The organism is Streptomyces sp. WZ-12 (assembly GCF_028898845.1).
In the GTDB taxonomy this organism is placed as follows: Bacteria; Actinomycetota; Actinomycetes; order Streptomycetales; family Streptomycetaceae; genus Streptomyces.
Genome location: NZ_CP118574.1, coordinates 1,535,230 through 1,590,088, shown reverse-complemented (window position 1 = coordinate 1,590,088; position 54,859 = coordinate 1,535,230). Strand labels below are relative to the sequence as shown.

The 54,859-nt window shown below is 71.1% G+C and carries 56 protein-coding genes (1 of these 56 cut by a window edge); 29 read left to right on the top strand and 27 right to left on the bottom strand.

Annotated features, from left to right (window positions below):
• Positions 1 to 158 carry the 3' end of an SCO1417 family MocR-like transcription factor gene (locus tag PV796_RS06800; RefSeq protein ID WP_274912010.1) on the top strand. Its footprint begins 1,348 nt before the window's first position, so 158 of the gene's 1,506 nt are visible here — the last part of the coding sequence; the start codon falls outside the window, past its left edge; it ends in the stop codon at positions 156 to 158.
• Between the two features lie 87 nt (positions 159 to 245).
• Here the strand turns inward: PV796_RS06800 and PV796_RS06795 are convergent, their stop codons facing one another.
• Together PV796_RS06795 and PV796_RS06790 are read right to left on the bottom strand one after the other, a co-directional pair.
• Positions 246 to 1,886, bottom strand: a complete 1,641-nt coding sequence (locus PV796_RS06795) for a hypothetical protein (protein WP_274912009.1) — start codon at positions 1,884 to 1,886, stop codon at positions 246 to 248.
• Between the two features lie 184 nt (positions 1,887 to 2,070).
• On the bottom strand, positions 2,071 to 2,265 hold the full coding sequence (locus PV796_RS06790; protein WP_016576341.1) for a hypothetical protein: 195 nt from the start codon (positions 2,263 to 2,265) through the stop codon (positions 2,071 to 2,073).
• 196 nt (positions 2,266 to 2,461) lie between these two features.
• Here PV796_RS06790 and PV796_RS06785 point away from each other — a divergent pair, with 196 nt between their 5' ends.
• Complete coding sequence (locus PV796_RS06785) at positions 2,462 to 2,923, top strand: YchJ family protein (RefSeq protein WP_274912008.1); 462 nt, start codon at positions 2,462 to 2,464, stop codon at positions 2,921 to 2,923.
• Positions 2,924 to 2,927: 4 nt separating this feature from the next.
• On the opposite strand, the gene PV796_RS06780 is transcribed toward PV796_RS06785, so the two are convergent.
• Positions 2,928 to 3,338 carry an RNA-binding S4 domain-containing protein gene (locus tag PV796_RS06780; RefSeq protein ID WP_274912007.1) on the bottom strand — a complete coding sequence of 137 codons (411 nt, stop codon included), beginning with the start codon at positions 3,336 to 3,338 and terminating at the stop codon, positions 2,928 to 2,930.
• A 63-nt stretch (positions 3,339 to 3,401) separates the two neighbouring features.
• On the bottom strand, positions 3,402 to 4,424 hold the full coding sequence (gene ku, locus PV796_RS06775) for a non-homologous end joining protein Ku (protein ID WP_274912006.1): 1,023 nt from the start codon (positions 4,422 to 4,424) through the stop codon (positions 3,402 to 3,404).
• A gap of 31 nt (positions 4,425 to 4,455) precedes the next feature.
• Here ku and ligD point away from each other — a divergent pair, with 31 nt between their 5' ends.
• The 3 genes from ligD (at position 4,456) to PV796_RS06760 (ending at position 7,531) form a co-directional block, all read left to right on the top strand.
• Positions 4,456 to 5,367 (top strand): non-homologous end-joining DNA ligase, encoded by a 912-nt coding sequence (gene ligD, locus PV796_RS06770; protein WP_274912005.1) that lies wholly within the window; start codon positions 4,456 to 4,458, stop codon positions 5,365 to 5,367.
• Positions 5,368 to 5,813: 446 nt separating this feature from the next.
• Positions 5,814 to 7,034, top strand: coding sequence for a D-alanyl-D-alanine carboxypeptidase family protein (locus tag PV796_RS06765; RefSeq protein ID WP_274912004.1), 1,221 nt, complete (start codon positions 5,814 to 5,816; stop codon positions 7,032 to 7,034).
• Between the two features lie 284 nt (positions 7,035 to 7,318).
• Positions 7,319 to 7,531 (top strand): cold-shock protein, encoded by a 213-nt coding sequence (locus PV796_RS06760; RefSeq protein WP_221910256.1) that lies wholly within the window; start codon positions 7,319 to 7,321, stop codon positions 7,529 to 7,531.
• 71 nt (positions 7,532 to 7,602) lie between these two features.
• Here PV796_RS06760 and PV796_RS06755 read toward each other — a convergent pair whose 3' ends face one another.
• From PV796_RS06755 to PV796_RS06745, 3 genes are all read right to left on the bottom strand, one after another.
• The gene (locus PV796_RS06755; protein ID WP_274912003.1) at positions 7,603 to 8,178 is read right to left on the bottom strand and encodes a GNAT family N-acetyltransferase; all 576 of its coding nucleotides are present in this window, start codon (positions 8,176 to 8,178) and stop codon (positions 7,603 to 7,605) included.
• 61 nt (positions 8,179 to 8,239) lie between these two features.
• The gene (locus PV796_RS06750; protein ID WP_274912002.1) at positions 8,240 to 8,434 is read right to left on the bottom strand and encodes an antitoxin; all 195 of its coding nucleotides are present in this window, start codon (positions 8,432 to 8,434) and stop codon (positions 8,240 to 8,242) included.
• 64 nt (positions 8,435 to 8,498) lie between these two features.
• Positions 8,499 to 9,524 carry an alpha/beta hydrolase gene (locus tag PV796_RS06745; RefSeq protein WP_274912001.1) on the bottom strand — a complete coding sequence of 342 codons (1,026 nt, stop codon included), beginning with the start codon at positions 9,522 to 9,524 and terminating at the stop codon, positions 8,499 to 8,501.
• A 152-nt stretch (positions 9,525 to 9,676) separates the two neighbouring features.
• On the opposite strand from PV796_RS06745, the gene PV796_RS06740 reads away from it, so the two are divergent.
• A complete protein-coding gene (locus PV796_RS06740; RefSeq protein WP_274912000.1) occupies positions 9,677 to 9,970 on the top strand; it encodes a hypothetical protein in 294 nt (97 codons plus the stop codon).
• 16 nt (positions 9,971 to 9,986) lie between these two features.
• Here the strand turns inward: PV796_RS06740 and PV796_RS06735 are convergent, their stop codons facing one another.
• The 5 genes from PV796_RS06735 to PV796_RS06715 are packed head-to-tail and all read right to left on the bottom strand — an operon-like array spanning position 9,987 to position 17,521.
• Positions 9,987 to 13,079: an alpha-mannosidase gene (locus PV796_RS06735; RefSeq protein ID WP_274911999.1), complete on the bottom strand. Its 3,093-nt coding sequence runs from the start codon at positions 13,077 to 13,079 to the stop codon at positions 9,987 to 9,989.
• A gap of 47 nt (positions 13,080 to 13,126) precedes the next feature.
• A complete protein-coding gene (locus PV796_RS06730) occupies positions 13,127 to 14,404 on the bottom strand; it encodes a glycoside hydrolase 5 family protein (RefSeq protein WP_274911998.1) in 1,278 nt (425 codons plus the stop codon).
• Between the two features lie 32 nt (positions 14,405 to 14,436).
• Complete coding sequence (locus tag PV796_RS06725; protein ID WP_274911997.1) at positions 14,437 to 15,291, bottom strand: carbohydrate ABC transporter permease; 855 nt, start codon at positions 15,289 to 15,291, stop codon at positions 14,437 to 14,439.
• On the bottom strand, positions 15,288 to 16,217 hold the full coding sequence (locus PV796_RS06720; protein ID WP_274911996.1) for a carbohydrate ABC transporter permease: 930 nt from the start codon (positions 16,215 to 16,217) through the stop codon (positions 15,288 to 15,290). Before PV796_RS06720 ends, PV796_RS06725 begins: the two co-directional genes overlap by 4 nt.
• 8 nt (positions 16,218 to 16,225) lie before the next feature.
• Positions 16,226 to 17,521 carry an extracellular solute-binding protein gene (locus PV796_RS06715; protein ID WP_274911995.1) on the bottom strand — a complete coding sequence of 432 codons (1,296 nt, stop codon included), beginning with the start codon at positions 17,519 to 17,521 and terminating at the stop codon, positions 16,226 to 16,228.
• 273 nt (positions 17,522 to 17,794) lie between these two features.
• Here PV796_RS06715 and PV796_RS06710 point away from each other — a divergent pair, with 273 nt between their 5' ends.
• Positions 17,795 to 18,880 (top strand): LacI family DNA-binding transcriptional regulator, encoded by a 1,086-nt coding sequence (locus PV796_RS06710; RefSeq protein ID WP_274911994.1) that lies wholly within the window; start codon positions 17,795 to 17,797, stop codon positions 18,878 to 18,880.
• Positions 18,881 to 19,173: 293 nt separating this feature from the next.
• Here the strand turns inward: PV796_RS06710 and PV796_RS06705 are convergent, their stop codons facing one another.
• The 3 genes from PV796_RS06705 to PV796_RS06695 all read right to left on the bottom strand — a co-directional run bounded on the left by PV796_RS06705 (position 19,174) and on the right by PV796_RS06695 (position 21,631).
• Entirely contained in the window at positions 19,174 to 19,623 is a 450-nt protein-coding gene (locus PV796_RS06705) for a spore-associated protein A (protein ID WP_274911993.1), read from the bottom strand.
• 128 nt (positions 19,624 to 19,751) lie between these two features.
• Positions 19,752 to 20,636 (bottom strand): lysozyme, encoded by an 885-nt coding sequence (locus PV796_RS06700; RefSeq protein WP_274911992.1) that lies wholly within the window; start codon positions 20,634 to 20,636, stop codon positions 19,752 to 19,754.
• 338 nt (positions 20,637 to 20,974) lie between these two features.
• Positions 20,975 to 21,631, bottom strand: a complete 657-nt coding sequence (locus PV796_RS06695) for a transglycosylase SLT domain-containing protein (protein WP_274911991.1) — start codon at positions 21,629 to 21,631, stop codon at positions 20,975 to 20,977.
• Between the two features lie 555 nt (positions 21,632 to 22,186).
• Here PV796_RS06695 and PV796_RS06690 point away from each other — a divergent pair.
• Complete coding sequence (locus tag PV796_RS06690) at positions 22,187 to 22,399, top strand: hypothetical protein (protein ID WP_274911990.1); 213 nt, start codon at positions 22,187 to 22,189, stop codon at positions 22,397 to 22,399.
• 128 nt (positions 22,400 to 22,527) lie between these two features.
• Here the strand turns inward: PV796_RS06690 and PV796_RS06685 are convergent, their stop codons facing one another.
• From PV796_RS06685 to PV796_RS06665, 5 genes are all read right to left on the bottom strand, one after another.
• The gene (locus PV796_RS06685; protein ID WP_274918890.1) at positions 22,528 to 23,220 is read right to left on the bottom strand and encodes a transglycosylase SLT domain-containing protein; all 693 of its coding nucleotides are present in this window, start codon (positions 23,218 to 23,220) and stop codon (positions 22,528 to 22,530) included.
• A gap of 447 nt (positions 23,221 to 23,667) precedes the next feature.
• Positions 23,668 to 24,561, bottom strand: coding sequence for an alpha/beta fold hydrolase (locus tag PV796_RS06680; RefSeq protein ID WP_274911989.1), 894 nt, complete (start codon positions 24,559 to 24,561; stop codon positions 23,668 to 23,670).
• A gap of 50 nt (positions 24,562 to 24,611) precedes the next feature.
• A complete protein-coding gene (locus PV796_RS06675) occupies positions 24,612 to 25,853 on the bottom strand; it encodes a beta-ketoacyl-[acyl-carrier-protein] synthase family protein (RefSeq protein ID WP_274911988.1) in 1,242 nt (413 codons plus the stop codon).
• Positions 25,850 to 26,083 carry an acyl carrier protein gene (locus PV796_RS06670; protein WP_274911987.1) on the bottom strand — a complete coding sequence of 78 codons (234 nt, stop codon included), beginning with the start codon at positions 26,081 to 26,083 and terminating at the stop codon, positions 25,850 to 25,852. Before PV796_RS06670 ends, PV796_RS06675 begins: the two co-directional genes overlap by 4 nt.
• A 301-nt stretch (positions 26,084 to 26,384) precedes the next feature.
• On the bottom strand, positions 26,385 to 26,897 hold the full coding sequence (locus tag PV796_RS06665) for a MarR family winged helix-turn-helix transcriptional regulator (RefSeq protein ID WP_274911986.1): 513 nt from the start codon (positions 26,895 to 26,897) through the stop codon (positions 26,385 to 26,387).
• A 230-nt stretch (positions 26,898 to 27,127) separates the two neighbouring features.
• Here PV796_RS06665 and PV796_RS06660 point away from each other — a divergent pair, with 230 nt between their 5' ends.
• From PV796_RS06660 to PV796_RS06645, 4 genes are all read left to right on the top strand, one after another.
• Positions 27,128 to 27,538, top strand: coding sequence for an organic hydroperoxide resistance protein (locus PV796_RS06660; protein WP_274911985.1), 411 nt, complete (start codon positions 27,128 to 27,130; stop codon positions 27,536 to 27,538).
• Between the two features lie 127 nt (positions 27,539 to 27,665).
• The gene (locus PV796_RS06655; RefSeq protein WP_274911984.1) at positions 27,666 to 29,012 is read left to right on the top strand and encodes a PP2C family protein-serine/threonine phosphatase; all 1,347 of its coding nucleotides are present in this window, start codon (positions 27,666 to 27,668) and stop codon (positions 29,010 to 29,012) included.
• Positions 29,013 to 29,486: 474 nt separating this feature from the next.
• On the top strand, positions 29,487 to 29,774 hold the full coding sequence (locus tag PV796_RS06650) for a DUF6400 family protein (protein ID WP_274911983.1): 288 nt from the start codon (positions 29,487 to 29,489) through the stop codon (positions 29,772 to 29,774).
• A gap of 2 nt (positions 29,775 to 29,776) precedes the next feature.
• Positions 29,777 to 30,001: a hypothetical protein gene (locus tag PV796_RS06645; protein ID WP_274911982.1), complete on the top strand. Its 225-nt coding sequence runs from the start codon at positions 29,777 to 29,779 to the stop codon at positions 29,999 to 30,001.
• Positions 30,002 to 30,032: 31 nt separating this feature from the next.
• Here the strand turns inward: PV796_RS06645 and PV796_RS06640 are convergent, their stop codons facing one another.
• Positions 30,033 to 31,082: a S41 family peptidase gene (locus PV796_RS06640; protein WP_274911981.1), complete on the bottom strand. Its 1,050-nt coding sequence runs from the start codon at positions 31,080 to 31,082 to the stop codon at positions 30,033 to 30,035.
• A 365-nt stretch (positions 31,083 to 31,447) separates the two neighbouring features.
• On the opposite strand from PV796_RS06640, the gene PV796_RS06635 reads away from it, so the two are divergent.
• The 3 genes from PV796_RS06635 to PV796_RS06625 all read left to right on the top strand — a co-directional run bounded on the left by PV796_RS06635 (position 31,448) and on the right by PV796_RS06625 (position 34,332).
• The gene (locus tag PV796_RS06635; protein ID WP_274911980.1) at positions 31,448 to 32,317 is read left to right on the top strand and encodes an SCO6745 family protein; all 870 of its coding nucleotides are present in this window, start codon (positions 31,448 to 31,450) and stop codon (positions 32,315 to 32,317) included.
• A gap of 418 nt (positions 32,318 to 32,735) precedes the next feature.
• Positions 32,736 to 33,485, top strand: a complete 750-nt coding sequence (locus tag PV796_RS06630; protein WP_274911979.1) for a hypothetical protein — start codon at positions 32,736 to 32,738, stop codon at positions 33,483 to 33,485.
• Positions 33,486 to 33,645: 160 nt separating this feature from the next.
• Complete coding sequence (locus PV796_RS06625) at positions 33,646 to 34,332, top strand: pyridoxamine 5'-phosphate oxidase family protein (RefSeq protein ID WP_274911978.1); 687 nt, start codon at positions 33,646 to 33,648, stop codon at positions 34,330 to 34,332.
• A gap of 212 nt (positions 34,333 to 34,544) precedes the next feature.
• Here PV796_RS06625 and PV796_RS06620 read toward each other — a convergent pair whose 3' ends face one another.
• Complete coding sequence (locus tag PV796_RS06620) at positions 34,545 to 35,246, bottom strand: TVP38/TMEM64 family protein (RefSeq protein WP_274911977.1); 702 nt, start codon at positions 35,244 to 35,246, stop codon at positions 34,545 to 34,547.
• A 218-nt stretch (positions 35,247 to 35,464) separates the two neighbouring features.
• On the opposite strand from PV796_RS06620, the gene PV796_RS06615 reads away from it, so the two are divergent.
• The 4 genes from PV796_RS06615 (at position 35,465) to PV796_RS06600 (ending at position 39,377) form a co-directional block, all read left to right on the top strand.
• Positions 35,465 to 35,698, top strand: coding sequence for a hypothetical protein (locus tag PV796_RS06615; RefSeq protein WP_274911976.1), 234 nt, complete (start codon positions 35,465 to 35,467; stop codon positions 35,696 to 35,698).
• 107 nt (positions 35,699 to 35,805) lie between these two features.
• Positions 35,806 to 36,981 (top strand): elongation factor Tu, encoded by a 1,176-nt coding sequence (tuf, locus tag PV796_RS06610; protein WP_274911975.1) that lies wholly within the window; start codon positions 35,806 to 35,808, stop codon positions 36,979 to 36,981.
• Positions 36,982 to 37,217: 236 nt separating this feature from the next.
• Complete coding sequence (locus tag PV796_RS06605) at positions 37,218 to 38,069, top strand: patatin-like phospholipase family protein (protein ID WP_274911974.1); 852 nt, start codon at positions 37,218 to 37,220, stop codon at positions 38,067 to 38,069.
• A gap of 438 nt (positions 38,070 to 38,507) precedes the next feature.
• Positions 38,508 to 39,377: a spermidine synthase gene (locus tag PV796_RS06600; protein ID WP_274918888.1), complete on the top strand. Its 870-nt coding sequence runs from the start codon at positions 38,508 to 38,510 to the stop codon at positions 39,375 to 39,377.
• Positions 39,378 to 39,785: 408 nt separating this feature from the next.
• Here PV796_RS06600 and PV796_RS06595 read toward each other — a convergent pair whose 3' ends face one another.
• Positions 39,786 to 41,117, bottom strand: coding sequence for an MFS transporter (locus PV796_RS06595; protein ID WP_274911973.1), 1,332 nt, complete (start codon positions 41,115 to 41,117; stop codon positions 39,786 to 39,788).
• A 276-nt stretch (positions 41,118 to 41,393) separates the two neighbouring features.
• Here PV796_RS06595 and PV796_RS06590 point away from each other — a divergent pair, with 276 nt between their 5' ends.
• Together PV796_RS06590 and PV796_RS06585 are read left to right on the top strand one after the other, a co-directional pair.
• Positions 41,394 to 41,861, top strand: coding sequence for a DUF4442 domain-containing protein (locus tag PV796_RS06590; RefSeq protein WP_274911972.1), 468 nt, complete (start codon positions 41,394 to 41,396; stop codon positions 41,859 to 41,861).
• 301 nt (positions 41,862 to 42,162) lie between these two features.
• A complete protein-coding gene (locus tag PV796_RS06585) occupies positions 42,163 to 42,825 on the top strand; it encodes a DedA family protein (protein WP_274911971.1) in 663 nt (220 codons plus the stop codon).
• 106 nt (positions 42,826 to 42,931) lie between these two features.
• On the opposite strand, the gene PV796_RS06580 is transcribed toward PV796_RS06585, so the two are convergent.
• Positions 42,932 to 43,141 (bottom strand): hypothetical protein, encoded by a 210-nt coding sequence (locus tag PV796_RS06580; RefSeq protein ID WP_274911970.1) that lies wholly within the window; start codon positions 43,139 to 43,141, stop codon positions 42,932 to 42,934.
• 99 nt (positions 43,142 to 43,240) lie between these two features.
• The gene (locus tag PV796_RS06575) at positions 43,241 to 45,175 is read right to left on the bottom strand and encodes an ATP-binding protein (RefSeq protein WP_274911969.1); all 1,935 of its coding nucleotides are present in this window, start codon (positions 45,173 to 45,175) and stop codon (positions 43,241 to 43,243) included.
• A gap of 297 nt (positions 45,176 to 45,472) precedes the next feature.
• Between PV796_RS06575 and PV796_RS06570 the strand changes: the two genes are divergently transcribed.
• The gene (locus PV796_RS06570; protein WP_274911968.1) at positions 45,473 to 46,486 is read left to right on the top strand and encodes an alpha/beta hydrolase; all 1,014 of its coding nucleotides are present in this window, start codon (positions 45,473 to 45,475) and stop codon (positions 46,484 to 46,486) included.
• Between the two features lie 306 nt (positions 46,487 to 46,792).
• Here PV796_RS06570 and PV796_RS06565 read toward each other — a convergent pair whose 3' ends face one another.
• The gene (locus PV796_RS06565; RefSeq protein WP_274918887.1) at positions 46,793 to 47,557 is read right to left on the bottom strand and encodes an IS5 family transposase; all 765 of its coding nucleotides are present in this window, start codon (positions 47,555 to 47,557) and stop codon (positions 46,793 to 46,795) included.
• A gap of 537 nt (positions 47,558 to 48,094) precedes the next feature.
• On the opposite strand from PV796_RS06565, the gene PV796_RS06560 reads away from it, so the two are divergent.
• The 7 genes from PV796_RS06560 to PV796_RS06530 all read left to right on the top strand — a co-directional run bounded on the left by PV796_RS06560 (position 48,095) and on the right by PV796_RS06530 (position 54,204).
• The gene (locus PV796_RS06560; protein ID WP_274911967.1) at positions 48,095 to 49,303 is read left to right on the top strand and encodes an ATP-binding protein; all 1,209 of its coding nucleotides are present in this window, start codon (positions 48,095 to 48,097) and stop codon (positions 49,301 to 49,303) included.
• Positions 49,300 to 49,713, top strand: a complete 414-nt coding sequence (locus PV796_RS06555; protein WP_274911966.1) for a roadblock/LC7 domain-containing protein — start codon at positions 49,300 to 49,302, stop codon at positions 49,711 to 49,713. The genes PV796_RS06560 and PV796_RS06555 overlap by 4 nt, the downstream gene beginning before the upstream one ends.
• Entirely contained in the window at positions 49,710 to 50,090 is a 381-nt protein-coding gene (locus PV796_RS06550; protein WP_274911965.1) for a DUF742 domain-containing protein, read from the top strand. The genes PV796_RS06555 and PV796_RS06550 overlap by 4 nt, the downstream gene beginning before the upstream one ends.
• Positions 50,065 to 50,655: a GTP-binding protein gene (locus tag PV796_RS06545; protein ID WP_274911964.1), complete on the top strand. Its 591-nt coding sequence runs from the start codon at positions 50,065 to 50,067 to the stop codon at positions 50,653 to 50,655. Before PV796_RS06550 ends, PV796_RS06545 begins: the two co-directional genes overlap by 26 nt.
• A gap of 10 nt (positions 50,656 to 50,665) precedes the next feature.
• Positions 50,666 to 52,033 carry a cytochrome P450 gene (locus PV796_RS06540; RefSeq protein ID WP_274911963.1) on the top strand — a complete coding sequence of 456 codons (1,368 nt, stop codon included), beginning with the start codon at positions 50,666 to 50,668 and terminating at the stop codon, positions 52,031 to 52,033.
• Positions 52,034 to 52,479: 446 nt separating this feature from the next.
• On the top strand, positions 52,480 to 53,388 hold the full coding sequence (locus tag PV796_RS06535; protein ID WP_342456956.1) for a cytochrome P450: 909 nt from the start codon (positions 52,480 to 52,482) through the stop codon (positions 53,386 to 53,388).
• Positions 53,389 to 53,439: 51 nt separating this feature from the next.
• Positions 53,440 to 54,204, top strand: coding sequence for an enoyl-CoA hydratase/isomerase family protein (locus tag PV796_RS06530; protein WP_274911961.1), 765 nt, complete (start codon positions 53,440 to 53,442; stop codon positions 54,202 to 54,204).
• Between the two features lie 79 nt (positions 54,205 to 54,283).
• On the opposite strand, the gene PV796_RS06525 is transcribed toward PV796_RS06530, so the two are convergent.
• Positions 54,284 to 54,859 (bottom strand): gamma carbonic anhydrase family protein, encoded by a 576-nt coding sequence (locus PV796_RS06525; RefSeq protein WP_274911960.1) that lies wholly within the window; start codon positions 54,857 to 54,859, stop codon positions 54,284 to 54,286.

Sequence of the window (54,859 nt, the reverse complement as noted above, 5' to 3'; positions counted from 1 at the left end):
TCGGCGTCGACGGCGCCTTCGAGGGCTTCGTGCGGCTGCCGTTCACGGTCAGCGGCGCCGTCGCCGACGAGGCGATCGTGCGACTGGCGCGGGCCGCCGAGCTGGTGGCCACCGGAGCCCCGATCGAGGCCGAGCCGCTGCCGGCATTCGTGGCCTGAGGGGCGCAGACCACTTGCGGTCTGATCAACTTCGGCTACTTAGCGGCGAGTTGACGTTATGGCAACTCCCGAACCGCTGACGCGACGTCACTCCGTAGCGGAGCCTTCCGCGTTACGACCGCCCACCGGCGTCGCCGTCGTGCCGGGCTTCGCGAAGGACACCGGTCGGGGCGCGGTGGCGGCCCGCTCGGTGGCGTCCGCCGGCACCGCGCGTTCCGGCAGGAGCGCCAGCACGGCCCGGCGGTGGGCCTCGCCGGTGGCGTCGTCGAACGGGTCCGGAGTGGCGGGCACTTGGAGCCGCAGCACCGGGCCGGTGCCCATCCGCGCATAGCCGCGGCCCGGCGGTACCTGGGGCAGCGGCGTGGTGTGCGGCGGCGCGCCGAGCACCGCCTGCACCTCCTCGGCGGTCGCCGGGCCGAGCACGACCCGCGCCTTGGTGTGCGCCCGCACCGGGTCGGCCAGCAACTCCGCGGTCTCGAACTGGTCGGCCACCACCACCGTCACCTGGGCCGCCCGCCCGTGCCGCAAGGGGACCTGGAGCAGCCGCTGAGGATCGTCCTGCCCTTCCACCGCCGCCAGATGGGACAGCGCCGTCAGCCGGTCCGCGATGATCCACAGCGGTCGACGGGCGTCCGCCGGCGCCGGCTGCCCGGCCTGCTGCGCCCGATTCGTGACGATCAGTCGGCGCTCGGTCTCGTGCGTCGCCCACTCCAGCGTCGCCAGCGCACCGGCCAGCCCGCTCTCCACGGCCAGCACCCCGTGCCGCCCGGCCAGGCACCCGAACTCCCCGGTCCCACCACCGTCGATGACGACCACGTCGCCGTGGCGCAGTGCCTGGATCGCGAGCGAGCGGAGCAGCGTCGTCCCGCCGGCGCCCGGCTGGCCCAGGGCCAACAGATGCGGTTCGGCGGACCGCCGGCCGGTGCGCCAGACCACCGGCGGCTCGTCCCGGACCTCGCCCCCGCAGATCACCGGCAGCGTCCGCTGCACCGACTCGGGGTCGGTGAACCCGAGAACCGTCTCGCCCGGCGCGGTCACGAAGCGCTGCGCCGCCAGGTCCGTCGGCAGCGGCCCGAGCGCCGCCATCGCCAACTGGTTGGCCGCCTCGTCCCAGTCGAAGCGGTACTCCCGGCCGCGGCCGGACTTGGCCTGCAGCAACTGCTCGACGCGGACCCGGGACAGGTCCTCGCCGTCGGGGAAGTACGCCGGGTACGTCAGCCGCAGCCGGGTCGGCCGCCCGCCGTCGTCGAAGGCGTACGCGGTGAACGCCCGCTGCCAGTCCCCGTCGTGGGCGTAGAGCGGGCTGGGGTCGGCGTCGGCGGAGAAGTGGGGCACCAGCGCCTCGTAGAGTGCCTGGAGGCGCTCGGTCTCCGCCTCGCTCGGGCCGCTGCCCGCCACGGCCGGCGTCCGGTCCCGGCCCACCCAGGCCGCCACCCCCGTCACCGCGATCACCGCGAGCAGCGGACCGTACGGCACCAGCGCCACGATCAGCACCCCGGCGCCGAGGAGGAAGCACAGCGGGCCGCGCCGCTCCCTGGGGGTCGCGGCCCAGCGTCCCCGGCCGGCGGCCACCAGGCGGCGCAGGCCCCGGCTGATGGTGATCAGCGGGTGGAGCACGTCGGTCGCGCCGTCGGCCGCGGTCCGCGCCAGTTCGCGGCCGCGGGCGATCGGGGCGCTGCTGGTCAGGGCGTTGCCGGTGAGGATGCGGGGGAGGGGGCGCCGGGCCACGGCTGCTCTCCTGGTGCTCGTAGGGACGGCGGGCCGGCTCGGTGGGGGCGACGAGCCGGGGTCTCGCGCGGCGCCGCCCGGACGGGACGGGGCGGGGCGGCCCGTGCGGGCGCCGCGTGCGGGCGCCGCGTGCGGGCGCCGCGCGCGGGCGCCGCGTGCGGGCGCCGCACTGCTGGCGGAGCGGCTAGAGCTTGATCCCGCCGAGCAGGCTGGCCAGGCTCGCGCCGCCGGCCTTGATGCTGGGCGCGATGGCCGAGCCCGCGAGATAGAAGCCGAAGAGTGCGCAGATCAGCGCGTGGGACAACTTCAGGCCGTCCTTGCGGAAGAAGAGGAAGACGATGACACCGAGCAGGACGACGCCGGAAATGGACAGAATCATGAGGTTCTCTCCTGGGTGTGGGGACGGTCACCGTGAGTTCTTCCAGCCTCGCCGCCGGTATCAAGCCAAGAAAAGCTGCAAATGGCGGATTTATCGGGGAAATCCCCCAAACGGTCCAGCGGTCGTGTGAACCTCCTCCGCCCCAAGACCCCGGCCCGCCGCGCTCGCCGCCCGCCGGACCCGGCACAATCGTGACGTGTCAAAGCCCAGGAAGCCGTCGAGAACCGTCCCGCAGCGCGGCCGGCGCACGCCGCCCGCGCCGGCCCCCGTCACCGAGGACGCACCCTGCCCGTGCGGCCGCGAGGCGAGCTACGGGGAGTGCTGCGCCCCGTTCCACCAGGGCCGGGCCAACGCCCCGACGGCCGAGCGCCTGATGCGCTCCCGCTACAGCGCCTTCGCCGTCGGCGACACCGCCTACCTGCTGCGCAGTTGGCACCCGGCGACCCGCCCCGCGTCCCTCGAACTCGACCCCGCGCAGCGCTGGACGGGCCTCACGATCCTCGCCACCACCGGCGGCAGCGCCTTCCACCAGGAGGGCACGGTCGCCTTCCGCGCCCACTACGAGGTGCGCGGCCGGGCCGGCGACCAGTACGAGAACAGCCGCTTCGCCCGCGAGGACGGCCGCTGGGTCTACGTGGACGCGCTGCCCGACGCCTGACCGCTCAGGGCCGGTCGCTCTCCGGCCCCGTGCCGAGCCGACCGCGCAACTGGTCCAGCTCCCGGCGGTCGCGCTTGGTGGGCCGGCCCGCGCCGCGGTCCCGTACGGCGGTGACCGCGACCGCCTCGCGCGGCGGCGCCGGCGGGCTGTTGTCGACGTAGCACTCGACGGCGACCGGCGCACCGACCCGCTTGCGCACCAGCCGGGTCACCACCACGATGCGCTCCCGGCCGGCGTGCCGCAGCCGCACCTCGTCGCCGGGCCGCAGGGCGTGGGCGGGCTTGACCCGCTCACCGTTGACGCGCACGTGCCCGGCCCGGCAGGCCGTCGCGGCCGCGGAGCGCGTCTTGGTGAGCCGCACCGACCAGATCCAACTGTCGACCCGGGCGGTGGTCATCCCCTCGTCTGAAGCCATGCCGTGACTCTAGAGGAACGGCGGGCCCGGCCGGTCGGGAGAGCCGCGGCCGGGCGGCACGGATCAGGTCGCGGTGGTCTTCGACGTCCGCTTCGCCCCCGCCGACTTCTTCGCCGCGCTCTGCCCGGTGGTGGCCGAAGTGCCGCCCGCCTCACCGGTGTTGGCCTTTCCGGTCTTGCTCGTCGCGCCCTTCCCGCCCGCGGCCGTGCGGCGCGGCTCCCCCTTGGGCGCCGACTTCTTCGCCGCGGCCTTCTTGGTGGCCGTGCCGCGGCCCCGGATCGGGGTGACCGAGGCGGCCTCCCCGTCCGCGCCGGCACCGCGGGCGGCCCGCACGCTCTTCTCCAGGGCCGCCGTCAGATCGATGACCCGGGCGCCGGGCGCCGCGGTGTCGGGGGCGACCGGGGCGCCGCCCGCCAGCTTGGCGGCGACGAGCTCCTCCACCGCCTCCCGGTAGTCGTCGTGGAGTTCGGCCGGGTCGAGCGCGCCCAGCGAATCCATCAGCATCTCGGCCAGCTTCATCTCGTTCTCGCGGATCCTGACGTCCTCCGGTGCGATCCCCTCCGCGGGGCGCACCTGGTCCGGCCAGAGCAGCGCGTGCATCACCAGCGCCCCGTCGTGCGCCCGCAGCATGGCCAGCGTCTCCCGCCCGCGCAGCGCCACCCTGCCGATCGCGACCTTCGCGTGGTGCTCCAGCGCCTCCCGCAGCAGGGCGTACGGCTTGACGGCGGAGGCCCCGTTGGGCCCGAGGTAGTACGCCTTGTCCAACTGGAGCGGGTCGATCTCGGCGGGGTCCACGAACGCGAGGATCGACAGCGTCTTGGCGGTCGGCACCGGCAGCCGGGAGAGGTCCTCGTCGGTGATCGGCACGACGGTGTCGTCGCCGGGCGGCTGATACCCCTTGCCCACCTCCTCGTTCGGCACCTCCTCGCCGTCCAGTTCGCAGACCTTGCGGTACTGGATCGGCGCGCCGTCCGCCTCGTGGATGCGGACGAAGGAGACCGACGAGGTGCGGTCGGTGGCGCTGTAGGTCTTCACCGGGATCGTGACCAGGCCAAACGAGATGGACCCGTTCCAGATGGATCGCATGGTTCGTCCCTTGTGTGGGATTCTCAATGGTATGTCGCCGATCACCGTCGTGGAGGGGCGGCGCCTGACGCTGACCCACCTCGACAAGGTCCTCTATCCCGAGACCGGCACCACCAAGGGTGAGGTGCTGCACTACTGCACCACCACCGCGGACGCGCTGCTGCCACACCTCCACGGCCGACCGGTGTCCTTCCTCCGCTATCCCGACGGACCCGACGGCCAACGCTTCTTCACCAAGAACGTGCCGCCCGGCGCGCCCCCTTGGGTGGCGAGCTGCGAGGTCCCCCATTCGAGGTCGGGGCCCGCCCGACAGGTGGTGCTCCAGGACCTCGCCTCGCTGGTCTGGGCGGCCAACCTCGTCGTCGAGCTGCACGCCCCGCAGTGGACCTGCGACGCCCCGGGCCTGGCCGACCGGCTCGTCTTCGACCTGGACCCGGGCGCGCCCGCCACCGTCGTCGAGTGCTGCGCCGCCGCCCGCTGGCTGCGCGACCGGCTGGCCGCCGACGGCCTCGACGCCTACGCCAAGACCAGCGGCTCCAAGGGACTGCACCTCGTCGTGCCGGTCGAGCCCACCCCCGCCGACCACACCACCGCCTACGCCCGGACGCTCGCCGTCGAGGCCGGCGCGGCCCTGGGGGAGCTGGTCACGCACAAGATGGACCGGGCGCTGCGGCCCGGCAGGGTCTTCATCGACTTCTCGCAGAACGCCGCCGCCAAGACCACCGCGGTCGCCTACACCCTGCGCGCCCGCCCCCTCCCGACCGTCTCCACCCCGGTCACCTGGGACGAGGTGACCGACTGCACCGCGCCGAACCAACTCACCTTCCTCTTCGGCGAGATCGCCGCCCGCCGCGAGCGCTACGGCGATCTGCACGCACCGCTGCTCGATCCGTCCCGGGCCCGCCCGGTACCACGCGGGGCCCGACGCCGACGCTCCGCGTAGAGCCGCCACCGCGGCGACGAAGGCGACCGGCGGGCCGCTCCTCGCCGTCGCCGTACTGAGGTCTCGTCAGACGGCGGGCGGCAACGCGCAGCCGGCGCGGGCCAGTTGGTCGACGTCGCGCACTCCTCCTCCATCGCCCTCGGGTCGACGCGGACTCCCCGCCAGGCGGACTGGCCGCCAACTCCCCCTGTTCCCAGCTCCATTGGCACTTGCCGGACGTGTGTACCGCCCTCGGGCCGTTCACCCTGTTGCCTGACCTCGTCCGTGGTGCGCGCCGGGAACCGGGTGGCCGGACCGTGGCCGACGAGGCGTCACGGCCGACCGGGGAGGCGTGCCCGGTCCGGTACTGACGGTGCGTGGGACAGTGGTCAGCGGCGTGGGGCGGCCCGGAACCGTATGGAGTAGGCCAACCGGCGCGCTGCCCGCGGCGTTCTTAGCGTGGCCACATGTCGAGAGCGAGTTGGCCCCCCGTCAGAGCCTTGACCGCAGCGGCCGTCTGCGCCGCGAGCCTGCTGGCCCTGTGCGGCCCGGTGGTCGCCGATGGTCCGTACGGCATCGACGACCTGCGCGGCGCACCGCCGGCCCCGACCGAGAACCTGCTGGACGAGCACGGCGCGCAGTTCCTGCCCAGGCGCGGCGTCCCCGAGCCGCCCCGGGTGTCGGCCCTGTCCTGGGCCGTCACGGACCTGAGGAGTCACCGGATCCTCGCGGCCAAGGACGCCCACCGGCAGTTGCCGCCGGCCAGCACCCTCAAGACCCTCTTCGCGTTGACGCTGCTGCCGAAGTTCTCCCAGGGCGCGGTGCGCACCGTCTCCAGTGCCGACCTGGCCGGCATCGAGGCCGGCAGCGCGCTCGCCGGCATCAAGGAGGACATGCCGTACCGCGTCGCGGACCTGTGGCACGGCGTCTTCCTCAGCTCCGGCAGCGACGCGGTGCACGCCCTCGCGGCAATGAACGGCGGCTGGACGAAGACCATCAACGACATGCAGGCGACCGCGGAGCGGCTGGGCGCCCGCGACACCACCGTCGAGTCCGCCGACGGCTTCGACACGCCCGGCCAGTTCTCCTCCGCCTACGACCTCTCCCTCTTCGGCCAGGCCGGGCTCACCAACCGGGACTTCGCCCGCTTCGCCGCCACCAAGACCGCGCACCTCCCGGAGGACGCCGGCCCGGACGCGTACGGCATCCAGAACACCAACCGGCTGCTGGTCGGCTCGCACGGGGTGACCCCCTACGACGGCCTCATCGGCGTGAAGAACGGCTACACCACGCACGCCGGCAACACCCTGGTCGCCGCCGCCCGGCGCGGCGGCCGGACGCTGCTGGTCACCGTCATGAACCCGCAGTCCGGCGCCGAGAACGCGGTCTACGAGGAGGCCCGCGCCCTGCTGGACTGGGGATTCGCCGCCGCGCCCCGTGCCGCCGCGGTCGGCGTGCTGCCCGCCCCGACCCCTGACCGGCGCGAGGCCGGCACCGAGCGGGCCGCACACCAGGCACCGGGCACCGCACTGCACCAGGCGTCGACGGCCCGGTCGGCCGGCCACCAGGACGACGTCATCCTCTTGTCCTTCTCGGCCGCCGGGGTGGTGGCACTGACCGTGCTGGGCACCGCGCTGTGGTGGCGTCGGCAGCCGTCTGGCCCCGACGGCGCCGGACCGGAGAACTGACGGGCCATCTGGACCTCGCACAGATGTCTGATCGGTCGGGGATGCGGAGGGCCCGGTGTGGCCTTGCCCGGTGAAGCGCGACGCGTTTGCCATGGTTTGTGATGACTGGCGGGCTCGGTCGGTGTAGCGTCCTGATCAGCTGTCGTGGTTCCGAAGTGCCGGGCGCCCGTGGAGCATTCACGGGCGTTCTTGCTGTCCGGTACGTCTCCGGACCAGGGCGATCACCTCCGGGTTCCGCGGGGTGCGGGAGCCGATTCGGGCCCATAGAGCGAAGGAGACGCAACATGGCTTCGGGCACGGTGAAATGGTTCAACTCGGAAAAGGGCTTCGGCTTCATCGCGCAGGACGACGGCGGCGCCGACGTCTTCGCGCACTACTCCAACATCGACGCCACCGGCTACCGCGAGCTGCTGGAGGGCCAGAAGGTCACCTTCGAGGTCACCCAGGGCCAGAAGGGCCCGCAGGCGGAGAAGATCCGGGTGCTGGCCACCCCGTGATCGCGGCCCCGCCGCACCCGACGGCGCCCGCCCCCGCGCACGGGGGCGGGCGCCGCCGCACGACCACACGCCTACGGGCGGCGGTCGTTGAGGATCTTCTGGAACAGCCGGTGGTCCCGCCAGGCGCCGTTGATGTGCAGGTAGTTCTCCGCCGTGCCGTAGAGGGTGAAGCCGCAGCCGGTCAGCACCCGCTGCGAGGCGACGTTCTCCACCAGGGCGCCGGCCTCCACCCGGTGCAGGCCCAGCTCCTCGTCGGCCGCCGCGCAGACCGCGCGCAGTGCCGCGGAGGCCAGCCCGCGGCGCACCTGACCTGCGTCTATCCAGTAGCCGACGTTGGCGCTGCGCAGCGGGCCGTAGGTGATCCCCGACAGGGTGATCGCGCCCGCCACGTCCGGTTCCCCTGAGCCGTCGTCCGACGTGCGGACCAGGACCCAGAGCGCCAGCCGCCCGGCCGCCTGCTCGGCGAGCTGGGTGCGGAGCCGCTCCGCCTGGCCGGTCGGGGTGTAGAACGCCTCGCCGCGGTCCGGTTCGGTCCGCCGGAGGTGCTCGCGGCTGCGCTGGTAGGCCCGGGAGAACCCGACGGCGTCGGCGAGCTCGGCGGGGCGCATCAGGACATCCGGGGCGAGCCGGGCGGACGTGGTGATCATCCGTTCAGACTAATCCCGAAGCGTGCCCCTGTCCCCGGCCGAGCCGGGAATCACCGAGGCGTCACTGCGGCGGTTGGTCCGTGTCCCGGTCCGTTCCGCCGAGCTGCTCCTTGAGCTTGTCCTGGGCGGTGTCGATCTGGCCCGAGTACTTGCCCTGGGTCTTCTCGTCGGCGTAGTCGCCGGCCTTGTCGATGCCCTTGCCGGCCTGGTCCTCGTGGCCCTTGAGCATCTGCTTCAGCTTGTCCAGAACGGACATGGAACGCCCTCCTCAGCAGGGACCCCCCTCGACACCAGCATCGCCCCCGAACGGGCGATCTGCATCAGGAAGAGCTGGGAATCGGCGCCTTCAACTGGTCACTGATGAATTTGATGGAACTGGCGTCCATGCCCTTTTGATAATCCCAGGCATTGTGCCGGCCGCCGGGAATCATCTGGAGCGCGGTGTGGATCGGGCCCTTTCCGTACTTCTCCCGGAAACGCTTCACGGGGTTGATGACCGAGGCGCCTTCCTTGGTGCCGGCCTGGAATGCCAGATAGACGTCGGGCCCGCCCTTCTTGAGGAGTTGCGCCGCCAGCTTCTCCGGGTTGTTGGCGTCCTTCTCCTTCTGGTGGCCGGCCCACATCGGGGAGTCCGGGACGATGTCCGGGCCGCTGGCTATCGCCGCCTTGAACTTCTCCGGGTACTTCAGCACGGACTTCAGGCTCGCGAAACCACCGGAGGACGAGCCCATGAAGGCCCAACCGTCCCGGGAGTTGAAGGTGCGGAAATTGTTCTTGACCAGGTTGACGACGTCATCGGTCAGCCAGGTCCCCATCTTCGCCTGGCCGGGAATGTCACTGCCGTCGTGGTAGCGGGTGTCCGGATTCAGCATCGGCATCACCACGAGGAACGGCAGGCTCTTTCCCTCCTCGGTCCACTTGGTGAGGTTCTCCTGCAACTTGATGTCGCCACCGACCCAGTAATTGGTGACGCCGCTCTTGTCCTGCGGGCTGCCCAGGCCGCCCGGCAGGGCTATCAGCACGGGAAAACCGCTCTTGGCGTATTTGGGGTCCTGGTATTCCTTGGGGGCCCACACCCAGACGCTGCCGGTGACCCCGGACTTCGCGCCCTTGAGTGTGGTCCTGGCTATGTGCGTGTCGTCATCGAGGGTGCGGGTGATCCGGAACTCGCTCTTGGGCCCGGTGGGCATGCGGGTGTCCCGGTCGACGGGCTTGTCCGGGGCGGCCGCGCTGCCCGGGGCGCCCGCGTTGAAGTCGACCGGGTTGCCGTTCTCCGAACAGCCGGCGAGGAGGGCGCAGGACGCGACGAGGACGGCCGTGAGCGCGCGGGCATAGGGGTGTTTCAACGGTGGCTCCGCTACTGGTGATCACGTGCGAGTGACCATGACGATCAAGTGCAAGTAACCATAAAGAGGTAATTAGGGCGCCGCTGGTTCCGTGGTGCGCCCAACGGCCCGCTCGACGGGCAGCGCGCCCCGGTCCGGCCGAGAATGCAGCGGTGAGCGATGAACACCGCGGTGCCGATGACACCGCCCCCCGCGCGGTACCGGGCGATGAGGAGCGACGGCTCGCCAGGAAGGCGCTGGCCGGCCGCGCGCGGGACGCGGCGGATCTGTCGTTGCTGATGGACATGCTCGGGCTGGACCCCGGGCGGGACCCGGGCCGGAAGGCGGCGCCCGGCCCCGGTCCGCGGCGCGGCGGCCGAGGGCGTGCCACCGGCCGGGACCGGCGGCACGGCGCCCGCCGGGACACCTGCCGCGACGCCCGCACCCCCTCCGCCGACCCCGGCTGAAGAACCCCGCGCCCGGTCAGCCGGCCGGGTGGCCGTCCGCCGCGCGGCGCAGCCGCAGCGTGACGAGCTGGCACGGCCGCAGCGCCATCCGGACCGTGTCGCCCTCCCGCTCCAGGGCCGGGCCGTCCTCCGTTGGGCGTTCCAGGAGGTCGGTGGTGACCGCCCCGGCCAGCACAAAACCGGTGGTCAGAGCCGCTCGGGCCCGACCGCCGCGGGACTCGTGAAGGCGCACCACCACATCGCCGCTGCGGTCGTCGGCCAGCTTGACCGCGGTGACCACCACCGCGTCGTCGTCCACCGTCACCAGCGGCGGCACCGCACCGGACCCGATCACCGCCCGCTCCGGCAGATTGATCCGGTGTCCCTCGCGGACCGCGTCGCCCAGGGTCGCGCCCGGCACCAGCGCGTAACGGAAACGGTGGCTGCCCTGGTCCGTCTCCGGGTCCGGGAAGCGCGGGGCGCGCAGCAGGGACAGCCGGACGGTCGTGGTGGTGCCCCGCTCGCCGCCGTCCCGCACGGTGCGGGTCACGTCGTGCCCGTACGTGGCGTCGTTGACCAGCGCCACGCCCCAGTCCGGTTCCGCCGCGTGCACGAACCGGTGCGCGCACGCCTCGAACTTGGCCGCCTCCCAACTGGTGTTGGTGTGCGTCGGCCGGTACACGTGCCCGAACTGGGTCTCCGCCGCGTACCGCTCGGCGTGCAGGTCCAGTGGGAAGGCGGCCTTGAGGAACTTCTCGGTCTCGTGCCAGTCCACCTCGGTGTCGATGTCCAGCCGCCGCTGCCCGCGCGCCAACGTCAGCGTCTGCACCACCCGCGACGAGCCGAAGCGCCGGACGACGCGGACCGTCGCGGCGTCCGGGGACGCCTCGGCGAGCGCGACTTCGTCCGCGTCGGTCAGATCGGTGACCACCTCGCGGTAGAACGCGTCCACGTCCCAGGCATCCCACATGTTGGGGAAATCCGGGTGGAGTTGGAGCAGGTTCGCGGCCGCGCCCGGTGCGATGGCCTCCCGGCCCGCGGCCTCGTCGTACGCGGAGACCACCAGGCCGCGACCGTCGATCTCGATCCGCAGCAGGTCGTGCCGGAGGACGAACCCGCCGCCCGGGCGCGGTCCGGCGGTCACCGGGGCGCCCTCGACGACCGCGGGGGCCACCCCGCCCGCCGGCACCCCGCCGCGGGCGTGCGGCGCGGAGTTGGCCACCAGCCGACGGTCGCCGCCGCCGGCGAGGGCCGCCAGCGCCGTGCCGATCAGCCCCTCCAACTCGGCGGCGACGGCGGCGTAGGTCCGTTCGGCCTCGCGGTGCACCCAGGCGATGGACGAGCCGGGCAGGATGTCGTGGAACTGGTGCAGCAGCACCGTCTTCCAGAGCCGGTCCAACTCCTCGTGGGGGTAGGGGAGTCCGGTGGTGACGGCGGCGGTCGCCGACCACAGTTCGGCCTCCCGCAACAGGTGTTCGCTACGGCGGTTGCCGCGCTTGGTGCGGGCCTGACTGGTGAGCGTCCCGCGGTGCAGTTCGAGATAGAGCTCGCCCACCCACACCGGGGCGTCGGGGTGCTCGGCCTCCGCCCGCGCGAAGAAGTCGGCCGGCTTCTCCCACCGCACCACCGGCGAGCCCTCCAGGCTCCGCAGCCGGCGGGCCTTGGCGACCATCTCGCGGGTGGTGCCCCCGCCGCCGTCGCCCCAACCCGTCGGCGCCAGCGAGTGACGGGCGGTGCCCTTTTCCTTGAAGTTCCGTGCCGCATGGGCGAGTTCGGCGCCCGAAAGCTGGCAGTTGTAGGTGTCCACCGGCGGGAAGTGGGTGAAGATCCGGGTGCCGTCGATGCCCTCCCAACGGAACGTGTGGTGCGGGAAGGAGTTCACCTGGCTCCAGGAGATCTTCTGCGTCAGCAGCCACTTCGCCCCGGCCGCCTTGATGATCTGCGGCAGCCCCGCCGCGAAACCGAAGGTGTCCGGCAGCCACGCCTCGTCGTTCTCGACCCCGAACTCCTCCAGGAAGAACCGCTTCCCGTAAACGAATTGACGGGCCATCGCCTCGGAGCCAGGCATGTTGGTGTCCGACTCCACCCACATCCCGCCCGCCGGAACGAACCGGCCCTCCGCCACCGCCCGCTTGACCTTGGCGTAGACCTCCGGCCGGTGCTCCTTGATCCAGGCGTACTGCTGTGCCTGCGACATGGTGTAGATGAACTCCGGCTCGTCCGCCAGCAGCGCCGTCATGTTCGCCGTCGTCCGGGCCACCTTCCGGACCGTCTCGCGCAACGGCCACAGCCACGCCGAGTCGATGTGCGCATGCCCCACCGCGCTGATCCGGTGCGCGGACGTCTGCGCCGGCGCCGCCAACACCTCCCGCAGATGCCTGCGCGCCGCCGGGGCCGTCGCCCCCACGTCCTGGAGGTCCACCGCGTCCAGCGCCCGGCTCACCGCCCGCAGCACCTCCCAGCGCCGCGGCGCGTCCACCGGCAGCTCCGCCATCAACTCACCCAACACCTCAAGGTCCAGGGCGAGTTCCCACACCTCGGCGTCGAACACCGCCAGGTCCATGCGCGCCAGCCGGTACAGCGGCGCGGTCCCGGCGGTCTCCGGATCGCCCAACGCCGTCGGTTGGAACGGGGGGACGTCGAGGATGACGGGGTTGGACGCGGCCTCCAGATGCCATTCGACGCGCTCACCGCCGAGCACCGGCTCGCCCACCCGCACCCACTGGTTGCGCGGATTGAGCCCCTTCACCGGCGTCCCGTCCGGCAGGTACACCAGCGCCTCGCACTGGAAGCCCGGCATGCGCTCGTCGAACCCCAGGTCCAGCACCGCCTCCACGGTCCGCCCCGCCCACGCCTGGGGCACCGTGCCCCGCACCCGGAACCACGTCGTCGCCCACGGCGCGCCCCAGGCATCCCCCACCGCCACGGGGGTGTGCGCGGCCCCCAACCCCTCGGCCACGGAAGCCGCTCCCCGGGGTCTCGACGCCGCTCGACCAGGGGAGCCCCCACTCTCCGGCGCCACCCAGGCCGCCACCTCCAGCGGCACCGACTCCGGGTACACGGCGGGCCGGATGCGTTCGTTGAGCACCCGCTTGAGGCGGGCTTCGACCAGTGCGCGATCGTCATGCATGGCTTACGACTCCAGAGGTCGGGGTGGGGCGGTGGTGCGGGCAGGCCCTAGCGCGAGGGGTGCCCCACCTCCTCGGGGGTGCACACCTCGGTGATCCCACGTGACGTCAAATAGTCGATATCCGTGGCCAGTTCGGCCAGAACCACGGCGGGGCGGGCGCCCTGTCCGGCCAGCTCGGCCCAGGCTTCGAAGACCGGCCCGCCGGGCGCACACACCGACCGGTGCGGCGCCGCCTCGGGGTCCCCGGCGTCGACGACCAGTGCGGTGGTGCGCGCCGGCGGCCGGTGCGCGCGGCCCCGCCAGTGCGCCGCCGACTCCGCGAGAGCCCGCCCCACCGGCTTGACCGCGCGGTCCTCGGTGAGCAGGCCGAGCCCGTACTCCAGCTCCGGGAAGTCGGCCAGGGACCGCGGGACGTCGTAGGAGCACCACCACGTGATGCCCCAAAGGTCCTGGCAGTCAAGGGCGTTGGCGACCGTCGCGGTGGTGAAGTGAGGCGCGTCCGCCGTGGGGATGTGCGGAGCCGGGGCGCCCACCTCCTGGAGCCAGACCGGGCGGCGTGGGTCCCGCGCCCATGCCTTGGAGAGCTCGATGAGATAGGCCGCGTGCTGCTCGGTCGCCACCCCGGTCGGGCCGTGGCGCTGTGCGGTCCCGTTGAACACCCAGGAGTGCACCGCGGTCATTGCGCCGAGCCGGGCGGCGTGCGCGGGGGTGAAGGGATGGCCGTCGCGGTACCAGGCGGCGTCGTACGCGGCGTGCAGGTGTGGGCGGCCCGGCGCGCCGCGCTCGCAGGCGGCCAGCATCCGCTCCAACCAGGCCGTCGCCTGCGCGCGGGTGATGCGGTCCGGGTCCGGATGCGGGCCGTCCGAGAACTGGTTGATCTCGTTCCCGAGGGTCATCCCGAGGAAGCCCGGCCGGTCGGCGAGCGCGGCGGCCAGCGTCCGCAGGTACTCCTCCTGGCCCGAGAGCACCTCCGGGTCGGTGAAGAGGTTGCGGCGGTGCCAGGTCCGCGTCCAGGCCGGCAGGAAGTCGAAGCTGGAGAGATGGCCCTGGAGGCCGTCCACCGCGACGTCCAGCCCCCGCTCGGCCGCCGCGTCCGCCAACCGCACCAGGTCCTCCACGGCGCGCGGCCGGATCAGGGTGCGGTTGGGCTGGAACAGCGGCCACAGCGGGAAGACCCGGACGTGGTCCAGGCCGAGGGCGGCGAGGGCGTCCAGATCGGCGCGCACCGCGTCCAGATCGAAGTCCAGCCAGTGGTGGAACCACCCTTGACTGGGCGTGTAGTTGACGCCGAATCGGATTCGGCCGGGCTCGTGGGGTACGGGCATGAGTGGTCCAGTCCCTCCGGGTGGGTGTGGCGTCAGCCCTTGACGGCGCCCTCGCCGACGCCGCGGAAGAAGTAACGCTGGAGGCAGGCGAACAGCACGATCAACGGGAGGACGGCGATCACCGAACCGGCCGCCACCAGCCGCTGGTTGTCCGCGAAGGTGCCGTGCAGATAGTTCAGCCCCACGGTCAGGGTGAACTTCGACTGGTCGCTGAGCACGATCAACGGCCACAGGAAGTCGTCCCAGGCGCCGATGAACGCGAAGACCGCGACCACCGCGAGGGTGCCCCGGACCGAGGGCAGCGCGATCCGCACGAAGCGCTGCCAGGCATGGGCGCCGTCCACGAACGCCGCCTCCTCAACCTCGTACGGCAGGGCGGCGAAGGCGTTCCGCATCAGCAGCACGTTCATCGCGCCGATGCAGCCGGGCAGCACCACTGCGAGCAGGGTGTTGTTCAACTGCAACTGACGCATCGTCAAGAACTGGGCGACCATGATGCTTTCGACCGGCACCAGCATCGCCGCGATGAACACCACCGCGGCCACCCGTCGGCCCCGGAACCGCAACCGGGCCAGCGCGTAGCCCGCCAGCGCCGCGCCCACACAGTTGGTCAACACATTGGCTGCGGCGACCTTGAGCGAGTTCAGCGCGAAGTCCCAGACCGGGATGGTCCGCGCCACCGCGGCGTAGTTGGCGAGCGTGGGGTGGTGCGGAACCAGGCTCGGCGGATAGCGGTAGATGTCCTCGCCCGGGCCCTTGAGCGACGTCGACAACTGCCACAGGAACGGCCCGACCGTCAGGGCCAGCACGGCGAGCAGCAGCAGATAGCGGACCGCCAGCGACCAGCCGCGGCCGCGCCGCCGGTTCCGGTCGATCCCGGCGGTCATCGGTCCTCCCGGCGATTGGCGCGCAACACCAACAACATCAGCCCCAGCGTGAGCACGAAGACCACCACCGACAGGGCCGAGGCATAGCCGATGCGGCCGCTGAGCCCGGTGCCGGTCTGTTGGACCAGCATCACCAGCGTGGTGTCCTCCCCGCCCGGGCCGCCGGTCGCCCCGGCCAGCAGATAGACCTCGGAGAACACCTTGAACGCACTGACCGCGGACAGCGCGGCCACCAGCACCATCGTCGAGCGCACCGCCGGCACCGTGACGGTCAGGAAGCGCCGCACCGGCCCGGCCCCGTCGACCGCGCACGCCTCGTGGAGCTCCCGCGGCACCTGCGTCAGCGCCGCCAGATAAATGATCATGTAGTAGCCGAGGCCCTTCCAGACCGTCACCGCCATCGCGCTGAGCAGCAACAGCCAGGGATCGCTGAGGAAGCCGGCCCGCCCGAACCCCAGGGCATCCAAAAGGGCGTTGATCAGCCCCCGATCGTCCAGCAGCCACACCCAGATCAGCCCGACCACCACGACCGACGCGACCACCGGAAGGTAGAACGCGGCCCGGAAGAAGGTGATTCCCGGGATGCTCCGCCGTACGAGCAGGGCCAGCAGCAGCGGCAGCACCACCAACGGCGGCACCACGCCCAGGACGTAGAGCACGCTGTTGCGCAATCCCGTCCAGAACATCGGGTCCTGGACCATCTCCCGGTAATTGGCGCCCCCGGTGAACCGTCCGGCCGTCAACGTCCGGGCGTCGGTGAAGGAGTTGACCACCGTGCTGACGAACGGATAGAGGCTGAATCCGCCCACGACCAGCAACCCGGGAGCCAGGAAGAGCCAAGGGCTGGACGGCAATTGCGTGCGAACTACCCGACCGCGGCCGGAATGTGGTGCCCCGTCACCCGCCGCGGCCTTCCGTATGTCCATCCCCGGCCTCAGCCGGTCTTCAGCAGGCGATTGCATTCACTGGCCGCGGAGTCCAGCGCCTGCTGCGGCGACTGCTTGCCCTGCAGCGCGCGGGCGACCGCATTGCGCAGCACCGTCTTCATCTGGTCGCTGAGCAGCACCGGGGTGTAATTCACCGCGCTCTTCAGGGATTTCGCCGCCGCCACCCGCACCCGGGTGGCGTCCGTACCGTCCTCTTTGGTGAAGTACGGATCGTCCAACGCCCCCGCGCTGCTGGGGAAGACCGCGACCTGTTGCGCGAACGCCATCTGGTGCCGCCGGTCGGTCACGAAGTGCGCGAGCGCCACCGCCGCCGGCTTCACCTTGCTCCGCGCGCTCACCATCAGGCCCTGCACATACATATTGGCCTTTCCGGTGTTGTTGACGGCATCGGTGATCCCGATGTTCTTGTAGAGGCCCGGCGCGTCCCGTTTGAAATTCGCCAGGTCCAGCGCGCTGCCCGGATTCATCGCCACCGACTGCTGCTCGAACTTCCGCCCCGCCGACTCGGCGACGGCCGTGAGCGCCTGCGAGTCCAGCGCGCCGGCCGCGTACAACTCATTGTAACGGGTGAGGAGTTGGACGCCCTTGGGCTCGTTGAAGGTGAACGCGGTGCCCTGCGCGTTCATCAGGTGGACGCCGTAGCGGCCGAAGTCCTCGATCGACGGCGTGCTGGCCAGCATGGCGATCTTCCGGTCGCTGTTACGGGCCATGGCGAGGGCGTCCGCGAACAGCCGGTCATAGGTGGTCGGCGGTTTCTCCGGATCCAACCCGGCCTTCCGGAACAGGCCCTTGTTGTAGAACATCGGGCCGGTGTTGAGATACCACGGGAAGGCGTAGACGCCCGACAACCCCGGCATCTCATTGCTCTTCCAGGCGCCGTCCAGATACTCGCCCCGGTATTTCCCGGCCGCCTTACCGACATTGAGCGCCAGCCCGGCCTTCGCCAGCGGATAGGCCAGGTCCGGTGACACATTGACCACGTCCGGCAGCGTGCCGGCGGCCGCGTCCGCGCTCAACTTCTGCGGATACCCCTCGGCCGGCTGATCGATCCACTTCACCGTGGTGCCCGGGTACTTCTTCTCGAACTCCGCGATGACCCCGTCGAAATACTTCTCAAAACGCGCCTTGAGATTCCACGTCTGGAAGGTGACCTGACCCGCCACCTTCCCCGTCGCGCTGTCGATGTCCCCGCCGCCGTCCGCACCGCCGCACCCGGACAGCAGGAGCACCGAGGCGGCGAGAACCGCAGTGGCGGCGGGTGTCCGACGGGAATGACGATGCATGGCCGGCTCCTTGGCTACAAGTGCTCGGAAGTGCTCGGACCAGATATCTGTCGCAGGTCATCGCGGCGCCCGGATCCGGTTCCCCGTCACGGTTTCCACGGCTCCGGATCGCGCCGCGGCCGACGCTACTAATGCGATTTAGTAGGTGTCAACACCCCGGTACCGCAAGGATTTTGAGGAGCACTGCCCCGGAGCGCCGGGCATTGTTTGACAGTCCCGGCCGCCCTGATCAGACTGTCGACACCCCTGCGGTTCGGCCCCGAGGAGCCCGCGATGACAGCGCCCGGTGAGGCGGCCCGCCGCAAGCCGGCCCGCCGCCCGACGATCAAGGACATCGCCCGGCGCGCCGGCGTCTCCGAAAGCGCGGTCTCCTTCGCCCTCAACGACCGGCCGGGCGTCTCCGACGACACCCGCGCCCGGATCCGCCGGGTCGCCGACGAACTGGGCTGGCAGGCCAACAGCGCCGCCCGTGCCCTCTCCGGTGAACGCGCCGGCTGCCTGGGCCTGGTACTGGCCCGCCCGGCCCGCACCCTCGGCGTGGAGTCCTTCTTCCTCCAACTCGTCTCCGGCATCCAGGAAGTGCTCTCCGCCCGACGGACCGCGCTGCTCTTCCAGGTCGTCGAGGACCTCGACACCGAGTGCGCGCTCTACCGCCGCTGGTGGGCCGAACACCGGGTGGACGGCGTGCTCGTCGTCGACCCCCGCACCGACGACCCCCGCCCCGCACTGCTGGCCGCCCTCGGCCTACCCGCCGTCGCCGTCGGTGGCCCCGCCCCGGACCCGCCCGAGCCGACCGCCGCCCCGCTGCTCTCCACCGTCTGGGCCGACGACGCCGCGGCCATGGCCCGGATCCTGGACCATCTGCACGGCCTCGGCCACCGCCGCATCGTGCACGTCGCCGGCCTTCCCGAACTCGCCCACACCGCCCGTCGGATCCACTCCCTGCGCACCGAGGCCACCCGCCGCGGCCTCGACGCGACACAGGTCCGCTCGATCACCACCGACTACTCCGACGCGGAGGGCGCCGAGGCGACCCGCCGCCTGCTCGACGAGGCCGCGCCCCCCACCGCGATCGTCTACGACAACGACGTGATGGCGTTCGCCGGCGCCGCGGTCGCCGCCCGCCGCGGCATCCCCGTCCCGGGCCGCCTCTCCCTCGTCGCCTGGGACGACTCCCCGCTGTGCCGCGTCGCCCACCCCCCGCTCACCGCGCTGGTCCGCGACACCGCGGGCTTCGGCCGACTCGCGGCCACCGAACTCCTCACCCTCCTCGACGGCGGCCCACCCCGCACGACCGAGGGCGAACTCCCGCACCTGGAAACCCGCGAGAGCACCGGGCCAGCACCAGAGTCCAACTGATCGAACATCAAGACATGTTCATGTGCCTGGAGTTGTAAAAAACCCCATACAAAGCGCCGGAAGTTAAAGGGAGTTCACGCAAGCCGACTCCCGTCCAAGGGCCGGATGGTCGGTCTGAGGGACGGGAGGTCGTGGCGCCATTGGCGACCACAGGGGCCACGCATGCCGACGTGGGCCGCACCTGCGTCAAGCCGGGACTGCGGGGCCGTACCCAGGCCGCCGCCTTCACCGACGAAACCGCACGGGTGCGACCCACCGGTTGGCTAGTGAACTCCCTTACCAATAAGACAAGTTCAGTGGCTGGCCACGATCCCGGGCGCCAGCCGCCCGCAGTTCGAGTCGGCGACGCTCGCGCTCACCTTCTCGATGGTCCCGCCCCAGTCCACGCACCGCCCCTTCGCCGCGAGATAGACCGGCCCGGCGTACGTGGTGTACTGCCCGCTGTCGACCACCGGTCGCGAACTGTGGTCCGACGGCCCGAGGGCGGCGCGCACCAACACCGGCTTCCCGGGCGCCTTCCGGACCGTCACCACACAGTTCTTTCCGGTTTTCGCGCTGTACGTGAGATAGACGGTCCCCTTCCCGGCGACCGGTACGGAATTCACCACGCCGTACCCGCTGCCGCACGCCCCGTTGTACGCGCCGGGTGCCGGTGCGGCCGAGGCGGTGGTGGCCAGGCCCATGGTGGCGACGCCCGCCAGAGCCAGGGCCGCGGAACCGGCGATGAGAGAAGAACGCTGCATGGAAAACCCCCGTCAGGTGGTGTCCGTCGCGTGGTCATGCACCGCTGTGATGGATGCACCGTGTTGGACACCGGCCGGACGGGGATGGTTGTACGCGCCTTCCGCCAGTACAGATGTGCCTTTTCGGCTCAGTCGTCGTCCTCGCCGGTAGCGCCGTTGGCCAGCACCTTCAGCCTGCTGAGCGGGCCGTTGAACCGGTTGTGGTCGCCGACGGTGTGCCCCGAGGAGGTGTGCTGCCAGATGCTGTGGAACCGCCACCCGGCCGGCAGGCTCCCCACGGACGGGCCGTAGCGCGGGATCCACAGCGGGTTGGTCCGCCCGAACCGGCCGGAGTTGCCGGTGCACCGCTTCCACCAGTTCGTCGAGGTGTAGATCACCGCGTCCCGCCCGGTCTCCGCCCGGTAGGCGCGCACGAAGTCGGCGATCCAACGGACCATCTCCCCATGGGACTTGCCGTAGCAGGTCGCGCCATAGGGGTTGTACTCCATGTCGAGCGCGCCCGGCAGGGTCCGGCCGTCCGCTGACCAACCACCGCCCTCGTGCGCGAAGAACCGCGCCTGCGAGGCGCCGCCGGAGTGGTCGGGCAGTGCGAAGTGGTATGCGCCGTGGATCATGCCGGCGTGGTACGAGCCGCGGTACTGCTGGTTGAAGTAGGGGTTCTTGTAGCTGGTCCCCTCGGTGGCCTTGACGTAGGCGAACCGCACGCCCATCCGCCGCAGCTTCCCCCAGCCGACGTTGCGGTTGTGACTGGAGACGTCGACGCCGGCCACGGTCTTGTGCGACCAGGCCCCGCGCGGTTCCGAACCGCCGGAGCGTTCGACGCCCTCGTGCTCGGTGATGGTCGAGCCCATCCAGTCCTGCTCGGGGTGGGCGGGGGTCTTCCCGGCCTCCGGCGTGGCGGTCGCGGTGTCGGGCAGCGTGAGGGGCAGTGCGAGCACGGTGACGAGTGAGACGAGAGAGCCGGCCGCCAGGCGGACCGTGCGCCGGGCCGGTGCGGATCTGCGCAAGGGCATCGCGTGCCTCCGAAGGACTTCGGTCGAGTCAGTGCCGGCAGCTTTTGAGCAGGAATCTGCCGATGAAATGACTTATACGCTGAATTGGCAGGTTCCATGGCTCAACAGGCTCGCGGTCCGCCGTCCGGCCGGGCCATCTCACCCGTCTGGGCTGCCTCCACGGGCCCTCGCTGTGGGCGCTGTGGCACATGACGAAGGGTCCCGGCAGTTGCACTGCCGGGACCCTCGTCCGCTCAGCGGCGAACGCGCCATGTCGCCGCTTCGCCGGTTCTCTCTATCGACCCCGCCGGGTCGTGTTGTCGTGCGCGTGGTGCGTCACGTCCGTCATCGACGGTGGCTCAGTACGCCGAGTTGACGTTGTCGATGGAGCCGTAGCGGTGGGCCGCGTAGTTGGCGGCGGCGGTGATGTTGGCCACCGGGTCGGTGAGCTTATCGGCGGTGCCGGACACGTGGTAGGTGTCGAACGTGGGCTGGATCACCTGGAGCAGGCCCTTGGAGGGTATGCCGTTCTTGGCGTTGATGTCCCAGTCGTTCTGGGCGTTGGGGTTGCCGCTGGACTCCCGCATGATGTTGCGGTGCAGGCCGTCGTAGCTGCCGGGGATGCCCTTGGACTTCATGATGTCCAGGGACTGGCGGATCCAGCCGTCGAGGTTGTCGGTGTACTTGTTCGGGGCGGACGCGCGGTCGGCGGAGCGGCTGGCGGCCTGCTGGGCGGCGCGGTCCTGCTGGGCGACGGCGGTGACCTTCGCGTTGTCCGCGACGGAGGCGCGGATCGGGCGCTGGGTCGCGCTGTCGGCCGTGGCGGGCATTCCGTTGGCGTTCACCGGCTTGACCGCGGCGGGGGCGTGCGCGGCCGTGCTCGTGGCGTTGCCCGGGGCCGCGGTGACGGCCAGGCCCGTGGTGGCGCCGGCGGCGGCCAGAACGGCCACGGCGACCTTGTGGGTACGGGTGATGCGGGTGATTCGGGCAGCGCGGGGCAGGGTGAAACTAGGCATGCGGGGGTGACCTCTTCCAGGTACGGGGAACGGGGAGGCGGCCATCGTTGGCGCGTTCGGACCGGAGGTTCTCGGCCGCGGATTGCCCTTGGGGGCGGGAGGTGCGGCGCGCTCTCGGTGCGACGAGATCCATGGTTAACGGCCAACCCGACGGGTGGCAATGACCCCCTGTACTACCCCTCATCGTGAGATGAGGCGCAATGTCCGGAATGGGATAGTTTTGGGCCCTTGTTTGTGGGCCTGGATCGCCTCGGCGTCGACTAGTGGGCCTCGTACGTGACGTGCGTCGCGTGCCCGGGGTCACCTCCCGGGGCCCTCGCGGACCCCCCTTGAACCCCTTGCGAGTTACCTGGGTCACATCGCGAATTGCCGTCCGCGGCCCCCTACTTCGCACCCCCGCGAAGCGTCGGAAGGGGGTCGGATTCCCCGGGTCCATCGATACGGCGGCGCCGCTCGTCCGTTCGTAGCAGCGTCCGGGCTGTCGAAAGGCGGCGGGACGGCGGGTCCCTGAGAGTGAGACCACCCACAACCACCACTCACCGTAAGGGAGTGCTCATGTTCCGTCGCATCGCCGTCGTGCTCGCCGGCCTCGTCGCCACCGGATTCCTCGCCACCGGCGCCGCCGCCGCGGCCCCCGTCGACCACCACCGCGAACACGGCCACCACCAGCACCGCCTCACGCCCCGGGAGCGCGAGGGGCTCCGCATCGCCGGGCACGTGCTCGACGTCCTCTTCGGAGGCCCGTCGCGCCATGACCACATGTACTGACACGCGACAACGGCAATGGCCCTGCCCGCGAAGTGCGGGCAGGGCCATTGCCGTTGGGGTGCGCGCGCCGATGCGGCGCGGGTGCCGGCCGGGAGTCGCCTGGGGGCGTCCCGGCGCGGACTGGTGCCTCAGTAGGCGGAGTTGACGTTGTCGATGGAGCCGTAGCGGTGGGCCGCGTAGTTGGCGGCGGCGGTGATGTTGGCCACCGGGTCGTACAGGTCGTGCGGCGTGCCCTTGACGTGGTACGTGTTGAACGTGGGCTGGATCACCTGCAGCAGACCCTTGGAGGGTATGCCGTTGCGGGCGTTGATGTCCCAGTTGTTGATCGCGTACGGGTTGCCGCTGGACTCCCGCATGATGTTGCGGTGCAGGCCGTGGTAGCTGCCGGGGATGCCCTTGGACTTCATGATGTCCAGGGCCTCGCGGATCCAGCCGTCGAGGTTGTTGGTGTACTGCTTCGGCGCGGCGGCCTTCGGCGCCTGCTTGGTGATCTCCTTGCGCTCCGTGGAGCGGTTGGCGGCCTGCTGCGCGGCGTGACCCTGCTGGTCGAGCGAGGTCACCTTCAGGCCGTCCGAGACCGACGCGGTGATCGCGTGGTCCTGGGCCTTGTCCTGACCGGCGTTGTCCTTCGCGGCGACCGGCAGGCCGTCGGCGCCGACCGGCTTCACGACGGATGAGGCCCGCGCGGCGGGGGCGTCCGCGTGGCTCGGGGCCGCCGTCATGGCCAGCGCAGCAGCGCAGCTCGCGGAGGCCACCAACGCCGCGGAGATCTTGTGCGTGCGGCTGAGGCGGACGGTACTGGGCAGGGAGAAATTGGGCATCGGCATGCGGAGGTGACCTCTTCCAGGGCTTGGTGGCGGGGGGAGATGGCCATCGGTGGCTTCTCGGGGGCCGAGGGTCAGTCCCGCGCTCGCCGCTCTGGCGGAGTCCGCAGGCTCGTTCTCGGTGCTTCCGGAAACATGGTTAGCGCCGGCCCGGGATGGAGGCAATGATGCCGTGTACTACCCATCTTCGTGTGTTCGGGCGAGATGTCCGCTATGGGGCCGGAAATTCCGGCGCCGCGCCGCCGCGCACTCGACTAGCCCGGGTCGTACGTGACGTACGTCGCGTGCCCGGCATCACCGCCGGGGCCCCTCAAAGGCCCCTCGGAACAGGGCAGTTTGTTGCCTGGCTCACAGCCCGACGGGGCCGGTCCGCCCCTCCCGGGCGACACCGACCCCGCCGCTACGCGGTCACCCGGCTACGATCCGTCGCGCCGGGCCCGCTCCTCATGCACAGGTCGCGTCCGCGCGCGTCCCCGCACTCTGCGTGCCCGCCCGGCCCGTCGTCTCCAACGGGCGGTCCGTGAAGAAGCGAGCCGCCAACTCCGCCACCTCGTCCGGGCGTTCCAGCACCACCCAGTGGTCCGCGTCCGGAATGGTCAGAAAGCGGCTGCCCGCGATCGTCGCCGCGAAATCGCGCTGCCGGGCCGGCGAGGTCACCGTGTCGTGCTCACCGCTGAAGACGAGGGTGGGGATGCCGGACAGGCCCCCCGAGAAGTCCGGGCGGTCGGTCAGCGCCCGGCGCAGCGAGTCCACCGCGTGCGGGGAGCGCAGCGCCGCCTGGAGCATCGACCGCCGCACATAGCGGAACGCCAGCTCCCGCCGGACGACCGTCCGGCCCTCGTCCCGGCAGAGCAGCCCCTCGGCCGCCATCGTCGCGAAGGCGTCGGCGTCCCCCTCCGTCAGTCGCGCCGTGGCCCGCCGCCAGTGCGCCACCTGCGCCTTGCTGATGTGCGCCGGCACCCCGCCCAGCGCGAGCCGGGCGATCCGCCCCGGAAACCGTCGGGCGCACTCGAAGGCCAGCCCCGCCCCGTAGGAGAAGCCGAAGAGGTTGACCCGGGGGGCGCCGAGATCGTCGATGATCCCCAGGATCGCCGCGCACAGCACCGCTACGCTCGGCCCCGGCGGCAGCGGCTCCGCACCGCCCATCCCGGGCAGATCCGCGGTCACCACCTCCGTCACCGGCCCCAGCTTGTCGTCCATCTGCGGCCAGCCGAACATCCCCTGCAACGCACCGCCGAGCACCAGCACGGGCTCGGTGCACCGCTCCGGCCGCCGCAGCACCCGGTACGCGTACGACACCCCGCCCACCGACAAGGAGCGGATCACTTCCTCGGACATGCTGCTTCCTTCTTGGAGAGGCTCGATACGAACGGGCGCGCCCGGACCGGCTAGCCGCGGGTCAGGACGAGCGCCGCGTTGTGGCCGCCGAACCCCAGGGACGTCTTGACCGCGCAGTCGAACGCCGCCTGACGGGCCTCGGCATGCACCACATCGACCGGGATCCTGGGGTCGGGCACCGTGAGGTTGGCGGTCGGCGGCACCAACTGCTGCTCCAGCGCCAGCACGGTCAGGGCGGTCTCGATCCCGCCCGCGGCGCCGAGCGTGTGCCCGGTCATCGCCTTCGTCGACGTCACCGACGGCTGCTCGCCGAGCACCCGGCGCAACATCGCCGCCTCGATCCGGTCGTTCAACACCGTCGACGTGCCGTGCGCGTTCACGTGCCCCACCTCGCCGGGCATGACGTCCGCGTCCGTGAGCGCGCTGCGCAACGCCCGCTCGATGCCCTGCCCCTCCGGGTCCGGCGCCACCGCCGCGTACGCGTCGCTGGACGCTCCGTAGCCGGCGATCCGCGCGCGGATCGGCGCCCGCCGGGCCTGCGCGTGCTCCGGCCGCTCCAGCACCAGCAGCCCCGCGCCCTCGCCGACGACGAAGCCGTCCCGGTCCACGTCGAAGGGGCGGCAGGCCGCGGTGGGATCGTCCCGCCGGGTGGAGACCGCCCTCATCTGGCAGGCGCTGGCGATCAGCAACCGGGAGAGCACCGACTCTGCACCGCCCGCGATGGCGATGTCGCAGGCCCCGGCGCGCAACAACTGGTGCGCGGTGCCCACCGCGACGGTCCCGGACGAACAGGCCGTCGCCACTCCCAGGCTGGGGCCGTGCGCCCCAAGATCCATGCAGACGCTGCTGGCCGCGCTGTTGACGACGGACAGCGGGGCCAGCTTGGGGGAGACCCGACGGGCACCGCGCCCGGCCATCGTCGCGGACTGCTGGTCGTAGAACGGCAATCCGCCGTGGGCGGAGCCGATCACCACCGCGACCCGGCCGCTGTCCCAGGTCTCCGGGTCCAGCCCGGCGTCCTGGACCGCCTCCCGGGCGGCGATCACGGCGAGTTGGGAGAAGCGGTCCATCAACCTCTGGGTGGCCACCCCGAGCAGCGCGGTGGGGTCCAGATCGGCTGCTGTGTACATGAAGTCGCAGGGCAGATCGGCCAGTTCGGCCTGGTGCGTCACATTGCTGGGCACCACGTCATGGGTGACCGAGTGCCAGGTGGCCTTCGTCCCCACGCCCGCCGCGGTGACCAGGCCCAGTCCGGTCACGGCCGCGGCGAACGGCTTCTGACGGGCCGTCACGCCGCGACTTCGCCGTCGACTGCCGCCACCAACTGCCCCACGGTGTCGCGGGAGGTCAGCGACACCTCTTCGAGGTCGATGTCGAGCCGCTCCTCGATGAGTACCCGGAGCTCCTCCAGAGCGAGGGAGTCCAGCCGCAGGCTGCGCAGCGCGGTGTCCGCGGTGAGCTCGGCGGGCGCGACCCCAAACCGCTCCTCCAGCAAGGTGTTGACGACTTCTGCCGCGTTCACGTGGCGCTCCTCCGCTGCTCGTAGGCGTTGCTGCCAACCGTGTCCTGGGCGGGAATTCGCCGGTGGCTCCGGCTGGTTTGGCCACCCTTTATACGCCTTTGTTCTAGGCGCTCCCCAACCGTGGTAACTCGATGGGGTGATGGGCGCACCGAAGTGAGGGAGGGGCCCCTTCCCGGGTCGCGCACACCGTGGGGCGGCCCGCTGTCTAACGCCGCAACCGCCCGCGGGGCACGGGCTGTACGCAGATCGGTGCGGGTCGCCGTCCGCGGGCGCCCGCCGACGCCGGGTTCCTCAGGTTTCGTCAGGATTCGCCGTGCGACGCCTCGTCCAGCGCGCTGGTGACCCGCCCCAACAGGCCGCGCAGCGTGCGGAGTTCCTCGACGGTGAGGCCGGTGGCGGCCAGCATCCGGCGCGGCACCGGCAGTGCCCGCGCGCGCAGCTCCGTGCCGGCGTGGGTCAGCCGGATGATCACCGACCGCTCGTCCTCGGGGCTGCGCTCCCGTTCCACCAGGCCCGCCGCCTCCAGGCGCTTGAGCAGCGGGGAGAGCGTCCCGGAATCCAGCCGGAGCCGCTCGCCGATGCGCTTCACCGGCTCCGGCCCGTGCTCCCACAGGACCAGCATCACCAGGTATTGGGGGTAGGTCAGACCCAACCCCTTCAGGGCGTCCCGGTAGACGCTCCCGAACGCGCGCGAGGCGGCGTGCAGGGAGAAACAGACCTGGTGGTCCAGGCGGAGCAGCTCGGAGTCGGGGATGCCGGGGGTGGCGGGTTCGGGGGTGGGCGTGGCGGAGGGCGTGGGCGCGGGCTTGGTCATGGTCTCCAGAGTAAGCCCTGCGGCCGATTGGATTGTATCCAACCTAGTTGCACACAACTCAATTACGTGTCACTGTTGGGTGGTGCCCGGGGCGGGATGTCCGGGTCGCTCACTCAGGGCGGCCTGCACCGTGGCACCCCTCCTCGCTCCCTTTCGTTGCGTTCCGTTCCATTCGGATTCGTTTCGATGCTTCCGCTGTCTTTCTCCACCTCCTCCTGAAGGGACCCCTCATGGACGCGCTCTACACCGCCGTCGCCACCGCCAACGGGCGCGAGGGTCGGGCCGTCAGCTCCGACGGTCAGCTCGACCTCGCCCTGGCCATGCCGCCGGCCCTCGGTGGCGACGGCGCCGGCACCAACCCGGAACAGCTCTTCGCCGCCGGCTACGCGGCCTGCTTCGCCAGCGCGATGGCCAACGTCGGCCGTCAGATGAAGCTGGACACCAAGGACGTCTCGGTCACCGCCGAGGTCTCCCTCGGCAAGGACGCCACCGGCTTCGGCCTCGCCGTCGTCATGCGGGTCGAGCTCCCGGACGCGCTGGCCGGCGAGACCGGCCGGCAGCTCGTCGAGGCGACGCACCAGTTCTGCCCCTACTCGAAGGCCACCCGCGGGAACATCGAGGTTGAGCTGGTCGTCGAGTAACGGGTCGCGGGGGAGCGGCGGCCGGGGCGGGCGGGGTGCTCGGCGCCCAGGTCGGGGTCGAGATCGGGAGCGATCCGGTCAATCGAATCATCCGGACATTTGCCTCATCTCAGTGCAACCATGGTGCATGCCCTCTCGACGGCCGACGCGCCTGCGCCAACGACCGGAACCGCGCCACCTCCTGATGCTGATCCCGGTCGGGCTCATCGTCGGGGTCTGCGTGGCCGATGTCGTCGCTCCGCCGTCCATCCACCTGGGCCCGCTCCTGGTCGCCGCTCCCGCCCTCACCGCCGCCTTCGCCGGCCCCGGTCCCACCGCCGCGATCGGCGTGCTGGCGATCGCCGCCCAGGTGGGCATCGGCCTCGCTCGTGACGTCCTGTTCACCGAGAACCTCGTTGCGCAAACCAGCGCCCTGATCGTGGTCTCGGCGCTGGTCTTCCTCTTCACCGTCGTACGGGAACGCAACGAACGGCGGCTCTCCCGGAGCCGCTCGGTGGCCGGCGTGGCGCAACAGGTCCTGCTCCGGCCGCTGCCGGCGCGCAGCGGCGACCTGGAGATCGCCTCGCTCTACCTCCCGGCCGAGGAGGAGGCGGAGATGGGTGGCGACCTGTTCGCCGCGGCCCGCACCTCCGCGAGCACCCGGTTGATCATCGGCGACGTCCGCGGCAAGGGTCTCCCGGCGTACAGCCACGCGGCCCTGATCCTCGGTGCGTTCCGCGCGGCCGCGCACCGTCAGGCCACCCTGCCCCGCCTCGCCCGCCACCTCGACGGCGCGGTGCGCTGGGACAGCAGCCAGTGGCGAACTGCCGCCACCTCGTTGGGAGATGCCGATGTTGACTCTGGTAGCGGTGCCGGTGCCGGTGCCGGTGTCGGAGTTGATGTCGATGTCAGTGGGGCGGGCCGGGGTGGGGGCGTTGGAGGTGTCTCTGATGGGTCTCCTGTCGCGCCCCGCCCGGACGTTGAGCCCGACGCGGACCCCGCCTCCGATGCCGGCCCCATCGACGAGACCTTCGCCACCGTCGCCCTCTTCGACATTCCCGACCGGCGCCCCGAACTGAACGTCGTGAGCTGCGGCCACCCGCCGGCCCTCCTGCTGCGCGAGGGGCGGGCCCACGTCCTTGATCCCCGGTGCTCCGCTCTCCCCATCGGCCTCGGGCCCCTCGCCGGGCCGCCGGACTACGAGGTCGAGACCTTTCCCCTCCGCCCTGGCGATCTGCTGCTCCTCTATACGGACGGGGTCACCGAGGCGCGGAACGCCGACGGCGATTTCTACCCGTTGACCGAGCGCGCCGGTGCCTGGTGCCGGAGTAGCCCCCACCATGTGCTCCGGCGGCTGCGCGAGGAGTTGTTCGCGCACACCGGTGGTCGGCTGGCCGACGATGCGGCGGCGGTCGCGGTCCGTCGCCTGCCGAGTGGTTCGGGGCGTGCTCCCCGTCGTCGCCGTCGTCCGGGCGCGAGGGACGGCGACACGTAGTCGGGGGGCGTGGGGAAGGGGGATGAGACACGGGGCGGGGGTGGGGCTTTCGGGGGAGCGGGTGGGTGTTCTGCCGCTCGTCGGCGGGGCCGGCTCGGTCCGGCGCGCGGGGCCGTGTGCATCTCCGGACCGATGGTCGCGGCCACGTTCGTCGAGACCCGGTGAGCGCGCTGGTCGGAACCCGGCGGGCGCGCAGGCCCGGGGCAGGCGGGTGGGGCGGCCGGGGCGGGGCGGCGATCGCCGCGCGGCCACTCCGGGCGCGGCGCGCGGCCCTGTCCCTGGGCATGAAGTGCGTCACGCCCGAGGGGGCTGATGTGCCGCTCCGCCCCGATATACCGGGCTTTCGGCGCCGCTTCGGAGCTGTATCCGGAGGCTTCATCCGGCTGACGCTTCCTCAAGCCCATCCCACTTGCTAAACACATCCGATCGGGGTTTCTCGCCCGAATCGTCCGCAAGTGACACAGGAAGCGCAGCATGACCGACCCCATCAGTCCCACCGGCCCCGAAGCTGACATATCCCGCGTCACCGGGATCTCCGCCGGTGGCACCAGCGGAACCTTCGAGTTCGACCTCGCCGGCCACGAGGCCCGGCGGCGGGCCGAGGTCTTTGCCGCCCTCGGGGACACCTGGGACCCCGCGGCGGCGCTGGCCGACGAGACGGCGGCCCAGCGGCTCCTCTACTCCGGCCTCGACGCCGACCAACAGGCCACCTACACCATGCTCGTCGCCGCCGGAGTGCTGCCGGCCGCCGGCCGGGACTGAGCATGCTGCCGCTCGACCCCACCGCCGACATCGGCCGCCGCGCCTGGGTCCCCTGCCCCCGCTGCCAGGACCACCAGGGCTGCCGGACCTGTAACGACGGGCGCACCTGCGGCGACCACTGGCGCTACCTGCTGGCCAACAAGGGCAGCCTGCTGCACCTCCAGTGCCCCAACTGCGCCCACCTCTGGGCCTGGGACTCCGGCTTCGGCTCCGGTACCCGCACCTGACGCGCATCCCCGATCAGGGGCTCGCCGCTGATCAGGACGCTGGGCTTCCCCGGAGCCAGTCGGCGCCCCGCCGTGCCTCCTCGTGAGTCGCCCCCAACGCCCGCTCCGCCGGAACGGTGCGATCCGGTCGCACTCCCACCCCCTCCCAGTTGGTCCCCGTCACCGCGCTCACCGTCCGCGCGGTCGGCACCGTGACCGTGATGTGCTCGGTCACCGGATGCCGATCGGTCGGGTGCGCGTCGCCCCGGGTGGTCTCCCCGACGACCACCGCCCGCCCGTGCGCCTGAAGGGCGTACGCCACGTCCTCACCACCGGAGAACGTCGTCGCGCTGGTCAGCGCGTACACCGGGCGGTCGAGGTAGCGGGGCGCCGGCAGATGCGACGCCGTCCAGTACTGCCGGGTGGAATCGGTGGCCCGCGAGTAGGTGTCGTTCAGGTGCACCTGGTCGTCGGGGAAGAAGTAGCTGCACCACAGGGCCGCGCCCTCGGGTGCGCCCCCGCGGCACTCCCGCAGGTCGAGCAGGAGCGCGCGGGTGGGGGCGCCCAACTCCATCGCCGCACCGATCGCCCGGATGCCCTCGCCGCCGTCCGCGATCCGCCGGATGTCCATCCGTCCTACGTTCCCGTCGAGTTGTTCCACGGCGCGGATGCCCTGGTTCTCGGCCCGCAGCAACGCGAGGAAGGCGGCCCGCCCCGCGTCGTCGTCCTCCGACGCCACGGACTGCGGCTCGTCCCGCCACAGCAGCCTGAGGTGCCGGTCCGGGCAGACCTCCTGGAGGTGGGCCGTCACCGCCGTACACAGCCCCGGCCCGTCCAGCGCTACGCATTCGCCCGCCGCCAGCCGACCCCGTATGGCCGCCTCGATCGTCGCCGCCCGCTCCGGGAACACATACCCGGCCACGATCCGGTCGAGCGCCGCCCCGACGATCCGCGCATTCCGCCGGGCGTCCACCACCCCGGGACCCGGTGCCCCCACTGGCCCCTTCTTCCTTCGTCCCTCCGCCCACTCCTCCTGCTCCTCCTCCTTCTCGTTCTCCTCCGTCACCTTCGCACCCGCCCCCGTGTCTCGTCGCACGGTCATCGATCCGTTCCCCTCTCCGTCGGCCCCGGAGTGAGCCGGACCCGGCCGGTGAACCAGGGCGCCGGCCACGCCGCACACTGCCCCCGCCTCGCCCCGCCCCTCTCTCCCCTTTCCTGCCTTTCCCTGCGGCCCCGCCCGTACGGCGCTAGCGTGCACACGGCATACGCGACAGGCGCGATACTCACGACGCTCACGTGAGGAACGAACAGCCCCTTGCGGCGCTCAATCCGCCTTGTGGTGTGCATTTTGACCACCAGCCAGAATTGCTCGCCTCCCTGCTCCCACCCGCACCGCGATCGCCCGCCCCTCCCTCGCCTCTCGCCTCGTATCCCGTCTCCCATCCTTCCCGAGGAGTTCAGCCGTCCATGGAACCGCGCACCGCACAGCGCGCACGATCGCTCTGGCTGGCAACCGAACCGCTGCACGCCGTCTGCTACTTCGACGACGACTGCCGGGCGCTGGGCAAGGACCTCGGCCTCAAGGGCTTCTGGATGGGCTACTTCGCCACCCGTATCGCGCCCCTCGGCGCAGTCGCCCCCGCCCTCGCCACTTCCGTGCTCGGCGTGTTCGCCCCCTGCATGGTGGCCCGTGCGCTGCCCGCTGCCTGGAACATCGTCAGCCCCGACCGTGTCCTCGGCGAACGCGGCACCCGCGCCGCCCGCGCGCTCCGCGCCATCCACCCGGGCCTGGACCGGTCCGCCACCGCGCTCCTGCCCCGCCTCCAGGCGCTCGTTGACAACGCTCCCGACACCGCCCGCCCGCTCTTCGCCGCCAACCGCGCGCTACGCGACCAGGCCGACCCCGTGGAGCGGCTGTGGCAACTGGCCACCACACTGCGGGAGTTCCGGGGCGATGTCCACCTGGCCGTGCTCGCCGACCGGGAGTTGGACGCCTGTGAGGCGCTGGTGCTCGCCGCCGCCACCGGGCGCGTGCCACGGGACACGATGCGGGTGGACCGCGGCTGGACCGAAGAGGAATGGGCCGCCGCCACGGACCGCCTGCGCGCCCGGAACCTCGTCGATGCCCATGGTGCCGCCACCGCCCTCGGCCGAAGCGCACGCACCCGCATCGAGGAGGACACCGACCGCCTGGCCGCCCGCTTGCTCCGCCCCCTCCCGCCCGCGGAGAGCGATCACCTCCTGGAACTGCTGACCCCCCTCGCCCGCCGCGTCCTCGCCGCGGACCTGCTGCCGTTCCCCAACCCCATCGGCCTGCCGCGCCCGGACACGCCATAGCGTCGCCCCGCCCCGCGTCACCGCCGCGCACTGCCGCTCGCCACCGCAACATCCGGTACCCCCTTCCGCTCGTCGGCACGACCGCTTCGAGCCGCCGACCTCGCACGATCCGACTGATTTCGAAGGTAACTCCCCGCACTGACAATCGACTTCCGGCACCGCTGCGGCCCCTGCCGGACGACGAGGTGATTGTCGGCTCGGCTACGACGTGATTGTCATTTGGTGGTTCGATGGGTGCTTTGGGGTGCTTTGCAGCAACAGATCGGATCACCTCCGACGGAAGCGACGTTGTCTGAGTATGGATCCGAGAGAATTGTGGGACCGCAACGCCGTACTGGCAGAAGCGTTCTGTCTTGGAGACGAACGTGTCCGGGAAGCGCAGGCCAGACTTGACGAGGCGCAGGCCGACCGCTCTCGCGTGCTGGCGGCATTCGCGGTCACGGTGGGCAGCACGGGCGCGGTGGCCGGGCTGTTCGGGCTCAACGAACGGGAAGTCCGGGTCGCCCGGCGCACGGTGGGCAAGGACGACGCCCGGGCCGTCGCCGAGGAACTGCTGTCCACCGTCCGTACACCGCCCAAGGAACCGGACGAGCCCGTCCCGGCGCCCGACTGCACCGCCGACTACGCGGCCGCGGCCTCCGCCCAGCAGGCGTACGCCGCACCGGCACAGCCGGCCGGCACCCGCCAGGCCACTGCGCCCCCCGGTTTCGCGACGGACCAGAACTGGTCACCCGCCATGGACGCGGTCCTGATCGGCAGTTGGCAGACCGGAGTGGACCTGCGCGAACTGGCCGCCGAATTCGGCCTGGACCTGTCCCGCCTGATGGCGCGCGCCCAGCAACTCTCCGCCCAGGGTCGCTTCTACCCCGGGCCCACCGAGACCCATGCGGGGCGCCACCGCCGCGGCCCCGGCGAGGTGCAGGACGGCGAATACACCATCCCCGCCCAGCAGACGACGTCCTGGAACCCGGCGTCCGCCGCCCACCACATGACGTCCGCCGCCTGGCAGACGGGCGCGATGCCCTACACCGACCCTGTTGCCGACGTCACCGCCCTCGCCTCCGAATGGGACAGCGCCCTCGCCCCCTGGGGGACCCTCACCCCCGCCGCTCACGAGGAGCCCGCGCCCGCATACCAGCCCTGGGCCCAGTACCACCTCAGCTCCTAGCGCGCGAACACGAAATCAGTTGCCGAATGACCTATCAATGACGAATTTCGTTAGATACCTAGCCTGAATATTGTGAAGTCGTTACTCTGACGGGCAGTCCCGCTGGGCTGCCCGGTCGTGCGCGCAGCCCCGAGCAGACCGGCAGAGAGCGCAGACCGCCATGACCTCGTCCGTACCCGCCCCGGGCCGCACCCTGACCGAAACCGAGCGCACCCGGCACCGCCGGCTCCGCGAGCAGGGCAGCCTCGACCGCGCCGAACTCGACGCCATCCTGGCCGCCGGCTTCGTCTGCCACCTCGGGGTGAGCATCGACGGCAGCGTGCGGGTGGTCCCCACCGTCTACGGCTCGGACGGCACCACCCTCTACTTCCACGGCTCGGTCGCCAGTCGCAGCCTGGTGGCCTCCCCAGGGGCGGAGGTCTGCGTGACCGTCACCCATGTCGACGGCCTGGTGCTGGCTCGTTCGGTCTTCGAGCACGGCGTCAACTACCGCAGCGCGATGCTCTACGGAGCGCCCCGGCTGATCACCGACGACGAGGAGAAGCTGGCCGGCCTGCGCTGCCTCACCGAGCAGTCGGCGCCCGGCCAGTGGCAGTACGCCCGCCGCCCCAACCGCAAGGAACTCGCCGCCACGGCCCTGCTCGCCCTCCCGCTCGACGAGGCATCGGTCAAGATCCGGACCGGTGCCCCCGACGACGGCGACGGCCCCGACGCCCAACTGGGCCTGTGGGCGGGCGTCCTTCCGCTCCGCACCACCTGGGAGGCACCCCAACCGGATCCCGCCCTGGGGCCGGGGATCGCCGTGCCCCCGCACATCGCCGTACGGGCGGGTACGGCTGCGCCGTAGGGACGGTGGTGCGGCGCGATGGCTGCCTATAGGGCCGGCTCCGGGCGGCGGCGGTCACCGGGGACGACGGCACGTGGCGGCCCCACGACCGGTGACGAGCCGCGGAGCCGCGACTCGACCAGGACGTGCGCCGCTCGGGGTGTGCACCAGCCAGGGCATGTGGAGCCGTGATCAGGCAGGTATGCGGGGGCGTAACGGACCGCGCCCGCCGGTCAGTTCTCCCGCAGCGCCTTGCGCTTGTACCAGGCGACGATGAGCGCGGCCAGGCCGCTGACCGCGATGAAGCCCATGGCCAGGAGGAACGCCGGCGACGTGGGTGTCGACGCCCGGGCGCCCGCGACCGCGTAGGCCGCCGTATTGGGGACGCTGCCCACCGCCGTGGCCAGGAGGTACGGACCCCAGCGCATCCGGGAGACGGCCGCCGAGTAGTTCATGGCCGCGAACGGCAGCCCGGGCATGAGCCGGATCGCCAGGATCGATCGGAAGGCGTGCTCGCTCAACTGCCGGTCGGCGGCGGCCAGCCAGCGGTGTCGTAGCAGCGGCCGCAGCGCCTCCTGCCCGAGCAGCCGCCCGAGCCCGAACGCCAGCCCGGCGCCCAGCACCGTACCGGCCAACGCGGTCACCAGCCCCGCTTGACTGCCGAAGAGCGCCCCCGCGGCCAGGTTGAGGACCGGCCGTGGGACGAACGCGGTGGTGCACACCCCGTAGGCCAGCGTGAAGGCCACCAGGGCCGCCGGGCCCGACAGTTGTGCCGACCAGCCGCCGGCCAAGAGGCGCTGCGGATGCAACAGCAGCATCGTGGACGCGGCGGCGGCCAGGAGGGCCAGCAGCAGGGCCAGGCGTGACCAGGGGGAGAGCAGCACGCGCGTGCAGCGCGCGGCGAGCCCGTCGGGCGGTGCGGCGGGGGCAGGCATCCCGGGAGCGTAACCGACGAGAGTGACGCGGGGCCGGATTCCGGGCCGCAGGGCAGTGAACTGGGCGATCCGGCCCTGGGGTAGGGAATCGGGAGCAGGCCCTGGTGCCTCGTGCCTCGTTCCCCTGGTCACGGGCCGTGTCCCGGTACCGGGGGCTCAGATCCGCGCGCACCGTAAATCGTTCGACGCCGGTCCCGCGCCTCGGCACCATAGGACGCATGCTCCGGTACGCCGTCCTCCCGATGTCGTCCGCGGTGGCCATCGCCGCCGCGGACGCGCCGGAGGCTGCCACCGGATTCCTCGCCGCGGCCCCGGCTATCGACGGCACCGCATCCACCGCCGTCTTCACCAGTACGGCAGCCGTCGCGCTCGCCGCCGCACCCGTCCCCGCACCCGTTCCCGCCGCCGCAGCCCTGTCCGCTGCCGCCCCGGCGCACGGCACGCGAAGCTGACCCTCTCCGGATCGTCCGGCGGACCCCGCAAGGGGAGGGTCGGAGCGGGCCAGGGGTCCCCACGGCGCCAAGTCGCCGTCAACACCGCATCCTTGCGAGGAAATCCCATGCCCAAGACGGCATACATCCGGACCAAGCCGCACCTCAACATCGGCACCATGGGCCACGTCGACCACGGCAAGACCACCCTCACCGCCGCCATCACCAAGGTCCTCAGCGACCGGGGCACTGGCACGTTCGTGCCGTTCGACCGTATCGACCGGGCCCCGGAGGAGGCCGCCCGCGGCATCACCATCAACATCTCGCACGTCGAGTACGAGACCGACACCCGGCACTACGCCCACGTCGACATGCCCGGCCACGCCGACTTCATCAAGAACATGGTCACCGGCGCGACCCAACTGGACGGCGCGATCCTCGTCGTCTCCGCGCTCGACGGGATCATGCCGCAGACCGCCGAACACGTCCTGCTCGCCAAGCAAGTTGGCGTACGGCACCTCGTCGTCGCGCTCAACAAGGCAGACGCGGGCGACCCCGAACTCACCGACCTGGTGGAGTTGGAGGCGCGCGAACTCCTCACCGCGCACGGCTACGACGGCGAACACCTCCCCGTCGTCCGGGTCTCCGGCCTCCGCGCCCTGGAGGGCGACCCGCGCTGGACGGACGCCATCGGCGCCCTCCTGGACGCCGTGGACACCTTCGTCCCGGTGCCCGACCGCTACGTAGACGCCCCGTTCCTCCTCTCCGCGGAGAACGTGCTCACCATCACCGGGCGCGGCACCGTCGTCACCGGGGCCGTCGAGCGCGGTACGGTGCGCTGCGGCGACCAGGTCGCCGTCCTGGGCGACGAGACGCTGCACACCGTCGTCACCGGGGTGGAGACCTTCGGCAAGCCCATGGAGTCCGCCCAGGCCGGGGACAACGTCGCGCTGCTGCTGCGCGGGCTGCACCGCACGCAGGTGCGCCGCGGAAACGTGATCGCCGCCCCGGGCAGCGTCACCCCTCGACGCCGTTTCACGGCCGAGGTGTACGTCCTCTCCACCGAGGAGGGCGGCCGCCGCACACCGCTGTCCACTGGCTACCGGCCGCAGTTCTACCTCCGCACCGCGGACCTGCCCGGCGTCGTCGACCTCGGCGAACGCGCCGTCGCCCGGCCCGGTGAGACGGTGACCGCAACGATCGAACTCGGCCGCGCCGTCCCCCTGGAGCCCGGCCTCGGCTTCGCCATCCGGGAGGGCGGCCGCACCATCGGGGCGGGCACGGTGCGCACGGTCGAGGAGTAGGCGCGCGGCTCCACTGGAGCCTGTCAGGAACGGGTCCTGCTCGGCCAACTTGGCCGAGCAGGACCCCTGTTCACATCGAGGGCGCGCCTCTACGATCCCGCCGGTGTGCACGCCCGCACACGGTGCGCGCCCCTGCGCCCTGCGCTTCCGCCGGGCGCTGCCCGCAAGTGGCACAAAGAGGTTGCACAACGGCGGAAGCTGCACAAAGACCCTGTACAACGACGGAAGGGCAACCCATGTCGCGGCGAACGGCGCTGGTCCTCGGCGGCGGAGGGCTCACCGGCATCGGTTGGGAGGTCGGCATGTTGGCCGGTCTCGCCGAGGCCGGGGCCGACCTCTCCGACGCCGACGTCGTCATCGGCACCTCCGCCGGGTCGATCGTCGGGGCGCAACTCACCTCCGGTCGTTACCCGCTGGAGGAGCTGTACCGGCGCCAACTGACCGCTCCCAACGGGCGGTCGGTCGCCGCCCGTATGGGCCCGACGGCGTTCGCGCGGTTCGCGGCCATCGCGCTGCGCTCCCGTGACGCGGTGTCGTTCGGCGCCCGGATGGGGCAGCTCGCGCTGGCGGCGCGCACCGTTCCCGAGGCGGACCACCGCGCGGCCATCGCCCGCACCCTGGGTGTGGACGGCTGGCCTGACGGACGGCTGTGGGTCACGGCGGTGGACTCGTCAACGGGGGAGCGGGCCGCGTTCGACGGTACGGGTGGGGTCCCGCTCCTCGACGCGGTGAGCGCAAGCTGCGCGGTGCCGGGCGTCTATCCGCCGGTCACGATCGGCGGGAGGCGGTGGGTGGACGGCGGCGTGCACTCCAGCGCCAACGCGGACCTGGCCGCGGGCTACGACCGGGTCGTGGTCATCGCCCCGATCGCTGTCGGTGGCGGACCGGTCGCCGCGCCCCGCGCCCAGGGCTCCCGGTTGGCCGGACGTGGTGCCCAGGTCTGCGTGATCACCCCGGACCGCACCTCCAGAGCGGCCTTCGGGCGCAACGTACTGGACCCGGCCAAACGCCCCGACGCCGCCCGCGCGGGCCGCCGCCAGTCAACCCTCCACATCGAGGAGGTCCGAGCCCTCTGGACCACCACCTGACACCTGACTCGTTGTCCCCCTGCGCCCCATCCTGGCCCCTGACCTCCTCTGATCCGCGACTCCCTCCACGACTCCCTCCAGTGCTCTGATCCACGGCTCCCTCTGGTGCCGCCCGCGTTCTACTGCGCCTCCTTTCCTCCCCGTTGCCTCCCACCTCGCTGTCCCCACCTGCCTCGGCCGACTCACGCCATCCCACTCCACGTCATCCCACTCCACCCACCCAGCCACCCACCTGCTTCGACCGTGCTCAGGTGCCCCGGCCGTCCGGTCCCACCCGCCCGTCACAATGGCAGGGTGCACAACGAACCAACGGCCGCTGACGCGCCCGATGTCCAGGAGTCCGACATCCCGGCAGCGCACCGGGCCGCCCCGGGGGCGGAGGCCGCCTCGACATCCTCGACCGTCTCGCCCCCCACGACCGCGTCAGCCGAGGATCCGATCCCCGTCGAGGACCCGAACACCGTCGAGGATCCGATCCCCGTCATCCGCACCGTCGACCACGGCACCGCCAAACTCCTCCCCGACGTCGACCGCCCCCGCGCTTGGCTGCTCACGGTGGACGGCGCACCGCAGTCGTACGTGGACCTCGACGCACCCACCCACCTGGAGTTCGAGTACGTCCGCAGGCTCGCGCACGTCCTGGACGAGGCCGCGCCTCCGGGTGAGCCGCTGGACGTGCTGCACCTGGGTGGCGGCGCGCTGACCCTGCCCCGCTACCTCGCCGTGACCCGCCCGCACTCCCGTCAGGACGTGGTCGACGCGGACCGCGGCCTGCTCGCCCTGGTGGCGGAGCACCTTCCGCTGCCGGACGACTCCGGGATCCAACTGCACGCTAAGGACGCCCGGGAGGCGCTGGAGGCGGCGCCGGAGGGCGGCGTCGACGTGATCGTCGCGGACGTCTTCAGCGGTTCACGCGTGCCCGCCCAGTTGACCTCCGTCGAGTATGCGAAGGTCGCCGCCCGCGCCTTGCGCCCCCACGGTTGCTACGCCGCGAACCTCGCGGACAGTGCGCCGTTCGACTTCCTGCGTCGCCAACTCGCCAACTTCGCGGCGGCGTTCGCGCACCTCGCACTGATCGCCGAGCCGTCGGTGCTGCGCGGCCGTCGCTTCGGCAACGCCGTACTGCTCGCCTCCCAGGCCGAGTTGCCCGTCGCGGGGTTGGCTCGACGGGCGGCGGCCGATGCCTTTCCCGCGCGGGTTGAGCACGGGGCGGCGCTGCGGCGCTTGATCGCCGGCGCCCGCACGGTGCCTGATGCCGAAGCGCTGCCGTCCCCGGTACCGCCGGAGGGCACGTTCAGCGTCGGCTGAGTGGTTGGCAGTTGGCGGAGCGACGACCGCTTGGCGGATGCAAGGCATCGGCCACCGCCCCCGGTGCTCTCTGTGCTGACTGCGGAGCTCCCGTCGCGCTCCCCGGCGTGCCGTGGCTGAGCCGGGCCTGGGTGCCGACGGGTAGTTGGCGCGGCCTGGGCGCGGGGCTTGGGTCGGGCCGCACCGGGCATGGGGGCGCGGTTGCTTGCTTGTCCCGGCCTTGTCTCTCCTCCGGTCTTGTCTCTCCGGGATTGACCGATCGACCTCCGGTTTCGACTCTCGGTCTCGGTCTCGGTTCCCAGTTTCCGGCTCTCGGGTTTCGCCTCTCGATTCACCTCCGCGGTCTTGCCTCCGTGGCGCCTCCCCTTGCCTCCCTTCCTCTTTCTCGGCAACGATTACGGAGAGTGATTAGTTCCCCGCGTTGTGTTGGTGCGTTCCCGGGTCTTGTGCGGGGGCGTTGCTCGTGCGGTGTTGGGGGTTTTCGGGCCGGGGTGGGGAGTTGGGAGGGGCGGGGGCTTCGGGGGTGGTGGTCGGGCGGCGGGTGAGATGGCGGACGTCGGGGATGAAGAGGACGGCGGCCGTGAGGAGGACGATCAGGGCGGCGCAGGACCACAGGGCGGCGGGGCGGCCGATCAGGTCCTGGGTCGGGCCGGCCAGGGAGGTGGCGACGGGGACCATCGCCAGGGAGCCGAGCCAGTCGTACGAGGAGACGCGGGAGAACTTCTCCTCGGGGATCTCCTGATGGAGGGCCACCATCCAGGTCACCGCGAAGACCTCGATCGAGATCCCGGTGCAGAACATGATCGGGGGGAGCCAGCCGGCCGGCACCGGGATGGCGAGCGCGGCGGCTGGTAGGGCGACCGGGAAGACGCCGAGCGTGCCGGTCAGGAGGATGCGGCGCGGTGTGAGGCGCGTCATCAGGAGGGCGCCGGCGGCGGTGCCCGCGCCGAACGCGGCCAGTGCCAGGCCCCAGGGGCCGGCGCCGCCCAGGCGTTCCTTGGCGACCAGCGGCCCGTAGACGGACTGAACCGTGATCATCATGGCGTTGACGACGGAGAACTGCACCACGATCGCCCAGAGCCACGGCCGGGAGACGACCTCCCGCCAGCCGTCCCGCAGGTCGTCGAGGATTCCGCCGCTCGCGGCCCGCTTCGGGACGCCGCTGACGTCGAGGAACGCGCGCAACGCCCCGGCGACGGCGAAGGCGGCGGAGTCCACCGCCAGTACCCACCCCGGGCCGACGGTGGCGACCAGGGCGCCGCCGAGCGCGGAACCGCCGATGGTCGCGCCGTTCACGCCGATCCGGAACACCGCGAAGGCGCGGCCGGCCTGTGCACCGGAGACGCTGGCGAGCACCATGCCCTCGGAGGCCGGCGCGAAGAACGCCTGCCCGGTGCCGCCGAGTGCGGCCAGCAGCACCATCTCCCACAGGCGTGCCGTCCCCGAGAGGATGACCAGCGCGAACGCGCCCTGGGAGACGAAGTTGACGCAGTTCGCCGCGACCATCACGTGGTGTCGGGGGAGCCGGTCGGCGACCGCACCCCCGATCAGCAGGAACAGGATGAGCGGGACCGTGCGGGCGGCGGCGACCAGCCCGACGTCGGCCGCGGAGCCGCCCGCGTCGAGGACCGCGAACGAGGTGGCGATCATCGCGCCGCTGTTGCCGAGGCCGGCGATCACGGTGGCGGCGCTCAGCAGGACGAAGTTGCGTCCTGCCCACGAGGGTCGGGCCGCCGCCATCAGGGACGGACCTTTCGGGCCGGCACCCGGTGGGAGCGGCTTGTCCTCAGGGGTGGTTGAGGGAGGACCTGTGGGACGGGCTGGGTGTGGAGTGGCGTTTGGCGTGGGCGGTGGGTGTGGTCGGCGGGCCCCCGTTGCGTCATGGACGTTGAGGATATGGGGAGTTGGGGAGGGGGGACACGCGGTTTTCGGCAGGAGGGTGGGGGTGTGGAGGGGGCCGGTGGGCGCGGTGGTGCGGGGCTTCCCAGCTAAGCTACCGCTAGGTAACATGGTGGCATGTCCTCAGACTCCCTGCCGTCGATCGGCGACATGATGGCGGCATCCGTGCCGATGGTCCGCACCCTGAACCTGGAGTTCACGGAGACCACCGCCGAGCGTGCCGTGGTCCGCATGCCCGACCAGCCCGACTTCCACAATCACGTCCAGGGGCCGCACGCCGGCGCCATGTTCACGCTCGCCGAGTCGGCGAGCGGCGCGATCGTGATGACGGCCTTCGGCGATCAGCTCGGCCGTGCGGTCCCGTTGGCCGTGGGCGCGGAGATCGGCTACAAGAAGCTGGCCATGGGGGCGATCACCGCCACCGCTCGGCTGGGGCGCCCGATTGCCGAGGTGATCGCCGAGCTGGACGCCGGCGAGCGCCCGGAGTTCCCGGTGCGGGTCGAGATCACCCGCGACAAGGACGGTGCGGTCACGGGCGAGATGACGATCGTCTGGACGCTGCGTCCCAACGACCCCGGCAAGTGAGCGTGAGCGGGTCGCACCACTCCGCTGAGTGAAGCGCAACGGCCCCCGCCAAGTGCGCGGTGAGCGGCCCCCGTTCCGCGGGTGACCTGCGGTTTCGTGACGTACCTGCGGCCCGCATCGGCCCGTTCTCACCGCGTGCGTCCGGAATGCACCCGCGTGCGATCGCAATCGTGATCCGGGTGGTCCGATCGAGTACGCTTCCCCGGACGCGCTGGTACGGCGCGTCCGGGGAAACGACCGATCGGTGCCCACGGCACCGGCACCGGCCCACGGGGGCCCTAGATCAGCGGAGGAATCGGCCTTGCACATCCAGGAGTGGCTGGCGACGGTACCCGCCGTGAGCGTCTACCTCCTCGTGGGGTTGGTGATCGGGCTGGAGAGCCTGGGCATTCCGCTCCCGGGCGAGATCGTCCTCGTCAGCGCGTCGATCCTGGCTGCGACCCAGGACCACATCAACCCGTACGTGCTGGGCGCCTGCGCCACGGCCGGCGCGATCGTCGGTGACTCCATCGGTTACTTGATCGGGCGCAAGGGCGGCCAGCCGCTGCTGGACTGGGCCGGCCGGAAGTTCCCCAAGCACTTCGGGCCGGACCATGTCGCCATGGCCGAGGAGAAGTTCGACCGGTGGGGCATGTGGGCGGTCTTCTTCGGCCGCTTCATCGCGCTGCTGCGGATCTTCGCCGGGCCGCTGGCGGGCGTGCTGAGGATGCCGTACTGGAAGTTCCTGATCGCCAACGTCCTCGGCGGCATCATCTGGGCCGGTGGTACCACCGCGCTGATCTACACCGTCGGCCTCGTCGCCGAGCCCTGGCTCAAGCGTTTCTCGGTGTGGGGCCTGGTCGCCGCGGTGCTCTTCGGCATCGGGTCGTTCCTGCTGATGAAGTACCGGGCGAAGAAGGCCGCGGCGAAGCGCGAGGCGGCGGAGGCGACGAAGTCGCCGGTGGCCGCGTCCCCGGTCGACTGAGTCCACGGCCCGCGGCCGACGGCGAACGCAACGGTCCGGACGTCCTGTGTGAACAGGAGGTCCGGACCGTTGCGTTGTGCGGCCGCGCAGTCGCGTCGTCAGGGCGTCACGGCATCAGCCAGGTGTCCGGTCCGCCGGCGCGCCACTCGATGAGGCCGGTGTCGTCCCAGCCGAAGCGGGTGGTGGGGAAGCCGGCCCGGCGCAGGATCGCGGCCACGTCGCCGGGGCGCAGCGCGCGGCCCAGGTCCTGTCCGTGCAGTGTGACGCGGCGGCCGCCGGTGGACGGCGGATGCACGATCACGGGGGCGCGCTTCATTCCTCCAGGATGCGACGGGCCCGGTGGCCGCGCATCCCGACCGGAGTTGTCGCGTCACGCACGGTGCGAGGGGCCCGAGCCCGTGTGCCCCGCGGGTGTTCACGGGCCGGTGCGCAGGCGGGAGAAGAACGGTTGGCGGTGGGGGCCGGCGGTGCCGCGGCGCCACCAGCGGGGGTCGGTGGTGCCGGGCGGGCGGTGCGGGGTGCCGGTGCGGAGCCCGTGGCGCAGGCCGGCGAGCATGGTGCGGGCGCCCGCGATGAACAGTGGGTCGCCGATCAACTTCTTGGCTACCAGGGCCTTGCGGCAGGCCCGGAGGGCGGTGGCCGGGTCGCCGTGGGCGCGTTCGATGAGCGCATGGGCGTAGAGGATCGTGGAGTGGAGCCAGAAGTCGCTGTCGGCGTGGCGGGTTTCCCAGGCGCGGCGGGCCGTGGCTCTGGCCCGGGTGGCGTCCAGTGGGGCGAGCGCGATGGCGAGCAGGGCCCAACTGTGGGCGGGGCCGGGGCCGAACCACGGGTCGTGGGAGGCGTGTTGGGCGGCCTCCTCCAGGCAGGCCACGGCGGTGGCGGTGTCCTCGCGGTAGAGCGCCAGCACCCCGTGGGCGTGCGCGATCCGGGCCAGGCCGTCGGCGTCGGCGTGCAGCACGGCCGCCGTCCAGGCCCGAGCGAGCAGGGTTTCGGCGGCGGTGGGGGCGTTCTCCTGGGCGGTGAGGTAGCCGGCGAGCCAGAGGGCGCGGGCCCGTAGTGCGGTGTCCTCCGGGGCGAGCAGGAGGAGGCGGTCCAGGTGGGCGCGGCCCTCGTGGCGGTAGCCGCAGGCGGCCCACCGGAACCACAGAGAGACCGCGATCTCCAGGGCGCCGAGGGCGTCTTCGGCGTCCAACGGGGGGCGGGTCAGCGCCGCGTCGAAGTGGTGCCGTTCGTCCTCGACGAGGCGGACCGCGAGGTGCTGGCCGGTGCCCTGCCAGGTGATCTGGGCCTCCGCCGCGAGGGCCGCGCACGCCTGGCGGAACCGGCGCAGCGCCCCGGCCTCGTCACCCGCCTCGCGCAGTCGGGCCCGGCCGAACTCCCGGGCGCCGCACGGCAGTCGGTAGCGGGGCGGCCGGGCGGCCCCGGTGTCGTGGGCGGTTGCGGCGTCCCGTACGCGTTCGAGGACGGAGGCGGTGCACAGGCGCTCCAGGGCGCCGTCGACGGCGGCCGAAGGAACGTCACTGCTGGTGCCGACGCACCCCGCCAACCAGGGGTCGAAGTCCCCGGGGAGCACTGAGAGCCGGGCCCAGACGCGGCGGTCCAGAGGGGAGCACAGGGCGTAGCCGGCGGCGTGCGCGGCGTGGAGGGAGGTGTGGCGGACGGTGCGGGAGGGGCCCGAGTAGTGCAGTGGGCCCTCCGCCTTGAGATGGGCGGCCAGTTGGGGCAGCGTCATGCGGTCCAACTGGTGGGCGGCCAGCCCGATCGCGAGGGGGCAGCCCTCCAGGGCCCGGCAGACCGCGACCAGCAACTCCGGGGCGGCCGGGCCGGTGTGGGACGCCAGGAGTTCGACGGCCGGTCCGGCGCTGCCCTCGCCCAGCGTCACCGGGAGCGGGGTGAGCGCGATGACGCGTTCCGAGGGCAGCCCCAGGGGGCGGCGGGCCGTCGCCACGATGCGCAGCGTCGGCGCGGTTCGTAGCAACCGCCGGACCAGGGCCGCGCAGGCGTCCAACAGCGGGTCGCAGTCGTCGAGGAGGACGATCACCCGGTGGGCGCGGCAGTGGGCGGCGAGCTCTTCGGGGGTGGACCGGGGCGGGAGGCCGGCCGCGTCGAGCAGGGCGCCGAGGAGGCGGTCCGCCGCCAACTCCTCCCAGCAGGTGATCCGGACGACGGCGTCCGGGCGGTCGGCGGTGCGCTCTTCGAGGACGGCCCGGGCCAGCAGGCTCTTGCCGACGCCGGCCGGTCCGGTGAGCGTGATCGGTGCGGCCCCGTCGAGCAGCCCGGCCAACTGCTCGTGCTCGGCCGCCCGGCCCACTACGCCGGGCAGCGGCCCGTGTTCGGCCCACGCGGTCATCGGTCATCCCCAACCACGGCACAGCGCCGCGCACTTCCCTAGGAGCGACCCACGATGCCAGAACCGACCACCGGGCAAACAGCGGATGGGCTTGACCGTTAGGGGGAAACGCGTGCGGTGCGCTTGACGGGGCGGGTTCGTCTTCCTGGTGACACGGAACGGTAAACCCCAGGTCACGAAGGACGGGGTCGGCGTCCGGTGGCGGACCGGGCGCTCTTACAGTGGTGCCTTTCGACCGGATGCGCGGTGCCGCCGCGGTGCTCGGCCGGCCCCAAGTGCCTTGAGGAGAACGACCCGATGAAGTCCCTGCGCGTCAGAGCTGCGGTGAGTGTGGTGGCCCTGGGGCTGCTGGCCGGATGCGGCGGGCCGAGCCAGGACGTCGTCGACGCGTCGAACGTCCCGAAGCTGCGGGCGCGCACCGCGGACACCCGCAACGGCAAGCCGCGGACGGTGTTCCCGCAGGGTCCCCGCTCGGTGTTCACCACCTACCGCACGACCGGTGACGACGGGACCCGGGTGACGCACACCAAGTGGCACGGCCGCGCCTCCGGTTACACCGGCGACATCTGGACCTGGGTGCCGCCGCAGTACAACCAGCCCAAGTACGCCCGGAGCGGCTTCCCGGTGCTGATCGCGCTGCCCGGGGCCTGGGGGTTCCCGTCCAACTACTGGGCGGACGCGCCGTTCGCGCTGGAGGAGCGGCTCGCGCAGTGGGCGGACCAGGGCAAGACGCTGCCGTTCATCCTGGTGATGCCGGTGCTCAACCCGCGCAAGACGTACTACGACGGCAGTGACATCCCCGGCCAGCCGAGGATGGGGAGCTGGCTGACCCGGGACGTGCCGGACTTCGCCCGGGCCAACTTCCGTACCTACGCGTCGCGGGACGGCTGGGCCTTCATGGGGTCCTCGTCGGGCGGGTTCGCAGCGCTGAAGGCGGTGCTCAAGGAGCCGCAGCGGTTCAAGGCGGCGATCGTCAACGGCCCCGACACGGCGCCGGATTCGCCGCTGTGGAAGGGGCACCCGGCCGAGAAGCTGGCCAACGACCCGCGGCACCTGGCGCGCCAACTGGCCGCGCGCGGCGGTCCGCAGGTCTACCTCGCCTTCGAACTCGGCAGCAAGGAGGACGCGGTGCCCGACGTGAAGCGCTTCGTCCGCGGCTTCACCGACGGGGCCCGCGGGCCGATCCACTCCACGCTCTTCGAGATACCGGACGGCGTGCACAGCGGTCACACCTATATCCAGCGGATGCCCGAGTCGTTGCACTGGATCAGCGAGCAGTTGCAGGGTCCGGTGGCGGCGCCTTCGGTCTGACGGGCGACGGGGCGATACCGGTCGCCCCCTGACGGCTGACGCCGTCGCCGACTCCCCGCGGATCGCGGTCAGTTGGGCCGCTGCGGCTGCGAGTGTTCCATTGGCCGTTCCCGGATGCCGGCTCCCGCCATCCGTCTCCAGGCTGCCGTAGCCGACGCCCGCGCGCCATCGAGAGCGCGCGGGCGCACCGCACCGCAGGTGCGTCGCACCGGCGCGACCGGCCGCCTCCCCGAACCCCGCGCCCCCGACGCCCACACCCTCCGATCCCGCCCGCGGATTCGCGGGTGCATTGAGCCTTTGCCAACCTCACTTTGAGCAGTTCAGGTGAAGCGTCAGCACTGCTTGAACGACGCCGGTGATGCGGGTGGTGCTGCAGCGGAGTTTGCGCAGGAGGCGCCACGTTTTGAGCGTGGCCATCGCCTGCTCTCCGAGAGCCCGAATGCGCGCATGTGCGACGTTAACAGCTTGCTGACCTGCGGAGAGGTTGTTGTGCCGGCCGCGGAAGGGCACCCGGACACTCCCGCCGGCGCCCTGGTATCCCTTGTCCGCCCAGCAGGCCAGGTCGGCATCAGACAGGGCGTTGATGATGCCGTGAGTGCGGGCGGCCTTGATGTCGTGGACGGCGCCGGGCAGGGCGGGCGATGCCCACAACAGTCGGCCGTGCGGGTCGGTGAGGACCTGCACGTTCATCCCGTGCTTGCGATGCTTGCCCGAATAGAAGGGTCGGTCGGCGGCGATCCGGTCGATCGGCAGCAGGGTCCCGTCCAAGATGACGAACGCCTTGCCCTGTGCCGCCTTCACCGCCGCCGCGAGCTCCGGCGCCAGGGCGGCCAGCAGTTCCACGGCTTCGGCGACATATCGGTAGACGGTGCTGAGACCAACCTTGAACCCGGCTGCGAGCTGCGCATACGTGTGCCCACAGCGCAGGTGCGCCAACACCAGCAGGGCCTGTCGGCCAGCGGGCAGCCGGCGCCAGCGCGTACCCCGCCCGGCCCGGTGTGCAGCCAGTTGAGCCGTCAGAAACCGCAGGTGGGAAGTGGACAGGTCGAGCGCGGACGGGTAGACAAGCACGCGAAGCTCCTGGAGCAGACGAGCGATCTTGGTCGTGAACTCGTCTACCAGGAGCTTCGTCATGTCACGCACCTGGGCCCCACCCCAACACCCCATCAAGCCCAGCAGGTTGGCAAAGGCTCATTGTGTCCGTTACTTTCTGGTCCCTATGCGCTAACGGACCGTCAGGAAGAGATCCGAACGGTTGCGTACGAGGTGGACGTCAAGAGCCAATAGACCCAAAAGTACGGCTTGTTGAATCTCCGTCAGGTTGCAGAAGGTTGCAGTTCACTGTTGGACCGTGGCCTATGCCGTGATGCTAAGATCATCGCACTTGCCAACCGGGTAGTCACCTGCTATGGCAAATGGGAATTCCGCGCATTGGCCTGAGATGAAACGCCACCCCGGGGAGAGCTATGCCATTAGCCGGGCCCTCAGAGGCATTCTGGCAGGCGACCGTGCGCGGCCGATCGTCTATTGTCTGGTGGCCGCGCATGAACATCCGTACGGCAGCCGGACATTCGGCACCTGGTGGCTTCGTCGTCCGAAGAGAGACTTATGACGCAATACTTCCAGGACCCAGCGCTGTGGGCTTTGGTCGCTGGTACACCTGTCGCCGCAACCGCGATCATTCGTGGTCGGAAGAAGATTTCGGAGCTGAGGAAAGAAAAACTTGAGCTGAAGCAGCACTACGCGCAGCTGGAGGAGCACTACGCGGAGGCCGTGGAGGAGGCCAAGGAGCGTGCCGAGGAAGCCACCAAGAATACCCTGAAGACCGCCATGCGGACCCTCCAAGGTCTGGCGAGCGAACAGCAGTTGACGATCTCCAAACTCCAGGAGACGTACGGCGAGCATAAGATCCTGCAGGACCTGCTGGACATCGACCACATGAACTCGCAGTTCGCGCGTCGAGCCCAGTCCATCGCCGTGCTCTGCGACGGTTGGCTCGGCCGGAGGCGAAACGATGCCTCACTCTACGACGTGGTCCGCAGCGCCAAGGGCCGTATTCGTCATTTCACCCGGGTCGAGATCCGGTCGCAGAGCAATTTCGCCATCGTCAGCCGCGCCGTGGAACCGGTTGCGCTGGTCCTCGCCGAACTGCTGGACAACGCCACCAGTTATTCGGCGCCGGAGACGGCGATCGAGATCAACATCCGCCCGGTGCCCAAGGGCGTCTGCATCATCGTCGACGATGCCGGTGTCGGCATGAACGAAGAGGAAAAGGCGCGGGCCGGTCAGCTCCTTTCCGGCGGCACTTCGGCCAGCGTTTCCAGTCTCGGTAATCCGCCGCAGTTCGGATTCACCGTCATCGGTGTGCTCGCCGCGCGCTACGGCTTCACGGTGTCGGTCGACTCCACCTCGCCGTACGGCGGTGTGCGCGCGGTCGTCCTGCTCCCCGACGAGCTGCTCACGTCCCTGCACGAACCTGAGGAGGGTCCCGCCGTGGCCGCGTCCATCCCGTTGCCGCCCGAGAATCCCTCTGGTCAGCAGGGCGCCGCGGTCCCGGGGCGACACCGGGCGGTGGCCGAGACCGGCCTCCCCGACGAGGACGCCGGCCGCCCGGCCATCGTCGAGACGACCGCCGGCGGTCTGCCCAAGCGTCGTCGCCGCGGCGCGATATCGATCGTGCCGTCGGAGTCCGAGAGCACTCCCACTCCGGCTCGCGACAGTGCCCGAACGGCGTCCGCGATGGGCGCATTCCAGCGCGGTACGCAATCGGGCCGTCGTTCCACCCAAGCAAGCAGTGAAGGGCATGAGGTTCCGTGAACTACGATCTGTCGTGGATGCTTGACAGTGCTCTGGAATTGCCTGAAGCGCAGCATGCCATTCTCGTTTCCGCCGACGGGCTGTTGATGGCCCGTTCGAAGGAGGTCGGCCGGGACCACGCGGATACCGTGGCCGCCGCCATGAGCGGAATGCAGTCGCTGAGCCGCACGGTCGCCAACTTCTGCAACACTGACGGGCCCAACGCGCGTCCGCAATGGCGGCAGACGCTAGTGGAGTTCGACCACGGCTGGGTCTTCCTCATCTCGGCCGGCGAGGGTGCCTATCTTGCGGTCTCGGCGTCGCCCGACGTCGACATGGCGGAAATCTCCTTCCGGATGCAGCAGTTGGTCGGTCAGCTCGGCAAGGCGCTGACCAGCCCGCCGCGGGAGAGGGCCGATATCCAACCATGAGCACCGATGACGAGCCGGAACTGGTACACGAAGCAGCGGAATTAGTACGGCCGTACGTCATCACCAACGGCCGGGACCTCGTCGACGACAATGCCTTCTCGTTGCTGACGCTGGTCACCATCGCTCAGGAACCGCCCCGGACCACGCCGCTCGACCCGGAGAAGCAGCGGCTATTGGAGCTGTGCGCCGGGGGTTTCCTGTCGATCGCCGAGATAGCCGGGCACACCGGTCTGCCGGTGGGCGTCGTCAGAATTCTGGTGTTCGATCTCACGGAGGAGGGCCATCTCTATGTGCGCGCGCCCATCCCCAGCGCTCAGCTTGTCGAACGGCAAATCCTTGAGGAGGTGCTGAATGGGCTCCAGGCTCGCTTCGGCTGACGGCGTGTATCTGCGGAATTCCGTGCAGACCGCCGCGAAGATCCTGGTTGTCGGGCACTTCGCGGTGGGCAAGACCACGTTCATCGGCACCATGTCGGAGATTCCGCCGCTGCGCACCGAAGAGGTCATGACGCAGGCCAGTGCGGGAATTGACGATCTTCGCGCGGTGCCGGAGAAGACCACCACGACGGTCGCGATGGACTTCGGCCGCTTGACGCTGAGCGAGCGGCTGGTCCTGTATCTGTTCGGAACTCCCGGCCAGCAGCGCTTCGTTCAGGTGTGGGAGGACATGACGCGCGGGGCGCTCGGAGCGCTGATCCTGGTCGATCCGCAGCGCCTTCAGGAGTCCTTCCCTGTCATGGACCTGGTAGAGCAGTACGGCATACCGTACGCCATCGCCGTGAACCGCTTCGACGGCACTCCGGACCATGCGCTCGACGAGATCCGTGAGGCGCTCGATCTGCTCCCGGAGACGCCGGTGGTCAATTGCGATGCGCGTGACCAGAAATCGTCGGCGGATTGTCTGATCACGCTGGTCCGCTATCTCCAGTCCCGTCTCAACTAGGAGCTGATCCATGCAATCACGTTCGGAATTCGAGACTCCGCCGCCGGGTTGCCCGGCACATGCCGACGGCAAGGGAACGTCCCTGCACGGTCCGGAATTCGCCGCCGCTCCGCACGCGGTCTACGAAAAGCTGCGGCAGCACGGCCCGACCGCCCAGGTCGAACTGGCCCCCGGCGTCGAGGCGGAGCTCGTCACCGACTACGGGACGGCGCTGCAGATCCTCCAGAACCCGGACGCCTTCGCCCGCGACCCGCGCCGCTGGCGGGCGCTCAACGAGGGCCGGGTGCCCCTGGACAGCCCCGTGCTGCCGATGATGATGTACCGCCCGAACAGCATGTTCTCCGACGGGGCCGACCACTTGAGGCTGCGGCAGGCGGTGACCGACAGCCTCGCCCGGCTGGACATGCACCGCGTGGGGCGGCACGTCGACCGGGTCGCCAAGTACTTGATCGAGCAGTTCAGCGGGCACGGCAAGGCCGACCTGGTTGCCGACTACGCCCGATGGCTGCCGCTGCTGGTCTTCAACGACCTCTTCGGCTGCCCGCCCGAGATCGGTGACCGGCTGGTGTTCGGCTTCTCCGGCATCTTCGACGGCATCGACGCGGAGAAGGCCAACGAGACCCTGACCGAGTCGCTGTTGGAACTGGTCGCCCTCAAGCGCGCCAACCCGGCCGACGACGTCACCTCGTGGCTGATGCAGCACTCCTCGCAGCTCTCCGACGAGGAGATGATCCACCAGTTGGTGATGCTGATCGGTGCCGGAGCGGAGCCGATGCAGAATCTCATCTCCAGTGCGTTGCGGCTGATGCTGTGCGACGAGCGGTACGCGGGCGGCCAGCACTCGGCCGGCCTGCCGGTCGACGACGCCGTCCACGACGTGCTGTGGAACAGCCCGCCGATCGCCAACTACGCCACGCACTACCCCGTTCATGACGTCGAGGTGGCCGGCAGCAAGCTGCCCGCCGGTAGCCCCGTCCTCATCAGCTTCGCCTCTGCCAACACGGACCCGGGGCTTTCGGTCGGTCGGCAGACGCTGAGCAAGCGGGCGCACCTGGCCTGGGGCGCCGGCCCGCACGCCTGTCCGGCGAAGGATCCGGCGCTGCTGATCTCGGTGCTGGCCATCGAGAAGCTGCTCAACACGCTGCCCGATATCGAACTCGGCGTGCCTGACGAGAGTTTGACCTGGCGGCCGGGCCCCTTTCACCGGGCGCTGAACGCGCTGCCGGCGCGCTTTACACCCGTACGGGTCGAGCGTCGTCAGGCCGGGCCGATGCCGGCTCCGGCGGGGGCCGGTGCCATTGGCAAGCAGGACCAGACTTCCGGGAAATCTCGGAAGAGTAGCTGGTGGAGCGGGTTTCTGTCGTGGTGGAAGGTGTGACGTTCACAACGAAGTCGATCATGAGTGCATCGTATGAATGTTCAATGGCGGGGGTAGATAGGGGTGTTGCGTCCTACATGATCTTCTGAAAGGGAGTTGCTGTGGAGCCCGCCCTGGCCTCTCGGACCGTTGACCGGCGTGCGGTGGTTTCGCTCTTCTCGCGTTTGCGGAAGGCGAGCGGACAATCAAATCCATTGCCCATCTACTCTGAACTCAGGGCCATGGGCGATGTCGTTCCAGCCCCCTGGGGCGGGTACCTGATCAACTCCTACGACCTCTGTGACCGCATCCTCCGGGACCGGGCGTGGCGGGTCCCCGACAGTGCCTGGCGGGCACGTCAGGGGGGTGGTACCCGCTGGGGTTCGCCCTCGTCCAGTGAGATGGGGCGTACTCTGCCGGCACTCAACCCGCCCCATCACACCCGGATGCGGCGGTCGTTGGGCAACATGTTCGACCGGAAATGCGTGGGTAGCATCACGCATTCCATCGAGGTGCATGCCGAGCGCCTTCTCGACCAGCTTGCCGAGAAACTGCGTGACGGCCCGGTGGATTTCAGCTCGCTGGTGAGTGAGGAGCTCCCGATGTGCTCCATCGGGGAATGGCTGCAATTGCCGTCGAGCGACTACCCGTTGCTCCTGGCGCTGGCCCACGACCAGGTATTCACACAGGAATTGCTGCCCACTTCGAGTCAACTCGCGCTTTCCGATGCCGCCACAGTGCAATTGGAGTCCTACTTCCGGGCATTGGTGCAGGAGCGTCGGAAGTTCCCCGGTGACGACCCGGTCTCGAAGTGGTTGCGCACTTGGGACGAGCTCGAAGCCGACCGGGAGGCGGTCGACGAGACCGTGTACCTGCTGGCACTCCTGGTGTTCCTGGCCGCCCCGGAGACCACAGCGACCTTGCTGTCCAGCATGGTGTGGCTGCTGCTGGAGCACCCACGCCAACTCGGTTGGTTGCGCGCTCATGAGGAGCACATACCCGATGCCGTGGAGGAGGTCCTGCGGTACGACTCCCCGAACCACATCATCAGCCGGATCGCTCCCGAGGACCTCACCATCGGTGGCACGCACATCGAGAAGGACCGGATGGTCCACCTGATGGTCGGCGTCGCCAACCACGACCCCGCGCACTTCGCCGACCCTGAGGTCTTCGACGTCCGGCGCAAGGCGAGCCACCTCAGCTTCAGCGGCGGCATTCACTACTGCCTCGGCGCGCCCCTGGCCCGCCTGGAGGCCAACACGCTGCTGTCCGCACTGCTGCGCCGCATGCCCGGCCTGCAGGTCGCCGCGCCGCCGGTGTATGCGCCGCGGGTGGGGTTCCGACGGATCGTGGAGCTTCAGGTCGTCGGAACGTGATGGAATGTCGGGCCGCCGCAGGCGGGTGGGAAACGAGGAAGACAGCACACCGTGATGAAAGACTTCAAAGCCCTCAGAGTGCTCACCGAGGGGCCGGTGGTGAGAGTGGAGTTGAACGATCCGGAGGCCGGGAACGCGGTTTCCGGACTGCTCTTGGACGAACTCCTGGCCGTACTGGGCACGTTGCACGACGACCCCCACATACGCGTGATGGTGCTCTCCGGCGCCGGGGACGACTTCTGTGTGGGGGGCGACCGGCGGGAGTTCGGTGAACTGCTCGCCGCCGACCCGGGCGGCGCGGAACTGCGCACGCTCGCGGGCAAGGCGCGCCGGGTCTGCGACGCCCTCGCCACCGTCCCCACGGTCACCATCGCCCGGCTGCACGGCGGGGTCATCGGGGCGGGGCTGGCGCTGGCGCTCTTCTGCGACCTGCGGGCCGGGGCGGACACCTGCCGCTTCCGGATGCCGGAGCTGGCCCTCGGCATGCCGCCTGCCTGGGGCGGATCCCTGCCCCGACTGCTGCACGAGGCCGGCGCCGCCAAGGTGCGCGAACTGATGCTCACCGGGGCCAACTTCGACGCCGAGAAGGCCGCGGAGCTGTCGATCCTGCACACCGTCGTCCCCGAAGGTGAGTTGGACGCCGCCGTGACCCGCTGGACCAAGCCGCTGGTCCGCCGGTCGCCCACGGCGCTGCGCACCGCCAAGCTGATGATGAACGCCTACGGGAACGCCAACCGCCTGGCGGACGCCACGCTCTTCGACGCGGAGCTGCTCTCGTCCGCGCTGAGCGCCGCCCAGCAGGCCCGGCGGGGCTGAACCCCCGCCCGTAGCAGGGGGACAGCGGACTCCGCCGGTGCGGCCCTGACCAGGCCGCACCGCCGCACGAGCGGGACCGTCAGTCCCCGGCCCCGCCGATCCGGCCGGCGTCCTCGCCACCCCCGGCGACCGGGACCGCCGCACGGTGCCGGGCGACCAGCTCCAGGTACATCGCGGCGTTGAGCTTGATGGACTCCCGCTCCTCCGCAGTCAGTTCGCGCTTGACCTTGGCTGGTACGCCGGCGACCAGCGAGCCCGGCGGCACCCGCATCCCCTGCGGTACCAGCGCCTGGGCCGCGATCAGCGAACCCGCGCCGATGTGCGCGCCGTTCAGCACCGTGGCGCCCATGCCGACCAGCACGTCGTCCTCCACGGTGCAGCCGTGCAGCACCGCGTTGTGACCGACCGAGACCCGCTCGCCGACCGTCACCGGGAAGCCCGGGTCCACGTGCACCGTGCAGTTGTCCTGGATGTTGCTGTCGGCGCCCAGCACGATGGGGCCGCAGTCGGCGCGCAGCACGGCGTGGTACCAGACGCTCGCACCGGCGGCCAACGTGACGTCGCCGACGACGACGGAGGTGGGCGCGGTGTACGCCCCGGGGTCGATGTCCGGCGCTTCGTCGCCCACCGCCGCGATCACTGCCCGCTCTGCCAT

Coding starts and splice junctions, on each gene's coding strand:
- PV796_RS06780 (WP_274912007.1), bottom strand. CDS start 3,338: ATGGCTTCAGACGAGGGGATGACCACCGCCCGGGTCGACAGTTGGATC.
- PV796_RS06685 (WP_274918890.1), bottom strand. CDS start 23,220: ATGCCCAATTTCTCCCTGCCCAGTACCGTCCGCCTCAGCCGCACGCAC.
- PV796_RS06650 (WP_274911983.1), top strand. CDS start 29,487: ATGACCGACCCCATCAGTCCCACCGGCCCCGAAGCTGACATATCCCGC.
- ligD (WP_274912005.1), top strand. CDS start 4,456: ATGTCGCCGATCACCGTCGTGGAGGGGCGGCGCCTGACGCTGACCCAC.
- PV796_RS06755 (WP_274912003.1), bottom strand. CDS start 8,178: ATGATCACCACGTCCGCCCGGCTCGCCCCGGATGTCCTGATGCGCCCC.
- PV796_RS06590 (WP_274911972.1), top strand. CDS start 41,394: ATGTCCTCAGACTCCCTGCCGTCGATCGGCGACATGATGGCGGCATCC.
- PV796_RS06575 (WP_274911969.1), bottom strand. CDS start 45,175: ATGACCGCGTGGGCCGAACACGGGCCGCTGCCCGGCGTAGTGGGCCGG.
- PV796_RS06695 (WP_274911991.1), bottom strand. CDS start 21,631: ATGCCTAGTTTCACCCTGCCCCGCGCTGCCCGAATCACCCGCATCACC.
- ku (WP_274912006.1), bottom strand. CDS start 4,424: ATGCGATCCATCTGGAACGGGTCCATCTCGTTTGGCCTGGTCACGATC.
- PV796_RS06680 (WP_274911989.1), bottom strand. CDS start 24,561: ATGTCCGAGGAAGTGATCCGCTCCTTGTCGGTGGGCGGGGTGTCGTAC.
- tuf (WP_274911975.1), top strand. CDS start 35,806: ATGCCCAAGACGGCATACATCCGGACCAAGCCGCACCTCAACATCGGC.
- PV796_RS06760 (WP_221910256.1), top strand. CDS start 7,319: ATGGCTTCGGGCACGGTGAAATGGTTCAACTCGGAAAAGGGCTTCGGC.
- PV796_RS06545 (WP_274911964.1), top strand. CDS start 50,065: ATGGGCTCCAGGCTCGCTTCGGCTGACGGCGTGTATCTGCGGAATTCC.
- PV796_RS06550 (WP_274911965.1), top strand. CDS start 49,710: ATGAGCACCGATGACGAGCCGGAACTGGTACACGAAGCAGCGGAATTA.
- PV796_RS06660 (WP_274911985.1), top strand. CDS start 27,128: ATGGACGCGCTCTACACCGCCGTCGCCACCGCCAACGGGCGCGAGGGT.
- PV796_RS06730 (WP_274911998.1), bottom strand. CDS start 14,404: ATGCCCGTACCCCACGAGCCCGGCCGAATCCGATTCGGCGTCAACTAC.
- PV796_RS06700 (WP_274911992.1), bottom strand. CDS start 20,636: ATGCCCTTGCGCAGATCCGCACCGGCCCGGCGCACGGTCCGCCTGGCG.
- PV796_RS06690 (WP_274911990.1), top strand. CDS start 22,187: ATGTTCCGTCGCATCGCCGTCGTGCTCGCCGGCCTCGTCGCCACCGGA.
- PV796_RS06790 (WP_016576341.1), bottom strand. CDS start 2,265: ATGATTCTGTCCATTTCCGGCGTCGTCCTGCTCGGTGTCATCGTCTTC.
- PV796_RS06715 (WP_274911995.1), bottom strand. CDS start 17,521: ATGCATCGTCATTCCCGTCGGACACCCGCCGCCACTGCGGTTCTCGCC.
- PV796_RS06735 (WP_274911999.1), bottom strand. CDS start 13,079: ATGCATGACGATCGCGCACTGGTCGAAGCCCGCCTCAAGCGGGTGCTC.
- PV796_RS06635 (WP_274911980.1), top strand. CDS start 31,448: ATGGAACCGCGCACCGCACAGCGCGCACGATCGCTCTGGCTGGCAACC.
- PV796_RS06765 (WP_274912004.1), top strand. CDS start 5,814: ATGTCGAGAGCGAGTTGGCCCCCCGTCAGAGCCTTGACCGCAGCGGCC.
- PV796_RS06595 (WP_274911973.1), bottom strand. CDS start 41,117: ATGGCGGCGGCCCGACCCTCGTGGGCAGGACGCAACTTCGTCCTGCTG.
- PV796_RS06625 (WP_274911978.1), top strand. CDS start 33,646: ATGACCTCGTCCGTACCCGCCCCGGGCCGCACCCTGACCGAAACCGAG.
- PV796_RS06525 (WP_274911960.1), bottom strand. CDS start 54,859: ATGGCAGAGCGGGCAGTGATCGCGGCGGTGGGCGACGAAGCGCCGGAC.
- PV796_RS06725 (WP_274911997.1), bottom strand. CDS start 15,291: ATGACCGCCGGGATCGACCGGAACCGGCGGCGCGGCCGCGGCTGGTCG.
- PV796_RS06560 (WP_274911967.1), top strand. CDS start 48,095: ATGACGCAATACTTCCAGGACCCAGCGCTGTGGGCTTTGGTCGCTGGT.
- PV796_RS06540 (WP_274911963.1), top strand. CDS start 50,666: ATGCAATCACGTTCGGAATTCGAGACTCCGCCGCCGGGTTGCCCGGCA.
- PV796_RS06710 (WP_274911994.1), top strand. CDS start 17,795: ATGACAGCGCCCGGTGAGGCGGCCCGCCGCAAGCCGGCCCGCCGCCCG.
- PV796_RS06605 (WP_274911974.1), top strand. CDS start 37,218: ATGTCGCGGCGAACGGCGCTGGTCCTCGGCGGCGGAGGGCTCACCGGC.
- PV796_RS06570 (WP_274911968.1), top strand. CDS start 45,473: ATGAAGTCCCTGCGCGTCAGAGCTGCGGTGAGTGTGGTGGCCCTGGGG.
- PV796_RS06705 (WP_274911993.1), bottom strand. CDS start 19,623: ATGCAGCGTTCTTCTCTCATCGCCGGTTCCGCGGCCCTGGCTCTGGCG.
- PV796_RS06580 (WP_274911970.1), bottom strand. CDS start 43,141: ATGAAGCGCGCCCCCGTGATCGTGCATCCGCCGTCCACCGGCGGCCGC.
- PV796_RS06615 (WP_274911976.1), top strand. CDS start 35,465: ATGCTCCGGTACGCCGTCCTCCCGATGTCGTCCGCGGTGGCCATCGCC.
- PV796_RS06640 (WP_274911981.1), bottom strand. CDS start 31,082: ATGACCGTGCGACGAGACACGGGGGCGGGTGCGAAGGTGACGGAGGAG.
- PV796_RS06645 (WP_274911982.1), top strand. CDS start 29,777: ATGCTGCCGCTCGACCCCACCGCCGACATCGGCCGCCGCGCCTGGGTC.
- PV796_RS06535 (WP_342456956.1), top strand. CDS start 52,480: ATGTTCGACCGGAAATGCGTGGGTAGCATCACGCATTCCATCGAGGTG.
- PV796_RS06720 (WP_274911996.1), bottom strand. CDS start 16,217: ATGGACATACGGAAGGCCGCGGCGGGTGACGGGGCACCACATTCCGGC.
- PV796_RS06655 (WP_274911984.1), top strand. CDS start 27,666: ATGCCCTCTCGACGGCCGACGCGCCTGCGCCAACGACCGGAACCGCGC.
- PV796_RS06620 (WP_274911977.1), bottom strand. CDS start 35,246: ATGCCTGCCCCCGCCGCACCGCCCGACGGGCTCGCCGCGCGCTGCACG.
- PV796_RS06665 (WP_274911986.1), bottom strand. CDS start 26,897: ATGACCAAGCCCGCGCCCACGCCCTCCGCCACGCCCACCCCCGAACCC.
- PV796_RS06750 (WP_274912002.1), bottom strand. CDS start 8,434: ATGTCCGTTCTGGACAAGCTGAAGCAGATGCTCAAGGGCCACGAGGAC.